Genomic DNA, 54,433 nt, shown 5'->3' on the forward strand with positions numbered 1-54,433 from the left:
CTGCTGATGGCAAGGAAAGAGCTGCAGGTATAGGGGCAGTGAGCCCAGATGACGCCCCACAGGGGGGGAAGATCCAAAATGGCCGGAAAAACACTCTGAATATTCGGCCATATATCGTCGAGAGTTTGAATTACCTCAGAACCTTGGGGTTATTCAGACTCTCCCTAAGTAAGAGAAGTAAGGAAAACTTAGAAAAGTAGAAACAGACAGAACAGGACACCCGCAAACTAGTTGACGTTCCTCGACTGGCAGGGAAAGTGGCCCAACTGGAGCGAGCAGTGACCAGATTAGGGCAGCAATGGTGTTGGGGAAGGCCCATGGCGAGGAAGTTGTTCTTAGTCTAGCCCCGCAAAATTTCGACGCCACTTCCTATCACTGAAGTACGTGAAGCCGTTCTACGTTTGCATTATGGCTTAACCGGCCAGTGCCTGATGTATTGCCTATAATTTCCTTATAGATGATGACGTAAGAGTACTTTTTAATTCGATGGCAGCCAGATAAGAGTAGGCTTTACGCGGAAGTTGCATGGCCGTGCTGCTGTTCGCGTTCCTACATTCAACACTTTTAACATACACTCTGGGTAACAAAGGAAGAGCTCCAGATTTATAGGATACTTTGGACAATGAGTGTAAGAAAGAAAATGCTTGTGAATAGAATACTTAATTCGATGGTGCTTTTTTTTCTGATCGCAAGTTATGCGAGAGGAGATGAAATGCTGGCAAGTGCTGTGAATCACTATAATCATGGCGAGTATGTACAGGCCTACGATATTTTAAGCTCTACGGAAAGTCCTCTATCGCCTGAGGCCAACTATTTATTAGGCCAGATGTATATTTGGGGTCGGGGAGTTGTTAGAAACTCGGGCAAAGCGATGGAACACTTAACGCTGGCATCAAACGAGGGGCTTATCGAGGCTACAAAGCTGCTTGCAGGGAGATATTTATTTGGTATTGATGGAGTAAATATTAATAAAGCCCTTGGAACAAAAATGTATGAAGAAGTGGCGGAAAAAGGAGATGTTGATTTCCAATTGGACCTTGTACACATGTTCAGTCATGGTATTGGAACAGAACAAAGTTGTGTAAAAGCTAGATACTGGCTTGGGCGGCTCACTGCTAAAGGGTATGAGGATATTAAGTCGAAGCAGAAAGTGCTACTGGAGTCAGGGTGTAAGCTGGAGTAAAAACAGTCTTCAGTCTGGCTCACTGGCGGCCAAGGCATCTGGTCTCAGTGTTGAATAAAGGTCTGCATCCACACCTGCAACATTTCATCTTGTTTATTCACCTATACCCAAGCCATTATAGCTCTGCACAAGCCACTGCGGGTCCGTCCGGGTCCCTGCAGTAAAGCCTTGTGCTCAGGAAGTATAATGAAAGAATAATAGGATGAAGTATGAAGAAATCTTTTTTGTCGTTAATACTGGGAGTACTACTGGTAATACTGCATTCGGGGAGTTATGCCGCAGCCGAAAACGGTTTTACCATTCGCGCCGGGGATCAGACGGTGCATTGGACCAAAGAACAGTTATTGAGTCACCCTGCGAAACAACAGCTCACCATTCCCCTTCTGAATTATCCCAATCAAACCTTTCCCGTTGATGTTGTACCGGTTGCAGAGCTATTTCAGGAAATAGATCTGCCGGATTCCTCTGTGTTGATATTCACCTGTCTTGATGGATATTCCGGGGTGCTGGAAAAGACGTATCTGCTCAATGAAGATAAGGACGGTGCTCGTGCCTATCTGGCGATAGAGCCTGAAGACCACAAGTGGCCGCCGTTGCCGAAGGAGGCGAATACCACAAAGCAGAGTGCGGGGCCCTACTATCTTGTATGGACCAATCCGGAGAAATCGGGTATTCCTCCGGAATTCTGGCCCTATCAGCTAAGTTCTCTGGACGTGAAGGATGACCTTGCTGTTCTGTTTCCGGGAATCATGCCTGCCGATCACATTGCCCCCAATGATCCTGTGCGTAAAGGGTTCCAGGTGTTCAAGACCCGCTGTATGCATTGTCACCAGATCAACGGTCAGGGGGCTGCGAATTTGGGGCCAGACCTTAATCAGCCGATGAATCCTACGGAATATTTTAATGAAGCAGCGTTTAAGCGATTTATTGAAGATCCGACATCTGTACGTCAGTGGCCGGGAATGAAAATGCGGTGGGTGAAAGACAATATTTGGGAGGAAGGGGAGATCGACCATCTGGTTGCCTATTTAAAACATATGGCTGACCGAAAGTCTGGTAATGATGCGAGATAGGCAGGTTTTCTCAAACGCATTATCGGTGATCTCCGTCTGACTTTCCTGAGACTCTCATGTCTGGTTCTTGTCACTCAATTAACACACGACAAGTTCTGAGAGTCTCATTTCATGTCATCCTGGCGACTTCTTTTGATCACACTTCGCCTTCTGGCGCTTGATGCTCGCGACAGATCAATTCTACTTCGTAATCCGACAGGGCTGTCTTGACCAGATTGCAGTAGTAATCTCCCGTGTTTGTCCGGGTGTTGTAGCGACAAGTCTTACAGACGCCGAACGTCTTCATATTGTTGGCTTTGAGCAAGCTGAGAATTAACCTCGCCAAAGCTGCTGTGATGTCTTTCCGCTCGCTCCCGGTCAAGTCTTTACAGGCATTCAGGAACACCTCACTGGGTATGATCTCTTCCAGTAACTTTTGTCCTTGCTCGGTCAACACCAGGTGTGTTGATCGCCGGTCCTTCTCGTCGTTTTTTTTAACCAGTAACTCTTTCTTCTCTAACACCTTGAGGGTCTGAGAGACCGTCCCTTTGGTTTGTCCCAGATACTCTGTGACTGCCATAGGGGTGTCTGAAAATCGATTGCTGACTGAGAGATATCGCAATACTTCCAGTTGCACGGGTTGCAGCCCGTACTCCAACCCGGCTGTTCGGGAGTCCAGTCTTAGCAGTTCGCTCAATCTCTCGACATGACCATAAATAATGTTCGTATTCATGCCGGATATAGTATCGAGTAAAAACTATCTTGACAAGTCAAGAATATCGATGCAATCTGAATAAGGTATCGAGTCGAGACTATAAGATTGTGAATGAGATATTAATCAGAGTTGAAAGAGGTTATGTCATGAAAGAAGCCGTTTTTTATCACGCAGGGTGTGCTATCTGTAAAGAAGCGGAGTTGCAGCTGTTGGACGTATTGGATAAGCAGCTTGTAGCGTTGAGGGTTATCAATTTGGCAGAGTCGCCTTCGGAAATTGAACCAGCGGAAGAGCTGGGAGTTAAGTCTGTACCTGCACTGGTGTTAGATGGTGGTGTCTTCCATATCAACTATGGGGCGTCTGTAGATGATGTGAAAGCAAAGGGAGTATCAAAATGAGAAAACTTTCTCTATTGGTCTCATTGCCAGCATTGATCGCGGCAGGGGCATCGTTATCTAGTCTGTCATTTGCGCATGAGCATCATTCCAGTGGCATTCAGACTAAAAAAAGTGAGGCAATACTTGCTCCTTTTGACATCGTGCATACTCGAATTACCACCAATAAGAATGTTGCTACTTTTCATATGGCGGTGTCAGGCAAGGCGGGAGATCTGAAACCATCAGCTTCAGGGAAACTGGCTGGTAGTGAAGTATTTTCTTATGTCTGGCCAACATCACTTGATAGCTATGAGGTAGGGTTTGAGCACAATGCCGGAATATTGGCGCTGGCAGTAACCTCTCACCCTGACTTTGATGACACTCCGCTGTTTGATGAAAATGGTGATGGTGACACCGGAAACGACGGTAATCTTTGGCATAGCCATTGGGTGGTATTGCAGCCGAATGAGCAGTGTGGAAAAGGTGCATTGGGAGTTGTGGATATTCCCAAAGATGCCAAACCTCGCCTGCCGAAAACTTGGCCAGGGTTGCCTATCTTACTGGATAGCCCAGGTTGGAACCCGACGTTTAATACTGAAACGGTGGAAGTCAGGATTCCGTTTGATGATATTGGAGTCATCAATGAGGCCAGCTTTGATGGCGTAACCGCTGGACTGCGAGTGAATCAGAGCGTTCATGCACCTTTGCTTTGCGTCGTTGATGTCATGAAGGTTGCCTCGGGAAATCTCAGTCTACCGGGTAAAAGCAATCAGTAAACTTCGTCAGTCCATGATGCTGGAGAGGGGAGGTTGATATTCTTCCCCTCATGGCCATCGAGCCAAACTTGTTAGCAGCCTCAATCCAGGTATAAGACTTGAAAGTAACTTTTAAGTAAAGCGATTTTCAACTCTTTATAAAAATCGATTATAAGACATGTAGTATTACTTTGCTGTTCCAGGGTTGTTTACTTATCTGTGAATAGATAGATTTTATATGACAATATTGTCGCAATGTTCGTTAAATTACACTTTGTTTCTTTTTTAAGTAAAAACTATATTGTGTCTCGAAATATAGTGGCATGTTCCTTATGTTATAGGCAACTATATATTTTTAAAAGGATTTATAAATAACGTTATGAATATATAAGATATAATGTCTTATATTTTATAGCGGGTAATACCTATAAAGTTTTTTTATATTTGTCGACTCAGAACGTTGACGGCTGAATGTTTTCTAACCTAATCTTTTCTTCACTTGTTAGTTAAGTTATCAGGAAGCACAAGGAAAACTAAGTAATACAAAGTCGCTTTTACTGGTATCTAACAAAACAAGCTGGCGCAGTGGCGTCAGGTTGTGTGATTCAAGGGAGGACCCCTTTCATAAAACATATGAACGAATGATCACAACCTCCGCTCTGTGAGACAGGGATGGGCAAAGTTGTACTTGGACGTTTGGTTAAAAAGATAAGTTTGAGCTGCTTAATACAGTAATAAATCAGCTCAACGCGACAGGGATATTTGATAGTCAGATAACAAACGGGTTTTATAAAAGCCTTATAAAGACTTTTACAGGGATTGTGGAGTTTAGTTCGCCGTCAGCTTCACCGAATTTAGGTTAGATACAATAACCTGCAACAATTCCGCTTATCTCAGGCATTAAAAATATCCATCTCCTGAGAAGCAAATCTGTTTATTACTGGCAATTCGAGATTCCAGGCGAATTGTCTGATTTGCAAAATGTCAGTCTGCTCTTGCCCGGGTTAACACACCTACACCGGAGTTATTCAGCATGTCTGATCGACAAATAAAAAATAAAGTACTGATGTTGGGTCTTACGCTTGCTGCCGCCCATACCATGGCTGCGGAGCGAATCGATCTGCGTACGCATCAAGATACTATGTTCTCAATCTCAGGTGCGACAGCCACCACAATGAGCAACGAAGCCATTTTGGGGCTGTTCGGAGAAGATGGTATTGAGACCCTTTCCAAACGCACGGAAGCCAGCGGCCGTACCTATGAACGTTTGCAGCAAACCTATCAGGGACTGAAGGTTTTTGGTGAACATATCATTATGGTTCGGGACCAGAACGGTGAAGTTGTCCACATGAATGGAGGCCTGATACAGGGTGTCCAGGCGGATATGGATAATGGATTCGTACCTGGTGTACGCGCGACTATCTCTGATAAAAAAGCAATGGAAATTGCCAAGCAGAACAGTGGACTGGCCTTCTTCAGGTCGCCACAGTTTCAAAACGAATCCTCGGAGCTCATGATCTATTTCGACGAAGAAACAGATCAGGCTCGCCTGGCATATGTCATCAACTACTTCGTAGAGGCCGCCCAGGGAGCGCCCGAGCCGAAGCGTCCCTTCTTCATCATTGATGCTCACAGCGGTGAGATCATTAAGACCTGGGATGGCTTGACCACCAGAGACGCCACTGGTCCTGGCGGAAACGAGAAGACTGGGCGTTATGAATATGGCACTGACTATCCCGCATTTGAGGTAGATGATGCCTGTCGGATGACGACGGCCAATGTGGAAACCATCAACCTGAATCACGGGACCTCCGGTGGAAGCATCCATCAGTTCACCTGCCCCAGAAATACTGTTAAAGAAATCAATGGTGCGTATTCTCCCCTGAATGACGCGCACTTCTTCGGTATTGAAGTGTTCAAGATGTACAATGAGTGGTTCAACACGGCACCATTGAATACCAAGTTAAAGTTACGGGTTCATTACAGCAACGGATATGAAAATGCCTTCTGGGATGGCAGTCAGATGACGTTCGGTGATGGCGCCAGCTACTTCTATCCTCTGGTGGATATCAACGTGGTGTCCCATGAGGTGTCTCACGGCTTTACGCAATTCAACTCGGATCTGGTTTATGAAAGACAGCCGGGCGGGATCAACGAAGCTTTCTCTGATATGGCTGGTGAAGCCGCGGAATTCTTTATGAGTGGTGAGAACGACTTCTACGTCGGCGCTGCGATCATGAAGAACGGCGACGGTCTGCGCTATATGGATGATCCTACCCGAGACGGTCGTTCCATTGGACATGCCGACGACTATTACGATGGTCTGGATGTGCACTACAGCAGCGGTGTCTACAACAAGGCGTTCTATCTCCTGGCGACTTCCAGTGGATGGGATACCAAGATGGCATTTGAAGTGTTTGTTCGTGCGAACCAGACTTACTGGACGCCAAACACTGATTTCAATGATGGTGCCTGTGGTGCAGAAAATTCTGCTGAAGACCTGGGTTATTCAAAAGATGACGTGACTGCGGCATTCACTGAAGTTGGTGTCAGCTGTGATGGAACACCTCCGGATGACCAGGTTATCCAGATGGAGAAAGGAACACCGATCGCTGACATCAGTGGTGGCCAAGGTTCCCAGAAATTCTACTCTCTGGAAGTGCCCGAAGGTGCGACTAACCTGAAATTCAATATCAGCGGTGGCTCTGGCGATGCTGATATGTATGTCAGGAAGGGAGCTAAGCCTAGCACCAGCACCTACGATTGCCGCCCATATGAAAACGGTAACGATGAAGAGTGTGGCTATGAAACTCCTGAAGCAGACACCTACTACGTCATGATTCGTGGTTATAGCAGCTACTCTGGTGTATCCCTGGTTGCTGACTATGAGGGTGATGATCCTGGCACAGGTGAGTTTGAGAATACCGACAACTACGATATCCCTGACTACAACTCCACTGGCGTCAGCAGCCCGATCGAAGTGAAAGGTGTGGGTTCTTCCTCCTCTGTTAAAGTCACGGTCGATATTGTTCATACCTATGTAGGTGATCTGATCGTCGAACTGATCGATGCCAGCGGTAACAGCTACATGCTGCATAACCGTGCTGGCGGCAGCTCTGACGACATCCACAAAACCTATACTGTTGATCTGGATGGTGGCTCAGTTGACGGCACCTGGCAGTTGAGAGTGAAAGATCGCGCATGGCGTGATGTGGGTTACATTGATGCATGGAAGTTGTCTTTCTAATCATCTGACCAACGCCGGGAGATTATCACCCGGCATCTGATACAGGCCCGGAGACATTCGTCTCCGGGTTCTTCCGGAACTCTCTCCTCTTTCAATGCTTTCTCATTCGCTCACTGCACTTTCGTTCACTTAAAGAAACATCACTTCCTGCCAAAAGGGATAATACCAAGTCACTACCTGTCATGGGTTTCTTGAGCCCTTACCGCCATTAATAACCAAAAAAATACCAAATTATCGGGCAATACGAAAAAGTGTTGTCTTAAAGGTATTCTATTGGTATGTTAAAAATGAATTGGTTGTTAGTTATAGGTATTGCCTGGGTTCATAGAGATGGCCCGTCACTGGATAACAAGAAAGAAAAAAACCGAGATGCAAACGTAACAACCAGCGTTCTCATACCAGCCTGTCGATGAGGCAGGGTCTGGCGGCAGGATAAGGACTGGCGAAAGGAGAGAGCGTTGGCTTTATGGCCAGCTAGTTGTGCAGTCATGTTGGCACCGAATTTATAACAAGAAAGGTGTAAGACGAACGCCTTCCAAGGCACAACAAAAAGGAGAACCTTCCGATGATTGACTGGAAAGAAACCACCCGTCCAAAACGTCTTTTGCTTTGCCTGGCAATAATGGGGCTGTCCCAGTCTCAATTTGCTGCAGCAAGTTCAACTCCCTCCCAGTTTTCAGATCAAACAGAAAGCCCCGCTGCTGTCGCTTCCAGGCAGCAGATTTCAGACCTGGGGGTGACCTGGCAGGTCGTTGATAACCTCCAGGACAGCTACAATAGTTTTCTGGCCGATCTCACGATTCATAATCGTAGTGATCAATTCCTGGCCGCAAAAGACTGGACGATTCATTTCAACTTTGTGCGCGATATTCTGGCGGTAACTCCGGCAGATCAGTTCAATATTGAGCATGTTAACGGTGACTTTTTCAAAATGACACCTGCTGCCGGGTTTGCCGGACTGAATCCAGGTGAATCAGTCACGGTTCGACTGAAGGCCAGCTTCTGGGCGATCAGCAAATCGGATGCACCGGCAGGTTTCTATATTGTTCATCAGGGACAGGAGCCAATGGCCATCACCGACGTGACTCTTGGTGCGCAAACTACTCTGGAACAAACCAGCCGCTTTGATGGTGATGTATTGCCTTTGGATACGGCACAGGTACGCTTTGAGCGCAATCGGCAGTATTTAGCGGGGGTCACAGCTTCCGATCATGGAACGATTCTTCCAACGCCAGCAAGTATGACGGTCAATGAGTCTGAGCCTCTGATCATTAGTGGTCCGGTTAATTTATATTTTGATCAGCGATTTGCTCAGGAAGGGGATTATTTAAAGCGCCAGCTTGAGTCTCTGGGAATACCAGTCAACCTGGTATCAGCTTGTGAGGAAGCGGCCAATGGGATTTGTCTGCAAGGAAGTTATGGCAGTAACCATATGCCGGAGAGCGAAGCATACCAACTGGCGAGTTCTGCATCAGAGGGAGTTCAGATTTCGGCCCATTCCCCTGCGGGAATGTTCTATGGTGTGCAGTCTCTGTTAGCGTTGGTTCCATTGGACGCCTATCAGGGTAGCGGCTTGCCGGTGAAGCTGCCTGCTGTTCAGATTGAAGATGCTCCGCGTTTTGCCTACCGGGGAATGCACCTTGATGTGGCACGGCATTTCAGTCAGATCGAGAGTGTAAAACGACTGATCGATGTCATGGCGTTATATAAGCTGAATAAACTGCATCTTCATTTGTCAGACGATGAAGGCTGGCGTTTGGAAATTCCCAGCTTGCCTGAGTTGACAGAAGTGGGTGCCAGTCGTGGTCATACAGACACTGAGCTGGATCATCTGGTGCCGTCATTTGGGTCAGGTCCATTTGCAGACAGCAATAATGGTTCCGGTTACTTTTCTCGTGAGGAGTTTATAGGGCTGCTGAAATATGCCGCTAATCGCCACATCGAGATTGTGCCGGAATTTGACCTGCCCGGACATGCCCGTGCCGCAATCAAGTCTATGGAGGCGCGAGCAAAACGACTGGCGGATGCCGGTCAGCCACATCAGGGCAAGTACTTCCTGCTCAGCGATCCTGATGACCAGTCTCAGTACAAATCAGTTCAGGGTTGGACTGACAATGTGATAAACCCCTGTTTGCCCTCTACCTACTTCTTTATTAATCAGGTCGTGGGAGAAGTATTCAACATGTATCAGCAGGCAGGACTGCGTATGCCGTCTTTCCATGTCGGGGCGGATGAAGTACCTGCCGGTGTATGGAAAAACTCCGCAGCCTGTTCCCGTATGTTTGGAAAAGATGAGCTGACGGCTGATGATGTTGAGATGCTGAATCGTTTCTTCAACTCCACGGCAACCGGAATCGTCGCGGCATACGGTACCAAGATTGCCGGCTGGGAGGAGCTTGCGTTTATTCATGAGGATGGGGGCAAAGAGGTCAATCCAAACTTTGTTGGTGGAATCATGGTGCCCTATGTCTGGAATAACGTCTGGGGTTGGGGGACAGAAGATAACGCCTATAAACTGGCTAATGCTGGTTACCCGGTGGTTTTGGCCAATGCAACCAATCTCTATTTTGATCTGGCCTACCAGAAAGACCCGGAAGAACCTGGCTATTATTGGGCTGGCTTTGTTGATACCAGGACGGTATTCGAATTCACGCCGATGGATGTATTCAAGTCTGCCTGGACGGATCGAATGGGCAACCCCCTGAATGACGCCATGTGGGCGGGGCATACCCGATTGTCTCCTGACCGTGCGGATTTGATCACGGGTATTCAGGGTGAGCTTTGGAGTGAAAACGTGAAAACCGAAGCTGATCTCTATTATCTGGCGTTGCCTAAAATGCTGGGGTTGGCCGAAAGGGCCTGGGCGCCTCAACCTGCCTGGGCGACAGTGGAAGATCAAGAGCAGCGGCTGCAAGGACTGGATTTGGCCTGGAGTGACTTCGCATCCCGCCTGGGGGCATACGATCTTAAACGCCTTGATTACTGGAATGAAGGTTATGGATACCGGATTCCGTTACCCGGAGCGAAACTTGAGGACGGTACTCTGGAAGCGAATGTTGCATTTCCTGGCCTTGAGATACGCTACACCTTGGATGGCTCTGAGCCTACCGTAGACTCCATGCTGTACACGGCACCAGTGGCTGCCAGCGGCTCCGTCAAACTGAAGGCTTTCACGTCATCTGGACGTGGTAGCAGAACGGTTCAGATTCACTAATCAAGCCCTGAAACTAAAACGCCGACCCATAGTGGTCGGCGTTTTTTCATCCGGGTATTTTGTTAGCCGCGGAACCTGATGCTCAGATTTCTTTCCAGACCCGGATTCCTCCGTTGTCTTCATTAACGATCAAAGAAAAGCTACCTGAGGTTACTTCATTAGGATTACCCAGGTTAGAGTTCAGAGCGAAAACCACTTTTTTATCTGTCCCTGTTGTTACGCCCGCTAAACCGGAAACACCGTCTTTAAAGCTGATATTGCTCCAGGCCAGTATGCCGGCGTCCTTGCGGATGCTGATCAGGTTTTTGATGAAATCCCGCATTCCCCAATCGTACATATGAGGCCAATAGACCGTAGGAGTGCCTGGAGACAGCAGGATGTAGGCGTAGGCCATCTTGCGTTTCCAGTCAGGCAGACTCCAGTGATGTTGTCCGCCCAACGGGCCAGGAGAATACCCGGTGTCATGGTTATCCACGAAGGTGACTGCCACTTCGCGCCATTGGGTCGAGGGGTTGGCGTTCAGGCCATAACGCCATTCGGAAATGCCAGCATTCTGCATTCTTTCCTTGAGGGCGAAATCGAAGACTGAACAATTTGAACTGTTGGTAAAGTCCTTCAGGATTTCCTGCCAGCTGGCGTTATGACGCCAGTCGTTGGAAGGATACTCCGCTGGACCTTTCCAGAGTTCGCCGACACAGTATCCTTGGTCAAATGTGTTCTGCATCCAGGAATCGATTCTGTCGGGATTGTAGCCTCTGACGAAATCAAATCTGTAGCCACCGGCACTATAGTGATTTTTGAGGTTGCTCAGTTCATCCTTAAAGCGCTGGTAGATCGTGGCGTCAGCCGTATTCAGGTCTGAACCGCCATCGATAAAGGGGTCGCCGTCATCGCAACCGAAACAATCATTGCGGTAATGCCCTTGTCCAGCTGGGTAATCGAACCCATCTCCGGAAATCCCGCGATTATGGTGATTGGGGACAATATCGTAAATGACCTTGACGCCTTTGCTGCTCAATGCGGATGCAGCCTGCTTCAGTTGATAGTCATTGCCGTAACGTCCGTTTTTATCGAAGTCTGTCCAGAAGTAGCCTTCGCCACCAAAGGTGACGCCGTTACCTGCATCGTAGGAAGACTGATCACGCCAGGGGACTGGCATCCAGATGGCCGTGAAGCCATCATCTTTGATTTGCTGGGCCTGATCCTTAAGGATGTTGTACCAGTTATATTCTGCAGTTCGTACCACATTCCAGTGGAATCCCTGGAGGATAATTTCGTCCCCGCCATGGAAGCGGACGCCGCCTCCACTTTTTCCGGAGACGTCTGCAGATGCGAAGGGGGCGGTGAATACTAAGCTGGCTGAGACAACCAGGGAGAATTTGGTTCTTTTTAATATGGGAAGCATTTTTATTATGTTCATGTTAGAGAATTTTTTATTTGTCGGTTTACCGATTTTTATGGCCTCTACAACTACCAGGACCCACTTTAAATAGAGCGGTTACGCTTGCACATCCTCCAGTGGAGGGGAGGCTGAGGGGGAGATAGGGTGATTAGGATGGCCGGACTATGGCAAATGGATGGAGGTGTCATCTTTTAGTAAGACACTACTTGGTAAGAATCTGTGCCGATATGGTGAAAAGTTTGTCTGTGGTTAACAAGGCCCGGCCAAATTCCCGAGCCTCTGTTGAAGGAAACAGATCTTTTTCGGGGGCACCTCAGGAATCTGCCAGTACCCCAGTGGTGGTTTTACGCAGTCTGAAAAGCCCAAGGGATGTCAGAAGCCCCAGTATAACAAAAGATACGCCTGCGTATTCAGCATAACTTGGGGGCTCATTCAAAATCCAGTCTCCGAATAATACCGCCAGTCCCGGTGCCAGTGAAACAAACACCGCGGCTTGTGCTGCTCCCAGTATGGAGATGGATTTAGTGTAACAAACCAGGGCTAGCGCAGCGGCCAATACCCCTTGGAACACTCCCTGTGTTATCAGCTCCTGCCAACTGGCTTCGAGTATTTGGGGATCGCCAAAGGCCAGATACCCCGGGACATAAAATACCATGGACAGCACAGAGACAATGGCTGCCCCCATGACTGGTGAAACATTGAATCTCTTGCTGTTGAGCGTGTAGGAAGCCCAAAGAAAACCGGATACGACAAAGAGTAGATCCCCCATCCAGGCGTCAGCCAAAGATTCAGAAGACGTGGTGATACTGCGATAACCGATACTCAATATACCCAGCAAAATCAGGGTAAAACCTGCCCATCGGTGGCGGGTCGGGCGGTCGCCGAGCAGAAGGATACTGCCTAAAGTCGAAAACAGGAATGTGCCCCCAGAGATAATGACGCCGCCATGGCTGGCAGGGGCGAGAGTCAAACCACCTACGCTGATGAGTACATAAGGAGCCCCGGCGCCTGTCGTCAGTATCAATGCCTGTTTCCAGCTCAGGCCACCGAGTCCGAGCTTTATCACCCACGGTAGAAATATCACTCCGGCAACGGCAAAGCGAATGGCCGCCACATCATAAGCCGTCAAAGTCTGTTGCACCCCAAGCCGGGAGACAACTGGCCAGATTCCCCATATTAAGGCGGCCAGAACTCCCATGGCAATACCTTGCCCAATGCGGGCTCTTTCGTCCGTCACAACTCACCTACCGTTATCTTAGACATCTACTCCAAAGGGGGATATTGTAAAAGTGGGAGTGTGACCTATATATGCAAACTGGTGCACCCAACTGCATAAATTCACTTCATTTTTCAAATAGACGCACTTATGAGGCGAATATGAGTGTATTGGATTCGTTTGACGTCGCGTTGCTAAGGGCATTGCAGGAAAACTGTCAGCAGACCTCACAACAGTTGGCTGAACAGATTGGTCTGTCTCCAACGGCAGTGCAAAGAAGGATAAAAAAGCTCAGAGAGCAGGGTGTCATCCAAAAAGAAGTGGCGATTCTCAATACCCAGATGCTGGGAAACAGGATGACAGTGATCATTCAGGTGATTCTCGAAAAAGGTGGGCCGCAAGTCGTCGATGCATTCAAGCGGCGCATGCGAAAATTTCGCGAAGTGCAGCAATGTTATTACGTCGCTGGAGAGTATGACTTTGTTTTGGTGGTAAATGTGGGCAACATTACCGAGTACGACATACTGACCCGAAAACTGTTTCCGGAGGATCTGAAGATCAGTAAGTTTTATACCATTATTGCCATTGAGGCAGTAAAGGCAGATTTGAGTCTGCCTATATAAAGATTGGGAAACGGAATTATTGTTTCTTGAGGCTTTTATCGTCGACTGCTTTCAGTAGGACACGCACGACCGCTGGCGAGGTGAAAATGTCATGCCCGCCATCCACCAATTTAAGTTCTGGGTGTTTGCCTGTTGTTTGTAATGCTTCAAAGTATTGCCGGGTAAGGGCGGGTGGTGCAACGACATCACTCTCTCCGGCAATCAGGGTGATTTTCGTATTTACGGGTACCTTATCCACATGATCTATCGGGGACTCTGTTTGCAGGTTTCCTTCAAAAATAGGCTTTTGGGTCAGTTTGTACATGCCACGGCGCCATTGATTGATGTCGCAGGGACACGACACTATCACGGCGTGATCCACAAGTTCTGGATAACGGGCAATCAGGTTTCCTGTAATGGCAGCCCCTCCGGAGTGTCCTGCAAGAATGGTGTGACTGGCCTGGTGAACAGACTTCAGTTTTTGGATCGCTTTTGCGATCTGGTCTACACGGGGCTGATCGTAGTTGTCACCAACGGCATTCCCTTTGACTCCATCGGAAGTACGCCCTTCAGGATCTGAGTAGCCGGGCCGGAGCATTCCGACGGCAATGAGATTTTTGCTGTTTGAGGCGATAGTCTGAGCCAGCCGATATTGATAATCGGGTGGATGTAAGGGAGCATCGCCATGCAGCACAATCATTAAAGTAGGATGAGCTGACTGGTCGGGGCTTGGAAAGGTTTTGACTTTGGTGCAGGCTGCTGCTGCCCATACTTCATTGTTAATGTCATCGCACTGGCCATAAGCGACCGGCGTTAACAGTAGCAAAATGAAAATACTGAAGATATGCCTGAGCAAAGTTGCACTCCCTTTCCTGGAAATAACTGAGCGTCTGATCGTACACCCTATCGGGTGTTCATGACGGTTGAACTGAGCGGCCGAAAACCTCCACAGCATCCCGGAAGGCCAATAAGTCTGAAAAGGTGGCCAGGGCATCCGGATGCTCCTGTCCGCCAACCAGAATACAATCAATGTTCGCTGCTCTGGCACCTCCCAGGTCACGCCTGACAGAGTCACCGATCATTAATGCATCTTTCGGGTGGACTGCCAGTTCCTCAAGCACAGCCATAAAGGGACGGGGCGAAGGTTTGACGCAACCGTGGTCAGAAGAAAAGGACAGTGCGCCAAATAGGTCTTCGATTCCCTGTTGTCGAAAAGTTTCTCTCCAGGCAATGCTGGGAGACCAGATATCTACCACAGCCGCCAGTCTGAAATGTTTGGCCAGCTGATGCAGGGCTTCAACAAATTCCGCTGGAATGATTCCCTGCTCATGATAAGAAAAGGTCGCAATCAGGCGATCAACTTCGCTTGAGTCCATTGGTATATCCAGCGTTTCCAGAAAAGCTGTTTCAACGCTGGGGAAGCAATGCCGGTAGGCTTCATCGGGATATCGCTTTGCCAGATAATCAAAGGCCTGTGTCATGACCTGATGAAGTTCGTGTTTATCCAGCTTGCCGCCAATAGAATGGTAGTAGACGGAATAGTCTTCATTTTCGCCAAAACGGTCTTCGCCGAACATAAACGTACTGTTCATATCCAGCAGTAGTGCATTCTTGCCGTCGAGAACTTTTTGCATAGGTCGCTGTTACTCTGTTTTCTCACTGGAGAGGTAAATAGATGTCAGTGATCATCTCATGTTCAGGAACCTCTGGAAAGAAGCTGACTCTGTGAAAAAACAAGGGAAAATCTCTGACCTGATAATCGCTCCGGGGTAGCCATTTTGAGTAGAGGTATTCAACTTTACGTCCGAGTTGATCGTCTGATCCAGTGTGGCGAACTCTGGCGCAAAGGCCAGGGGGAATTGTTTTGCTTAGGATTCCGAGATCGTTGGCGGGTAATGGCCCCTGAATAGAAACGCAAAGATCAAAGCGGAAATCCTCATCTGCGACTTGCTCAGGGTTATCATAAACAAGATTGTATGTGTCGCTGACTTTGGGCGATAGGTTGTGCTCCCGACGCCACTGGATAAAGTGTCTGATGGTGTCTCCCAAAAGATGGGGGCTACCCCGATGCTCCAGCACGGCAACAGATGTTTCGGGGAACTCAATGACGTCTATTTGTATATTCTGTTCGTTGTCTAACTCGAGCATATCGATACCTGTTGTCAGATTGGTGTGTTGTTTAAACTGAAGCCAGCTATTCCAGAGTGGCTTTTCCCGAAATTCAGACGGTGTCTGACCGAGTGTTTTCTTGAAGGCGCGGGTGAATGATTCTGCATTTTCGTAGCCACTTTCCAATGCAATATCAGTAATCGACAGATGCTCCCGGAAAGCCAGTTGGTAGGAAGCCCGCTTTAGTTTCTTCATCTGGATATACCTGAAGACACTGATTCCGAATATGGCTGAAAACTGGCGGTGAAAGTGAAACTTCGAGAAGGCCGCGACCTCGCATAAATCCACTAGCTGGATGTCCTGAAACAATTGCTGGTCGATGTAATCGAGTACTTTCCGAAACCGATTGATATATTGTTTATTGATCGTCATGAATAAGCCTCCCATGGGGTTATCACTCTAACGCCCGGAGTTATTTCCCGCCTGACAAGTATTGCTGAAATGCGATGGTTCTATTTAGAGATCATCATTTAAAGAGCATTCGGCTTGTTATCCGCTGGTGCACCTGTATCACATTTGCGACACTCAAGAATATGTCCCAGCATAGATCTGCGACCTTCCCCGGAAATCACCCAGGGACGATTGATCCAGGGCGGCTGATGACGGACATGCTGAAAATGGCCGCACGCAAGCTCCGCGACCCAATGTTGTTCATCATCCTGGTGAAAACCGGTAATCTTCTGCTGCATCTATCTACCTTGGTTTATCATTATTGCCCAGTATATAAGGCATTTTGTCAGCCAAGAAAGTCTGCAAAGGGTTGATGAAAATCAGAGACGGCACCTGTTCTCTTCGTTGAGAGAGGGAAGTGCTGTTTCAGGTGGAAACTGAGACATCGGTCCATGGCTTTCGCCTTCTATTATTCGTAAACTTTGGGAAGTTCCTGGAAACTGAAGGCAATGCTGACAGTCCATAAGAATAAAGGCTTCCCCGTGAGAGCCACCGACAATAGGTAACCAGATGCGAGTAAATAATAGATTTATCTCTCCTGAGGTGTTTCATGGCCTGAAGGTGCTATTTGATATTCAGAGTTTACTCGGACTAAAAAGGATACTGAAACAAAAGGAGCTACTGGGACAACGGTTATTACTCGGGCTTCTTGTGTTGTCAGCGGTTCTATTCACAGGTTGCCAAACGGTTTCACGAGAAGATCAATTGGCTGTCGGGCAGGTGGATGAACCGACACCTCTGATGAACGCCTTGCTGGATCAGGACGTGGGACGAGCCCAGTCCTTAATTGCGTCAGGCAGCCGTATCAATGTAGTGTCGCCTATTGGGTCTCCCCTGGATGTTGCTGCCCGGAGCAAGAGCGCGGATGGCGTGCTGGTGCTTCTCAAAGCCGGGGCTAATCCCAATATAGGCATTCGTAATGGGCAGCCTTCGCCGTTACATCATATGACGGAGATTGGTGCAACCAACGCGGTTCGTGCGCTGGCTGTTGCTGGAGCGGAGCTCGATTATGCGTTGAATTCAGGAGCGACCGCACTGGCATTGGCAATCGAGAACGGTCATTTATCTGCAGCGAAAGCCCTGATTAAAGCGGGAGCTGATGTTAATGCTGTGGTTAACGGTAAGTCGCTGTTGATGATGGTGGTAGAACAAAACTCCCTGCTGATGGCACAAATGCTGGTAGATTCCGGTGTTGATATCAATTTTCAGAACGCGGAAGGATTATCGGCACTGACCTTGGCTCAAAAAAGAGGTTTCGTCGATCTGCAGATGCTGTTGCTGCAATCTGGCGCCCGCACCTAAGCGGGTTACCAGCACTCCTCAATGTTCTAATCATTCCCTGATCATTCTGTTGTAATCATAAGGAAGGTTTCTATGCAGGTTCCGGTGTATTTTGTCCGGTCTTTTACCCATTCTGTATTTGGTGGCAATCCGGCGGCTGTGTGTCCTTTGGATGAATGGCTGCCAACTGAAATGATGCAGGCTATCGCGACAGAAAACGGTGTCGCGGAGACGGCCTTTGTTGTACAGGAGAGCGATGCATACCGTATTCGATGGTTTACGCCTGAAATCGAAATGGACTTGTGCGGTCACGCGACGCTGGCCGCAGCTCATGTCCTTTGCCAGCGTTCTCCAGAACCGATAGCACATTTGGTCTTTCACTCCTCAAGTGGAGTACTGCGTGTAATCGTCAGTGATGAAAATACGGCCCCGGACAGGCTTTACACTTTGGATTTACCTTCGAGAAAACCTGTCACTGAAGCCAATCTGCCAGAGGTGATTTCGCAGGCATTAGTGGTTCCGCCAGTCGCTATACTCAAGTCTCGGGATTATGTACTGGTGTATCCAAATGAAGACGCGATTAAGAGCCTTCAGCCGGATGAAAAGATAATGGCACAAATCAATCTTGATCCTGGTGGAGTGGTGGTGACGGCTCCAGGGGATCAGGTGGATTTTGTGTCTCGGTATTTCACTCCGGGGGCCAGCATTTTTGAAGATCCGGTAACCGGATCTGCGCACTGTTCTCTTGTGCCCTATTGGGCGGAACAATTGGGAAAAAATCGATTAAAAGCCATACAGCTGTCTGCGCGCATGGGACAGATTGATTGTGAGTTGCAGGACGACCGGGTATTGCTCACAGGTCAGGTCAAGGGCTATCTGGAGGGAGTGTTGACGATCTGAGGTTTCGCAAGAAACGAGACGATGTCGCCTGCCTGTTGGCGGGCGGCAGCAGCTTAGAATCTCAATGTTGCAGTATGGAAACTCTTAACTTGCTGAATTATAAGAAAAATATCTTTGTGTCGACTTTTTCTGTCGCAAATCAAATACAAATCTGATGGCTGAGATTTGGGCTGACTTGATTGGGTTTTGCTTAACTGATTGAAAATAAAGAATAAATAAGGATGTGGCCCCCTAATTGATACTCTGATCAGTGAAAGTTGATGGTAGCAGGTTGATTATTCCACCCTCGGTATCGTCAGCCACCATCGAATAGACCAATTAAGGACGAGGTACATATTATGAAAAAGCTTACCGCCATTTTAGTTTCTGGTTTACTGGCCACTTCTTTTGCTTACGCTGCAGAAGGTGAAGAAGCCAAAATGCAATCTGAGCAGACTTTCGCTGCCATCGACGCTAACCAGGACGGCGTGATCGACACTGAAGAAGCTCGTGCAGACAGCGCTCTGATGGAAAAATGGGCGAGCGTAGACCTGGACGGTGACGGCGCGATTTCTTCTCAGGAATACTCTGTATACGCTGGTGAAGCGACTGCGGCAGGCGAATAATCCGCTGCCCTGTTGTCACTAATCGGCGACAACAAAAAACCGACGCTTGCGTCGGTTTTTTTTATGCCTGGATAAAACTGGCTTTAGTGAATTAGTTTCAGTGAAAGCCGGGGCGTCGTATTGTTGGTGGCCTGTGAATTCAATTCACCAGCCGCGGATGCTACTTAACCAACAATATAAGTGGCTGTACCAACAGCGATATCCTGATTTCTGTCGTTCACCAGGTGCATGCGTGTCACCGCAATTTTCTGTCCGTGCCTGATCACCTCGGCTTTGGCAGTAAATACTTCTCCACGTCCACCTCTCAGGTAATCCACTCGCATATCAATGGTGCCTATCTTGCGGAGTTTGCGCTGAATTTCCCTTGGGTCGACCTCTGTAATTCGGTCAATGGTATGGATCAGTGCTACCAGGCCACCGGCAACATCCAGCATGGTCGCTGTCACGCCACCGTGTAGAATTTTCTGCAGAGTATTACCAATAAGCTCAGGTTTCATTTTGCACTGCAGAGTGACCTCGTCCTTGTTGACCTCAATCACCTGAATACCCACCAATTTATTGAATGGAATATGTTCGTTAAAGTACTGGGTGATGGTGGTGATAAGTTCGTCTTTTGTCATTGGTTGCAACTTTCCTCTATGCAAGCCTGACAAGGGTAACCCGTTGGGCCTGATTTGGATATGGGAAAAAGGTCATATGGCAGAAGGCCCACAGGAGGGCAGGCCCTAAGTGATAAGCAGATCGGCACAAACAAGTAAACGGTGGAGCTGGGTCAGAAGGGGTGGGTTAGAACGGCCACCACCAACTGGATTCTTCTTTCTCGGAAGAAGCCAATGATGCAACGTAAGCCTCTTCACGTTTATCCAGTTTTCTTAATTCTCTCTCGGCTTTCACCGCTTTGGTCGGACCTCCGCCAAACGGCCAGTACCATTTCGGATCACGCCAGTAACCGGCTTCCTTTAATTGGGACAGTTCGATTTCCTTGCGCTCCTCCAGATCCTCTCTTTCCCGGGCGAAATTGTCCAGTCGGTTGGTTTCCGCGATGGATACTGCCGCAGAGTTTTTAGCAAAGGGAGCCTGGCTTTCTAGAAAACGTGTTTCGACAATTTCCTCATAGGCAACTTCCGCTGTTACCAACTGCATATCTCCCTGCGCAAGAGGATGATCTTCGTCCAGATCTGGATTTGGTGCATTGGGTTTATCGACCTCAGAGTAACGGAAGTAATAGATCTTACCTGCCTCGACTTCAAAGTCTGCATCGACAATCTTGCTCAGGGCAAAACTCCCCATACCTTCAAAGCCCAGTAACAAACCGATTGGGCGCCGCATGGTGATGCGACGGGTGCCCGGCGCCATTTCCAGCCAAGTGTACCCATTGGCCCGGAAACTAAAATACCGGTGGTCGTCTACAAAAAGGGAAGGGGCATCAATTTCCTCTGAGGCCCAATCACTGTCCGGACGATAGAAATAGACCAAAGCATTGTTTCTGCTGTCCCACGCAGTATCGGGGATGTGTACAAAGCGCTCGCCGCTGACAGGTACCAGAAATGCGCCGCCATGTTTCTCAAAAGCCAGATACAATGTCGGGCAGCCTGCCAGAACGCTGATCATCGCTGCTAACAGTGCGATTTGCAATGCTTTTTTACACATAACAGTGCCTCAATGGAGTCGTTCACCCGTTTGATTGTTGATGTTTTTGACTGAGTGTTTTGCCTGGATCTTAGCAAAGTGATCCGGATAAAACTGCGATCCACCGCAAGAGATTGATACAAAACATTACATATCACTGAGCTTTCATTTGTACCGGAGACCTGTGCCTGTGGCCAGATAAGTCAAAGCTTCAATGTGAGGAAAGGTCATCCAGTGGATTTTTTTTCCAGGGAGGAGTGAAAAACTTCTGGATATAAGAGGGGGGGACACTGCTGACATTCTGATAACGCCACTTTGGCTTTCTGTCTTTATCGATCAGAAGAGCACGTACGCCTTCTTTGAACTCGCCATGAGTCGTGCACTGAAGCGCCATGACCAGTTCCTGGCGAAAGACCTCGGATAATGTCAGTCGGCCCCCCTCTTGCACCTGACGCCAGACCAGATGTAATGAGGTAGGGCAGGCATTGATCAGTGAATCCTGGGACTTTTTGAGCCAGCCATCTTTCGCCGGAAGGGAGAGGATGGAATCTACGACTTCGGCCAGGGTGTCACCCCTGGTCACCTGGCGTACCAGATCCCGGTGTTCGGCAATCTGCCCTATGGGGAGCTGGGCTTTGTGCTGTTCCTGCCAGGCCCGTAATAACTGTGTTACTCGGCTATGATTGCTCTCTCCACTGCTCCACTGCAATCTTTGTAGAGCTTCTATCAGGTGTGTGCGTTGGCTTGAGGGGAGAAAATTATCGGCCCAATCCAGTTCTATCGCGTCAGCGGCGTTACAACTGGCGCCCGTCAGGCCCAGGTAGAGGCCCGCACCACCACTCATTCTGCTGAGAAACCAGGTGCCCCCCACATCTGGGAACAAGCCAATCGAGACTTCTGGCATGGCAATGCGGGACTGCTCGGTCACAACTCGGTGGCTGGCGCCGGACATAAGACCAAGGCCGCCTCCCATAACGACACCGTGCCCCCAGCAGACGATCGGCTTTGAAAAACGATGTATCAGATAATCCAGCCGATACTCTTCACTGAAAAACTTTTCAGCATAGAGATTGGTGCCTGGCGACGATTTATCGTTCTTATTGGATACAACGTTTGTCGTGAATTTGTCGCTGGTCATGGATTCATAAAGCTTGACAATATCCCCACCGGCGCAGAAGGCACGATCTCCGGCACCCTCAAGCCAGACAAAACAAATCTGTGAGTCCTGTCGCCACTGATTGAGTGCTTTTGTTAACTGACGAATCATAGGAAGCGTTAAAGCGTTCAGGCTTTCCGGAGCGTTCAGGCAGGCGTACCCCATCCGCTGCCCGGATTGACAGGGGCGTTCCTCGATAATTAGTGACGGTTTCGAATCTGTCATCAGCGTAAGGTCTCCAGGCTGTGCTCGCGAAGGAGTCGTCGGGCGATGATCATGCGCATGATTTCGTTGGTCCCCTCCAATATCTGGTGAACCCGGCTGTCCCGAACGTAACGTTCCAGAGGGAATTCGCGTATGTAACCGTAGCCGCCATGAAGTTGTAATGCTTCATTGCAGATGTTGAAACCGGCATCGGTGGCAAAACGTTTGGCCATGGCGCTATAGGTACTGGACTCTGGATCCTGTTGATCCAATTTAAACGCGGCCAGCCTGACCATCTGTCTGGCAGCGACCAGCTCTGTTGCCATATCAGAGAGCTTGAATTGCAGGGCCTGAAACTCTGCCAGAGGTTTATTGAACTGATGGCGTTCCAGTACATAACTTCTGGCGGCTTCCAGTGCGGCTTGGGCAGTTCCTATGGAGCAGGTAGCTATGTTGATACGTCCCCCGTCCAGACCTTTCATGGCAAAGGTGAAGCCTTCGCCTTCCTCCCCCAAGCGGTAGTTTTTAGGGACTTTGACATCGTCAAAAGTGATGGCACGAGTGGGTTGGCAGTTCCAGCCCATTTTGTCCTCCTTGCGGCCGTAACTGATGCCCTGAGAATCCGCTGGAACCAGGAATGCCGAAATGCCTTTTGGGCCGAGCCCTCCGGTTCTGGCCATGACGATCAGTACTTCGGTGCTTCCTGCGCCGGATATGAACATCTTGGTGCCATTCAGCACGTAGTGTTTGCTTCTGGATTTGGCTGTGGTTCTGAGTGATGCAGCATCGGATCCTGATCCGGGTTCTGTCAGGCAGTAAGAGGCCAGTAGCTGCCCGGTTACCAGTTTGGGCAGCCAGACCTGTTGCAGCTCTTCGCTCCCGAACAGAGCGATCATCCAGGTCGCCATATTATGGATGGTGAGATAGGCTGTCGTTGCGGTACAGCCTCGCGCCAGTTCTTCAATAATGATGGAACTGTCCAGACGTGATAACCCCATGCCTCCAAACTCTTCAGGTGTATAAAGTGACAGAAACCCCATCTCTCCGGCCAGATGAATAGTCTCCAGTGGAAAGCGGGATTCGGCGTCCCATTCTGCGGCGTAGGGCATCAGTTCTTTTTCGGCAAATTGTCTGGCGCTGGTGGCGTAGGCTTGTTGTTCTTCTGTCAGATTGAAATCCATAAACCTTCCAACTATCTGAATAAGCGGCAGTAGCGGCATATCTGGCGAACCTGAAAACCTGGCCCGCCTTCGATATTGGCTTCATCAACGCATTTGAATCGTTAAATTGGGCCCCTGAACTTCCTCACCGTGGTGAAACCAGCGACTGATGACGGTCTTGGTTTCAGTATAGAAGCGAATGGCCTGTTTGCCGTAGGCATGCTGATCGCCGTAAAAAGAATGTCGCCAGCCGGTAAATGAAAAGAAGGGCAGGGGGACTGGAATTGGCACATTGATTCCAACCTGGCCTACCAGAACATTACGCTGGAAGTAGCGGGCGGCACCACCTGAATTGGTGAATAAGGATGTACCATTCCCATAAGGGTTGTTGTTGATCAACTCCAGAGCTTCTTCCAGGCTATTGACCTGAACTGCCAACAGAACCGGGCCGAATATCTCTTCTCGGTAAAGAGACATCTCTGGCTTAACGTTGGCAAACAGAGTGGGGCCTATCCAGTTACCTTCGGGATAATCCGGATGCTGAAAGTCGGAGCCGTCCAGCAGGCAATCGGCGCCTTCCTGTTTACCCTGATCTATCAAACCAAGAACACGTTCTCTGGCGGTACTGCTGATCAACGGACCGAATCCAGCATCTTCTTCATTCCACAAGCCGGGTTTAACTTGACTCATCGCGTTCTTCAGGTCGTCCAGCCATTGTGAGGATTCACCGACAAAGACCGCGACGGAAATCGCCATGCAGCGTTGCCCGGCGGCTCCGACTGAAGAACCAACCAAATGGGAGATAACCTGATTTTTATCGGCATCGGGCATGATGACCATATGGTTTTTCGCACCGGTCATGCATTGAACTCGTTTAAGATGATCTGTGCCGGTGCGATAGATGTGCTGACCAACTCTGGCGGAACCGACAAAGGATATTGCCTTGATATCCTTGTGGGTAATGAGATGTTCCACTTGCTCGCCATCACCATGAATGATCTGCAGCACCCCTTTGGGAAAGCCTGCCTCATGGAATATTTCTGCAATCTGGATCGGCGTCAGAGGATCCTGTTCAGAAGGCTTCAGTACAAAGGTGTTGCCGCAGGCCAGAGCCAGGGGAAACATCCATAGAGGAATCATTGCCGGAAAATTAAATGGCGTGATACCGGCACAAACACCCAGCGGCTGTAAGTACGAGCTGGTATCAATGTCTCTGGCGACATTTTCGACGGTTTCTCCCATGATCAGGCTGGGGATATTGCAGGCATGCTCCACAACTTCGATTCCTCGCCAGACATCACCCTTGGCGTCAGCAAAGATCTTGCCGGTCTCCTGACTCAGTGTTTCTGCAATATCATCCTGGTGACTTTTGAGTAACTGGCAGAACTTCATCAACAGTCTCGCTCGTTCCGGCACGGGAACATCACGCCAATCGTTATAGGCTTTCACGGCACTTTGGATAGCTGAATCGATTTCTGTGGGGGTGGTGCAGGGAACATTAGCCAGTGTCAGCTGAGTTGCCGGGTTAATATTGGGAATGGAGCGGGGGGCTTGGCTTTCTACAAACTCTCCGTCCAGATATAGGGGGACTGAATGTGACATAGCCATATCCGTTTTCTGGTTCCTTTGTTGGGTTCCTTACGGATCATATTTATGATGATACGCTCAAAGTCAGCTGATGTCGCAATTTGACGCTGTAAAATGCTCGTGGTTGAGACCTGATTTGGTGTGGCTATGCCTGAAGAGGGAACGGATCGAGAGGGTAACGGATTGAGATGAGAATGGATGTGTGTGGGTTTCCGTCGCCTGCTTGTGTTGATCTATCACTGTAAATCTGGCACAGAGGAGCTGGTAAAAAGAGGGTGGGCAAAAAGGAATTGGCGACCGGATCATCCTGATACCAGGTCGCCCTCGGAAAGTCAGGCGTCTGCCAGGTTTTCCTCGCGCTCGGCATTGGCGGCTTCACGTTTGGCGATAGCTCTGGCAATCAGATGATTGAACAGGCTTCTCGCGCTATAGGTGATGCCGAGCAAAACCAGAGCGGCGGCAAGCGTCGACTCAATTGGGGCTTCCAACAACATAGTGAACTCCTGATTTAATTTAAGAAAACTATGATTAGTTCACTGCTGCCATCGGACTAATCACAGGTTTCTAGGTTGTTCTGCCCCGATTGAGGGCTGACACAGGAGTGGTAATTTGTTTAAAAATTAATCAGTTGTGTAAAAAAAAGCGGTCGCAGAATAACCAACCTTGTCAGGTTTGGCAACCGGACCAATTGTTAACCTTTGCAAAGCTGCACGGAAAAGGAGCTTGCTTTTAGTGACTGACCTATTGTTTTTATTGAAGAAGTTTGTTGGTGCTTGGATCATGCCATTACCGCTGTCATTACTAATGATCCTTCTCGGTCTTTGGATGTTGAGGCGGCAGTGGAGGGTCATGGGACGAAGTTCTCTGATGATCGGATTGATGATTATCTTATTGTGCAGTAATGGGATCTTTGTCAGGCAACTGATTGCGCCACTGGAGAGCCAATATTCGACTTATTCTGATCAGCCGGTGGACTATATCCTGGTATTGGGGAATGCGCATCGTTCCTTTGCAGGTATCCCAGTGACCAGTGTGCTGGAGGGGGACAGCATGTATCGCCTGGCCGAAGGGCTCCGTATTGCCCGTATTAATCCTGAAGCGACGATTATCTTGTCCGGTTTCGCTTTCAGCGATCAAATCTCTAATGCGGAGGCCTATCGCCGGGTTGCTGTGGCGCTTGGAGTCGACGAGGCGCGCATCAGGTTGATGGAAGAGGCCAGAGATACCGGGGAGGAGTTAGCAACAGCGGCTGGAATGGTCGGAGGTAAGTCTGTCGCGCTGGTGACCTCGGCTTATCATATGCCTCGCAGCATGGGATTGGCTAATCACCACCACCTGACGGTAGTCGCCGCTCCTGCTGCACACAAATACAAAGCAGGACTGCGTCATTGGTTATTGGACTTTATACCCAGCGCATCTGCAGTTCAGCTCAGCCATATGGCTATTCATGAATATCTCGGAATTCTATGGTACAGAATTACCGGGCGATTATCGTGAGACGCCGGTTTCACTCGTTTCAGTCCAGAACACAGGTTGCTACGTAAAAATCCACATTCCTTCATTGGGGGCGGTTCGGGCTACCCACAGTCTCATCAGCTGTGATATAAAACTTGTGCCGTGATTACTGGTCTCCTACCAGGGAAAGCATTGCGGACCTTGGGAGGAGGTAAATAAAACTTATAACGGAAGTGATTATGAAACTGATGAAGAGTACTTTGCTGGTGGTTGCCGCCAGTGCTGCATTGAGTGTAACGACTGTTGCGTCTGCCGCAGATGCTGCAGCAGGAAAGGCGAAGTCGGCAGTGTGCGCCGCGTGCCACGGCGCGAACGGTAAGGCCACGATTCCGACCTATCCGAATCTTGCCGGGCAGAATGAAATGTACCTGGTGGAAGCACTGAAAGCCTACCGCTCCAAAAACCGTTCCGGAGGTCAGGCAGTGATCATGCAAGGCCAGGCAGCGGCTTTGTCTGACGACGATATTGCCAACCTGGCTGCGTACTATTCCGGCCTATAATCTGCTCTTGGCCGGCCGAACCCTGTAACTGGATAAGGCCGGTATCATGACCGTGCCAGGAGTATGCTTCCATATCTCCTGGCTTTTCCGGGTGTTCGGGAAAGGCTCAAATGTTCTGGGAAAATCAAATCACCCGATAACTGGGAACATACTCAGTCCCTGGTAGCTTCATTCTGCCCTGTTTCACAAAGGAGGTGAGCAATGCATTGAAAGGCTTGATCAAGTCCGGATTCCCACTGATCTCAAACGGCCCGTGACGGGCGATCTGACGCACACCCTCTTCTTTCACGTTTCCGGCAACGATGCCAGAAAATGCGCAACGCAGGTTTGACGCCAGTTCATGTATGGGCTGGTCGTGGTGTAGCTTGAGCCCTCTCATGGTTTCATGGGTTGGAATGAACGGGCGTTGAAACTCGGGGGCAATATCCAGGTTCCAGTTAAAGTAATAGGCGTCACTTGTGGTTTTACGGTAGTAGGTGACATCCTGCAGACCCTTTTTCATGTTGAGGGCCACCAATTCCGGGTCATCAATGATGATCTGATAACGTTTCTGCGCCGCTTTGCCCAAAGTCAGACCAATGAATTCATCAATCTGCCCGAAATACTCCTCGTTGGCTTTGGAACCGGTAAATATCAAAGGGAACGGCAGGCTGTCGTTGGCCGGGTTGGTCAAGACGCCCAGAATATAGAGAATCTCTTCTGCTGTGCCGACCCCGCCCGGGAATACGATTATACCGTGGCCCATCCTGACAAAGGCTTCCAGACGCTTTTCAATATCCGGAAGTATTACCAGTTCATTGACGATCGGGTTGGGAGATTCGGCGGCAATAATGCCTGGTTCGGATACACCGACGTAGCGCCCGCTGCGGATTCGCTGCTTGGCGTGAGCAATGGCTGCGCCTTTCATGGGCCCCTTCATGGCTCCGGGACCGCATCCGGTACAGATGTCCATTCCCCGCAATCCCAGCGAGTGCCCCACCACTTTGGTGTAGTCATACTCTTCGCGACTGATGGAATGGCCGCCCCAGCAGACAACCAGATTAGGATAGCGGCGCGGTACCAGCACTCCTGCATTACGCAACAGGTGAAAGATGAAATTGGATATGCCGTCGCTGTTTTCCTGATCGAAAATAGCATTGTGTGACATGACATTGCCGGTATAGAGAATATCTCTCAGTACCGCATAAAGATGGGACTGAATGCCTTTGATCATCTGACCGTCAACGAACGCGGAACCCGGCGCGTTGATGACTTCCAGTTTGATTCCCCGGGCCTGTCCGATCAACTCAATGTCAAAATTGGCATTTTCGCTGAGCATGGCCTCCGGATCGTCGGACTCGTTACCACAATTCAAAACCGCCAGAGCACACTGGCGAAACAGCTTATACAAACCTTTCTGCCCTTTATCCATCAGGAGTTTGACCTCATGCTGCGAGATCAGGTCAAGGCTGCCTTCCGGAGCAATACGTGCAGTAATTTTTTCACTCATAGGATAGAGAGTTCCTTTTTCACTAATTTGTTTAAAACGAACTTTCTAACATTTCTTTTTCCCTATGACCCAGTATTTTCATACATGTAACGATGGCGAAAAGTTAGAAAGTTCAGCCGCAGGCGCTTATGCTTGTTTTACAGCAGGAAAACGAATGGCTGCGATGGTCGCTCTGTCGATTTCCCGACAATATGTAGCGGTGCTGATACCTGGCTTCTGTCGCCAGAGCGCATTTGAAGGTACACTATGCACCCCTTTTTGCTCGGCTCTTCGGAAATGCGTTCCGTTTTAGAGCCTGTGTTAAAGGTTTCATGTGTTCGATTAGGCTCCTTATGAAATTTCTCGTCAAACTTTTTCCTGAAATTACCATTAAAAGTCGTCCGGTGCGTAAGCAATTGGTGAAACAATTGCGGGTCAATATCCGGAAAGTCCTGCGCCAGTTCGATGAAACAGTTGAAGTCGAAGGTTCCTGGGACAAAATAGAAGTCCTGTTGCCCAATATTGAAGAGCGTGCCGAAGCCGCCATACTGGCAATGCAGAAAGTCGCCGGTATTGCCCACTTTATGGTGGTGAGGGAATACCCGTTACAGGATATCCATGACATATATCTGAAAACCAAAGCACTGCATGAAGAGGCTCTGGAAGGGAAGAAGTTTGTTGTAAGAGTGAAGCGTGCCGGAATCCATGACTTTACCTCCATTGATGTGGAGCGTTATGTGGGAGGTGGGCTGAGACAACATACCGGAGCTCTGGGGGTGGATCTAAAAAACCCGGATATGGTGGTGCAAATTGAGGTCCGGGACCAAAAAGTCTTTATCGTCGAACGGCGCTATGAAGGTCTTGGAGGTTATCCTATCGGCATGCTTGATCCTGTTCTGTCGCTGGTGTCGGGCGGTTATGATTCCAGTGTGGCGAGTTATCTGACCATGCGGCGGGGCATGCGGACCCATTTCTGCTTTTTCAATCTAGGTGGCGCGGCCCATGAAGTGGGGGTTAAGCAGGCAGCCTTGTATCTCTGGGAACAGTACGGCAGCCGGCAGCGTGTGAAGTTTGTCACCATCCCCTTTGAAGATGTGGTAGGGGAGATCCTGACCAAAGTTCACCATTCCAATATGGGCGTTGTACTCAAACGCATGATGTTGCGGGCGGCAGAGTCAGTGGCCAGGAAATATAAGCTTACTGCTCTTGTCACCGGGGAATGTGTGGCACAGGTTTCCAGTCAGACCCTGACCAATCTCAATGTGATTGACAGTGTGGCGGAAATGCTGGTTCTGCGTCCGCTGATCACGACGGATAAGCCGGATATCATCAAGATCGCCAGCGAAATCGGGATGGAGGAATTTGCCCGTAATATGCCGGAATATTGTGGTGTGATTTCTGACCGCCCGACCACCAAAGCACGTCCACATCGAATAGAAAATGATGAAAACCGCTTTGATATGGCTGTGTTGGAAAAAGCTATCGACGACATGCGGGTCATGAACATCGATGAAATCCTGCAGACCGTCACTACGGTCAATGACGTTCAGGTCGTTTCAACCCCAGCGCGGGATGACGTAATTGTGGACATTCGCCATCCCAATGAACAGGAAAAAGCGCCTCTGCATTTGACCAATAACCGGATTATCTCGATACCTTTTTATGAGTTGTCGTCCCGAATGGACGAGCTGTCAGGTGGTTCCAGGTTTCTGTTGTACTGCGACAAAGGCGTCATGAGTCAGCTTCACGCAGGTCATATGTCGGAGTCGGGAGAAAGAGAAGTACTGGTTTACCGGCCGCAGGAATAAGGTGGGCCGGGAACCTGGTTACTCATATTCGTAAATTTCATAACTATCCGGTATCAAGCTATAGCCAGCCTGAGCCAGCTCGCTTGATACCGATCCCACTTTGATGGTGCCTTCCACCCAGAAGGCATCGTAGATGTAATCCACAGGCAATGGCGTCCCTGCCTTTACATAGACAATCTGATTGGATGGTGGAGGCGGTACATGGATGCAGGCTCCCATGTAGGGAACCAGCAGGAATTCCGTGATTCCATCATCATCGCCTTCCAGTGGGACGGCAAACCCTGCCAAACGGACTTTCCGGCTATCCAATTCTCCTACCACCGGAGCGTCGGCCTGGGCCTGCATGGCTGGAGCAGCTTGAGTATGTTCGACTGCAGCGGTTGCCGCTGCTGGGCCGGGAGCATCTTTGGGCACGAGGTCTTCCCACTCCAGAAGCTTATAATCTGCTGCCAGAACCGGAAATGTGAGAGTCAATGCCATGATGGCTGATAAAACTTTGCGCATGAGGTAGATAACCCATTTGTCCTTACATCAGTTGTCAGAGTCGATCTGTCGCTGCTTTCAGGCTGTGCACTGATGATGTCGTTACAAGTCAATATAGATGCCAACCAACACTGCCTGATCGCCGAATGGTTTTCTATAGGAAAAAAGGCCGGTTGAGTGATATTTCATTTGACGTACCTTGAATATGTTATGTTATAACATAAAAGATCGATTTTGAATCCCGCAAACAGACTTTCTCTATTAAAAAAACGTCAGCCCCGTGAATCATCAGACGACGGGGTGAGGGAGTTGTGATTGCTCAGACTTAAAGGATATATCATGAAGTATATTATCGGAGGAGGCTGCCTTATGGCAGTTTTGATGGCAACTGTTGTCCAGGCAGAGGAGTTTGAGCAGCATGGGGCTCACGAACATGGTGCTGCGAAGCTGAACCTGGCGGTTGATGGCAATGCTTTATATCTGGAGCTGGATTCTCCTGCGGTTAATTTGCTGGGATTTGAACATATGCCAGCCAGTGAGGAGGAAGAGAGTCGTGTTCATCAGGTTGAGGAATTGTTAGAGTCTCCACTGAAACTGTTCAGTTTGCCTGCTGGGGCAGGCTGTGGACTGCAAGAACAGTCGTTAGAGTCACGATTGTTCGAGCATGAAACACATGGAGAACATGACAAACAGGATGATGAGGAACATGCTGATCATCATGATCACGAAGAATCTCATGCTGATATTCATGCATCCTACGTTTTCGAATGTAAAAGCGCTCAGAATTTGCGCTATGTGGAACTGAGCTTATTTGACGTATTTCCACTGACTGAAGAGATATCCGCACAAGTGATATCCTCCACAGGACAATTCAATCTGGAACTGACACCTGAGAGTAAGAGAATCAAACTGCAATGAATGCGGGACACAATCCTGATATGCCGGAGCTTGATATTTCAGAGCCCGGCCTTCCCGGTGTAGACGGATCCGGGGCGCTGTTATTCCTGGAAAACCTTCGTTACCGATGGGCCGGGTCATCCAAAGATGTCCTGGACATCGGCCGGTTTTCTGTGAGCCGCGGCGAGAGGGTGTTTCTGCAGGGAGTCAGCGGGTCCGGCAAGACAACACTGCTGAATCTGTTGGGTGGAGTTATCACTCCGGACTCAGGTGTCGTCAGCATTCTGGATACGGACCTTACCAAGCTGGGGCATGCTGCCAGAGATACGTTTCGAGCAGATCACATCGGATTCGTATTTCAGCAGTTCAACCTGATTCCCTATCTGTCTTTGATCGACAATGTGACTTTGCCCTGCCGGTTCTCAAAGACTAGAAGAAACAGAATCACAGCCAAGGGAACAACTCCTGCTGACGAGGCAACTCGTTTGTTGTCGCAGTTGGGTTTGAATGAGGAAGCCCGGAGCTCCCGTTCCGTGACGGCACTTAGTGTTGGTCAGCAGCAGCGGGTTGCCGTGGCGCGGGCCATGATTGGCAGCCCGGAACTGATTATTGCGGATGAACCAACTTCTGCCCTGGACGTGCAGGCCCGGTTTGCTTTTCTGGATCTGCTCTTTCATGAAGTGGAGGCATCCAATGCCACGCTGTTGTTTGTCAGTCATGATCCGGCGCTGCAGAAGCGCTTCGAGCGAAGTGTCCGGATGGTGGATATCAATCGGGCCGGGATAACGGAGGAAGCCTGATTTCATGATCTACGGATTAACGTTGAAAAGTTTGTGGAATCGAAAGACCACGGTCTTACTGACATTAATGTCCATCGCCCTGTCTGTTGCTTTACTGCTTGGGGTGGACCATATTCGCCGGGAGGCGAAATCAAGCTTCACCAATACGATTTCAGGAACAGACCTGATTGTCGGAGCCCGCAGCGGCTCGGTTCAATTGTTGCTGTATTCGGTTTTCAGAATTGGCAACGCCACTAACAATATCGCCTGGACAAGCTATCAAGATATTGCCAAGTCACCTCAGGTCGCCTGGACAATTCCTATCTCACTTGGAGACTCTCATCGCGGATACCGTGTAATGGGAACCAATCAAAACTACTTCCAACACTTTCGTTATGGCAAGAAGCAACCTTTGAAGCTGAGTACGGGAGTACCATTCTCTGACGTTTATGAGGCAGTACTGGGGTCCGAGGTTGCCGCCAAACTGGGCTATCAGTTGGGTGAAGATATTGTGATCGCCCACGGTGGTGGACAAGTCAGTTTTGCCAGCCATGACGATAAGCCCTTTAAAGTTGTCGGAATACTTGAACCCACAGGAACACCAGTGGACCGCACAGTACACGTCAGCCTTGAAGGCATTGAGGCCATTCATATCGGGTGGCAGGCAGGGCGAAGTACGATATCGGCTGAAGATGCTTTGGGCTACGACCTGCAACCCGAAGTCATCACCGCCGCATTTGTTGGCCTTAAATCCAAAATTGGGGTTTTTGCGTTGCAGCGGGAAGTGAATCAGTATCGTAAGGAGCCTATGCTCGCGATATTGCCGGGAGTGGCTTTGCAGGAGTTATGGGCATTACTTGGTGTGGCTGAATCCGCATTGTTGGGTATCTCTGCCTTTGTGGTGGTCACAGGTCTATTGGGAATGCTGACGGTTATCTGGGCTGGTTTAAATGAGCGGCGCCGGGAAATGGCAATTTTACGTTCCGTTGGTGCCCGCCCGCGGCATATTCTGATGTTGCTGATGACGGAAGCTGGCTTAATGGTATTTTTCGGTGCCGGTTTGGGGCTTCTTCTGCTATTGAGTCTTCTGTTACTTGCCCAGCCGTTGATCCTCTCAATGACGGGGGTTCAGATTGGTATCAATTTTCTGAATCATGAGAATCTCTACATTCTCGGAGCTGTTATCGCGACAGGTTTTACCGTTGGATTGGTTCCCGCACTCAAAGCCTATCGTATGTCGGTGGCTGACGGGATGACTGTCCGGATATAGTTGTGCACGAGTATAGCTGCGTTTGCCGGTGACCGGCTGTAAGAGCCCTGTTTCTGGGCTCGGGCACTTGACTACCCGACGGCATTGTCTGATGCTTGCGGCTTCTTGAGTTTATATCCTTTTCATTGTGGAACTTTTCTACTATGTCAGCTGCTAATTTTCCGGCTCCAGAAGTCAAACCGGCAAATCCCAATTTCTCTTCAGGCCCTTGCAGTAAGCGTCCTGGATATTCCCTGGCGAATCTGCGTACAGAAACCCTTGGCCGTTCCCACCGGTCTGCATTGGGCGCAGAAGCGCTGCGGCGGGCCTGTGAAGATACCGCCCGAATTCTGAATCTGCCTGAAGGCTACCGTGTTGGTATTGTACCTGCCTCGGACACGGGGGCCATGGAAATGACTATGTGGTCTATGCTGGGCCCCCGTCCGGTGGATATCTTTGCCTGGGAATCTTTCGGCAAAGAATGGGTAAACGACGTTACGAAACAGCTGCGTCTGGAAAATGTCAGTCTTTATCAGGCAGATTATGGAAAGTTGCCTGACTTTGAGCAGGCTGATGCCAGTCACGACATTATTTTTACCTGGAACGGCACGACTTCCGGCGTCAAAGTGGTGGATGCGGACTGGATCAGTGACAACCGTCAGGGAATCACAATTTGTGATGCCACCTCTGCTGTGTTTGCCATGGAAATGCCCTGGGAGAAGCTGGATGTGGTTACCTTCAGCTGGCAAAAAGTGCTCGGTGGTGAAGGTGCCCATGGGGTTCTGATTCTGAGCCCACGGGCCGTTGAGCGCCTTGAGAGTTACACACCTCCCTGGCCAATGCCAAAAATTTTCCGTCTAACCAAGGGTGGAAATCTAAATGAAGGAATATTCCAGGGATCCACGATCAATACACCATCCATGCTTTGTGTAGAGGATTACCTGGACGCACTTGGATGGGTCGAGTCACTGGGAGGCCTGAAAGCCTGTATTGCGAAGTCGCAGGCTAATCTGGACGTGATTCAGCGGTTTGTAGAAAACCATGACTGGATTCAGTTTCTGGCAGAAACTGAGGATACGGTGTCCAACACCAGTGTTTGCCTGACATTGGATCTGGAAGCTGATCAGGTTAAGCAGATTGTCAAACTGCTGGAACAGGAGAAAGTGGCTTACGATATCGGCTCTTACCGGGATGCACCACCAGGGCTTCGCATCTGGTGTGGAAGCACTGTAGAAGAATCAGATGTTCAGGCGTTGATGCCCTGGATTGAATGGGCCTATCAAAAAGTGAAGGCTGGCTGATCCCAGAAAAGCAATGAAATTTCTGTCTCGGTGCCCGAAAATATCGGACACCAAGGTAGATCGATATTTGAAAAAGGCCGTACTCAATTGAGACGGCCTTTTTATTTGTTTGGCGTTTGCCCCTGAGGCAATGCCTGCAATAATGAAAGAAAAGAAGTATCTCAATCCTCAGGGCATAATTTTTTGGCGATCCGACTATTTGCCAATCCGAGCTATATCATAGTGAGGTGTAACCACAGGATTCATCGACAGCCTGTCAGATAGCTTACTAACAGGGAGAGATGTTTTGCGTAAAAAAATATCCAAAGGCCTGCGTTACTCCATCAAAGTGCATCTGTCGACCGCCTTTGTGTTGACACTGCTAGTCTTTGGGGTCGTTCTGGGATGGTTCCACTACCAAAAACTGACAGACCTTTTGGTAGCTTCGAGTGAGCAGTTGTCGGACAGAATTGCCGATGAAGTTATCAGTGATTTCAATACCAGCCATAACGCCACAGCCAACATGGTGGAATTGCTGGCGCTGTCTCCATTAATGGAAACCTCCTCTCTGAACGAAAGATTCAACCATCTGCCGTCGCTGGCCCTGGCTCTGGATACACATAGAGATGTGATTGCCTTACAAGTCGGTTTCGAGAGTGGCGAGTACTTTATTGTCCGTAAGCTTCATTCCGAGTCTATGTGGCCAAGGTTTGAAGCGCCTCCTGAAGCGGTTTATGTGGTAGATAGTATCGAGACACTGGGAGAAGAACGGTTTTTGGAGAGGTTTTTCTTTGATGCCCAATTGTTGCAGTTGGACTACCTGAGCCTTGGTTCCACGGAATATGATCCACGACTTCGTCCCTGGTTTAAGCTGGCGCTGGAAGACAAAGTCGTCAGTACCAGTGCCCCCTATTACTTCTATTTTATCGACCAGGTTGGTGTGACCCTGGTCCGAGCGAGCGAGTTCAATCAGCACGTTCTTGGGGCTGATATTACCCTGAGTGCCCTGAATGATTCGTTAAAGGCGAATCCGGTCTCACCCTCATCAGAAATGTTCATTGTTACTGAAGACGGGAATGTCGTCGCAAGCCGCGCAGAATACGGCGCCACTTCCTCGAAAGATCCGGACAAACTTCTGCCAATGTCTGAGATTGAAGAACAGGTAGTGCAGGATTATCTGGATTGGAAACAGAATCAGGTAAATTCCGATGCCGTTGAACGGCTGGGCAGCATGCAGTCGGGAATGAGTCAGGTGTTCGAGTCCAACGGTGAAAGCTGGCTGGCTGTTCTCCGGCCGGTTTCGTTGCCCGGTATGAATGCCGATCTGCTGATATTAACTCCGGAAAATGAGTTGCTACAGGAAGCTTTCGCCATTCGGAACCAGTCGGTGATGATTACCTCCCTGATCGTATTGCTTTCCATTCCCTTGGCACTGGTCATTGCTCACTTTATCGCTGAGCCATTACGTTTGCTTGCTGCAGAAACCCAACGGATCAATCGGTTTGATTATAGGTCCGGCATTAAGTTGAAGACCATGATCAGGGAGATTGATGATCTGGCCATCGGTATGGACATGATGAAGCAGACGATTGCCCGATTTACCGATTTGATTCGCTCAGTGTCTGCAGAGAAAGATTTTAATCCCCTGCTTGCCCGAGTTACCTCTGAAACTATGCACGCGAGTCAGGCTGATGGCGCACTGATCTACCTCATGAGTGATGATGACACGGCTCTTGAGCCACGGAGTCTGCAAAATAAAGGCGGGGAGCAGGATATCAGCCCATTGCCCCACTTGATGCTGAGTCAGGCAAAACACCCGTTTATTACCGGCTTGAACTCTGACCGGATCCGGGTTATCAAGACCAGTGATGATATGCACTGGGATGACACCACCTGCCAGTATCTGCGCCAGCTCATGGAGGTAAAAGAAGCGGATATTGTACTGGTACCTCTTCGTAACAGGCAGGAAGAGAAAATCGGTCTGCTGTGTCTCTTGTTTGACTCCCGGTTTGAAGAAGGCCGGATTATCACGGAAGACGCACGTATCGCCTTCGTTAATGCGCTTTCAGGTTTCAGTGCAATTACCATTGAAAGCCGCTATCTGTTGAAAGCCCAGAAGGAACTGTTGGAATCCTTCATGAAGTTGATGGCTGGCGCAATTGATGAGAAATCTCCCTACACGGGAGGTCATTGTCAGCGGGTTCCGGAACTGACCAAAATGCTGGCCCGGGCGGCTTGTTCAGCGACAGCTGGTCCGTTTTCCCGTTTTAACCTGACTCCTGAACAATGGGAAGAACTGCACATCGCTGCCTGGATGCATGACTGTGGCAAAGTGACCACACCAGAATATGTTGTGGACAAGGCGACCAAGCTGGAAACGATTTATGATCGGATTCATGAAATCAGAATGCGCTTCGAGGTGATCAAACAGATGGAAGCCGTTCAGGCATGGAAAGAGATCGCCTCGGGGCAGGATAGAGATGCCACCTTGCTTCGACTAAAAGAAGAGTGGCGGGTTATTGATGAGGACTGGCAGTTCGTCGCCCGTTGCAATAAAGGCACTGAGGGCCTATCTGAAGGGGACTCACAAAGACTGCGTCGGGTTGCCGAAAGAACCTGGATCAGGACCCTTGATGACCCTTGGGGTTGTCTTGGGAAGAGGCTCGAAGAAGGAGTGAGGGCAGTGAAAATAGAGAAGAAGTGGCCGATCTGCCTGTCACCGAGAAGCTACTGCAGGATAAGTCGCACCATGTTATTCCCTGGCGGGCAGGTGAAAAAATGGCGGAGGGCAATCCCTGGGCCTTTAAAATGGATGTGCCTGATCTGAAGTATAACCGGGGCGAGCTCCACAATTTATTGGTAAAAAGGGGAACTTTAACAGAGGAAGAACGCTTCATTATTAATAACCATATTATCCAGACCATCATCATGTTGGAGGCTCTGCCATTTCCACGACACTTGAAACGGGTACCTGAAATAGCAGGCGGTCATCATGAAAAAATGGATGGTACCGGTTATCCGAAGCGGCTTGAGGGAAGGGAGATGCCGGTTACCGCAAGGATGATGGCAATCGCGGATATTTTTGAAGCGCTGACGGCCTCAGATCGTCCTTATAAAGAAGCGAAAAAGCTCAGTGAATCATTGGAAATCATGAAACGAATGAGACTTGGTCAGCATATTGATCCGGAAATATTCGAATTATTCTTACGTTCAGGCGTATATTTGGAGTATGCCGAGCAGTATCTCTCACCTGAGCAGATCGATAACGTGGATATTGAGTACTATTTAGAGAGTAGCTGAAATCACATGGAGAAACAGGGAAATAACACCTACCTTGAGACTGAGCCTCTGCCGGAGATGGACGAAGGAATAATGAAGTCAGACAAACAGCCTCCCGATCATTTCAGTGATTTCGCTGAGTTTTATCCCTATTATCTGAGTCAACATGAAGATACGACCTGTCGTCGGCTACACTTTGTCGGCACCAGTCTGGTGATATTGCTGTTCATATATGGTGTGATTACCCTGGAGCCTGTCTGGTTCTTACTTATGCCGTTGGCAGGTTATGGTTTTGCCTGGACCGGGCATTTCTTTTACGAAAAAAACAAACCCGCTACCTTTCAATATCCGTGGTGGAGCCTGATGGGCGACTTCAAAATGTTCCAGGAAATTCTTATTGGGAAAGTCCGCTGGTAGGTCTGTGTGCTGCAGTAGTGCTTAATTGATTAATCATTGCTTTCTGTGATGCATTGAGCGCTTTTCCAACCTCCTGATTGACGTGCCAGGGCCTGCTGGTTATAAGCTGTAAGCTCCCCGGATATTGCTATCCCGGTATATAACAAAAGCAAAATCAGCACTGAAACAAGCAAGGCAATCTCAATGGAAAGCAAAGGCGTCAGCACCTTTTTGGCCGTATTGATGGCAGGCACCATCGTGGCAGGATGCGATAGCGGCGGTGTTCCAAAGGTCTCAATCGATAAGACAACTGTTGTCATAGATTCAGTCTCTGCTAACAGTGATGTCATGGAGAGAGACGTTAGTTTTTTCAATATCACCTATACCGCAAAGAAGAGTCTGTCTGGTAGTGATTATGAGGTCGCCTGGCGGGTCGTTGATGTGAGCGGACTGCCGGTTACCTCCTGGACTTCTTCGAATGCTTTCGGCGGGCAGACTTCAGAACAACCATCCTGTTTCGGGGTGGAATTCGTTGCGACGCCTGATCCGGCCGCAACTCCCGACGAGAACTCGGATGAACCGACAACGCTTGAGGTAGCCTTTCTTGCACCTCCTGTCACCGAAGACGTTACCTTGACGGTGGAAGTCTCTGTGTTTGGGGATGAAGGCGTAGAAGACGAAAATATCGTCACGGCGACTGATCGTTTCGACATTCTTGTTAAGGCATTTCCTGATGCTGCTTCGCTGGCTATCGCGGATGCCAATCTCAATACCTGTGTCACAGAAGCTATCAACGCCTGTCCGGACGGCGAGGCGTTTGATGATCTGGGCATTTATCAGCTTACCTGTGACAGCACAGTCAATGATATTAGTGGTATTCAGGACCTGAGCAGACTTCAGTCTCTCTCCCTGGGAGAGTTGGATGTCGCGGACCTGACCCCCGTCAACTCACTGACCAATCTGAAGATACTGGCGCTCTCCGGAGCAACTGACCAGACGAGCTATACCGGCTTGAGTGACATGGCCAACCTGACAGATCTTACTCTGGATCTGGATATTACTCCGGCGGGAGAGTTTAAGTTATCTGACCTGCAGCCGATACTTGCCAATCTGGAAAGCTTTGAGCTGTGTGTTGCCGATCTGGCGGATATCAGTTTGTTGCCGGAAGCGGTTGACCTTGCGTCTCTGAGTATTTGTGACACTGGGGATGAAGGTATTGAAGATGCTTCCTACATTGGTCAACTGACACAACTTACCAGTCTCACCTACATCAAGAATCGTACTGATGACGATGATGAGGAGCTGTTAATCGACTTTGCTGTCTTTCAACCCTTGACGTTGTTGAGGAGCCTGACGGCAACGAGTCAACTACCTTCTGTTACTGAAAGGGGGGCGGATCTGGAGCCTCTGGCATCGCTGGAAGTATTGGAAAGTCTTGAAATTCGCTCTGCTCAGCTCGGCGATCTCTCACCTTTGAGTGGGCTGGAGTCTCTGACGACGTTGGATCTTTCCGACAACTATATTGTAGATGTAAGTCCGTTGGGAGAGATAAGTCAGCTGGAAAATCTTTACCTCTCCAATAACCGTATTCCTGATGATATTGCTGCATTGGAAACCCTGAGCCGGTTGAAATTACTGGATCTGAGCGATAACGAAGTCATTGATATTTCTGCCATTGGCGAGCTCAGGCAATTGCGAAACCTGAATCTCGAAAACAACGAGCTGACCAGTGTTGCCGCATTGAATGGACTCAGTCGTTTGACCGATATTAATGTCAGCGGAAACGCTGGATTGGGTAGCCTCAGTATATTGAGGACCACTGGTGTCACTACCCTGGAAGTTAGGAGTCTGGAGCTGACCAGTGATTCCTTTGTTGCCTTGCTTAACGATCTCCTGACACTGGATATCAGCAGCAATCCGGATCTGGCTGGCGTATCAAATATTGCAGATCACGAGACACTGACTACGCTGACCATTGATGAGTGTGTGTTTGAGGACGCGACAGTGGCGGAACAGGATGCACTGAATGCGCTGAATCTAACCAAGATTCCACCTGATCCTGGTCCTTGTCTCTAGTTTTGGGGCAACCGTAGCAACAATTGCTGTGGGTGTTCAGCGTATGGATTCCCTGGCCTAATTAGAGGAATTCAGGCTAGGGAAAAAAATAGTCGACGCCACATGACGGGTTTTATCGCATGAGTGGCGCTTGTATAGGGTAGTTCAATCGAAATTTGATTCCTGTTCCGGATTATCAGTGCCGGTGAGGAGAAATAGGTGCCCTTATCAAGTCGTTTTCATTGGGTGATGCACACCCTGTTGGGGTTTAAAGTACCTACGGTACAGCAGTCAGCTGTGGCCGCAGGTGGTTTTTGTACGTGGCCGTTTTCCCAGGTCCGTGACCCTGTCAAATCGCTCATCTGCAGCCATACGGATACCAGTGGTGGTATCTGTGAAATGCTGGCCGCCAAGTGGCTGGAGTCGCATGCCAATAATGGTTCTATCGTTAATTGGATTATGGACAGTTCCGGCACACAGGTGGACCCGAATAAAATTCGCCAGTTGATGCAATGGTTCGCTGTTGGTGTTTCCATGCGTGCAGTTGCTATGAATGAGCGCAGCAATGAAGGCGGTATGGATCAGAGTCTGGCCACTGAAAGATGGCTGCGCACCCACGGAGTAGTTAGACGTCGACGTATTACCGGTGGCGTTCCGCTCATGGGAGGCGGTCATTTCCACCATCCCCGTGTTTTAAATGGACAACGTGGCCGTCAGTCCAGGTCAGATTTTTCGGCGGACATAGCTCACGGCATTACCAGCAGTAGTGGCTCCTATAAAATGATTGGAATTGAAGGCTCTAACTTTGCTCATGCCATGGCTGCATGGAGCGACCAGGACGTCAGCTTTTTTGACCCGAACTTCGGTGAATTCTGGTTTGCCCGGCCTGAAGATTTTCACGCCTGGTTCCCACGTTTCTGGCAATTGGCGGGGTATGCTGCGCCAATGGTCGGCCTAAGCGAATCCTATACCATTGATGAGTATGCACCGACTGCCTGACATTGTCGTGATGGCTGGTGAGTTCAGCTTTTTGAGATATAGAGGTTTCTCACAGCCATATTAAAGGCTTCAACGCAAGCGGGATCGAACAGAGTTCCATTACAGGAATTGATGTGTCGAACGGCCTCAAACAGGGACTTTTTATAAGACCGGTCTTCCCGCTCGCTGGTGGTATCAAAAAAAGCATCACACAATGCCAGGATTCGGGAGCCCACAGGAATATCCTCGCCACTTAACCCGTAAGGGAAACCGGTCCCGTCAAAAGCCTCATGGTTGTGTAGGATGATACTTGCAGCTTCGTGCCAGCCAGCCATTCGATTCAGTATCTGAGCGCCGGTAGCCACGTGAGCGGACATGATTTTCTGCTCTTCTTTGGACAGAGAGTTTTTACCTTTGCTCATCAGTGTCTGAGGAATAAAGGCCATTCCTAGATCGTGCAGTAATACCGCAGCTTCCAACTGTTCCTGATCAACGATCATTCCCAGTTCCCGATTGACCTCGTTGCATAGCTCAAGTTCTTTCTGGGTCCGGTCCTTTCGGTAAATGCTTAGTTGGTCAATCTGGCGGGAAAGAAAGCGGAAAAACTGCATATCGTCGTCCCGCCCGAGCACAAAGTGGCTGGGTAATCCGCTCGGGGTGCTGGCTTCTTCAACCTCTCCGGCTGGGCCAGCCATTAGAGTATCCAGCGCTTCATCAATGACTTTGTTGACATTCCCTGGCGAGGCTTCGCGGACTTTTTGGATCACTTTCAACAAGGATTGCTGTAGTTCTCCGTCTGCTTCCTGCTCACTTGAGAGTTGCCCGATCAATGTCTCCACATAACCAATAATGCTCATGAAAAAAACGCCGAACATGGGCTGATAGGGTAAATCTCCGTTCCGCATCTCCGATACGATTTCTTCCAACTGATGAATCACGTCGACCATCGGGTCGAGGAAGACCATCCGACAATTTCCTTTCAGAGAGTGCATGCTTCTGAATAGTTCATTAATCTGTTCGGAGCTGACATCATGCTCAAGGCTTTGAACCGTTTGCTCGATTTCTTCGACGTTTTCCTGAAAGCAAGCAACAAATTCATTGATCAGGTCTTTTTCCAGGTCGACAAACTGTGGGCAGGTTATTTTGGTCATCGTGGCTCCCGGCTCTTGTCCAGTTCGGGTATCACCATCCCTGTTCACTAATGGAGGCTGGTGGATTGAAGGCAGCAATAGGCGTCAGTATAGATCCTAGTATAAGTATAGACGGACTGCTGGAATCTTCCGGGAATGTGAGAAATGCTCAATAAAGAGTGTTTGGCACGAGTGATACTGCTGCCGCAGGCAGAGGCCTGTGGCCTGAGAAGAGGTGGTGCCCACAACCCAATCTGAGTCATGGGCGGTGGAATGTTAAAAACTAATCCAGGTAATAATCACCAATAGATTCACGTAAGCGCTTGCTTTCCATGTAATCTTCAATGGCTCTTCGGGTTTTCAGGCGCCGTTTGGCAGTATCCTTTTCTTTGGTTTTTTTGTCTTCAGTATGTATGTCGAATAATGCGTCGGTAAGATTCTCAGTAGCGGAGTTCAAGTGAGATGTATTTTGCATGGACTTCCCCTGACCAGTTCCACAGTATGGGACTAATTTAATTGTTGTTTTTGAAATTTCCGTGACAGTCATTGTCACGAATATCCTTATGCTAAATGCAGATGGGAACTAACCCGGATCTGCGCTGCCAGGTTTACCGCGTGTCAGAAATTTGCGAGACGAATTCATTTGCGAAACTGCCATGCCTGCGCAATTGCATTGTCTGACAAGAATATTTTTTTATCATGATTATCCGGCTGCCTCAAGCAGGAATTTTGATAGGGTGGAGATCGGGTGGAAAATACAATTGAATCAGCTGGAAAACGGTATCGCGCCTGACTTCTGTGCCTGCCGCTGGAGCTGCACTGTCATATCTGCGGCTTCCAAGGGTCTTGCTACCAGGAAGCCCTGTATCGTGTTGCAATTGTGTGCCGTCAGGAAATCCAGATGCTCCTGCAGCTCGACACCTTCTGCAATGACCTCCAGGTTAAGACTGTTCGCCAGGAGAATGATGGCTTTGGTTATGGAAGCATCATCCGCATTCTGATGCACATCGCTGATAAACATGCGGTCGATTTTCAGAGCACTGATAGGGAATCGTTTAAGGTAAGCCAGAGAAGAATAACCAGTGCCAAAGTCATCAATGGTAATGCTAATTCCCATATTCCTGAGACGGTTGAGCATTGCCTGGGTATGACTGGCATTCTCCATCAATGCACTTTCCGTTAATTCAAGATCCAATTGATCCGGGCTCAGCTCTGTGGACTTGAGTACATCGCGGACGACCAGTGGAAGGTTGGCTTGTCTGAGTTGATAAGCTGAGACATTCACAGAGACCTTGAGGTTACCCAGACCCATATCGTTCCAGATCCGGGCTTGCGTGCACGCGGTGTGCAATACTGTTTCGCCAATGCTCATGATCAGGCCGCTTTCTTCCGCCACCGGCACAAAGTCAGTGGGAGAGATCATGCCCAGTTCTGGGTGGCGCCACCTGACCAAGGCCTCTGCGCCGGTAATACGGCCGGCTTTTAGGGACACTTTGGGTTGGTAATACACTTCGAGTTGATTTCTCTGCACGGCCTTGCGCAGTTCGGATTCCATACTCAGTCGGCGGCTGGAAAGGTTTTGCAGCATACGACTGTAGAATTCGTAAGTGTTGCCCCCGAGATACTTGGCCTGGCGGACAGCGGTATTAGCCTGCTGCATGAGTGACTGGATTTCCCGGCCGTTATCCGGTGCCTGGGTGATGCCGATGGAGGTGGAGATAAAGTACTCCTGGGAATCAACAATATAAGGCGTTTTCAGGGCGTCGAGCAGTATTTCGCAAAACTTGGCCACCTGAACCCGATTATTGGCGGTCATGATAATGGCGAACTCATCACTACCCAGCCGTGCAACCGTATCAGCATCCTGGGAGTTGTCCGAAATCCTCAGGGCAACCTGTTTCAGTAGCTCATCGCCAATGTCGTGCCCCAGACTTTCGTTAATCTGCCGGAAACGATCGACATCAATCATCAGCAACGCCACTTTGTCGCCGTTCTCGCGCATTTTTCTCAGGCGCTTGTGCAGCCGGTCCTTGAACAGTACCCGGTTGGCCAGGCCAGTTAAGTCATCGTAATTGAGTAAGTAGTGGAGTTTTTCGTTGGTTTCTTTGCGTTCAGTCAGGTCGGAAAAGAGGCCGGCATAGTGGGAAATCTTACCGTCATTATCAATGATCGCCTTAAGGTGGAGCCACTGGCTGTAGTAATCACCGTTTTTGCGCTTTTCATATAGCTCGCCTTGCCAGCTACCCTTAAGAACAAGCTCCTCCCGTATCAGAGAGAACACTTTTTCCTTATTGGGGGACTTGCTGAAGTCCTCCAGGCTTTTGCCAATGATCTCGTCGGCGGAAAAACCGGTAATGTGTTGGAAAGCATTATTGATGGTCAGAAAGCGCAATTCGCTGTCGAGCGCGAAAATCCCTTCAGAGGTGTGGTCAAATACCGATTTGGCCAGCCGTAGCTGCTCTTCCCGCTTCTGATCCAGGGTGATGTCTCGACGGGTCCCCAGGATTCTGGTAACCCGGCCTTGGCTGTCGGTGTTGACCACTTTGCCGCAGTCTTCTACCCACATCCAGTTGTTTTCATCTATTTTGATCCGGTACTGCAGTCGGCAACGCTCGATTAACCCTTTGACGCAATTGGTGATTTGTCGACTGGCTTTTTCCAGGTCGTCCGGATGGACCAGGTTCTGTATTCGGCGGAAAAATTCGGTCGCGGAAATTTCCCGTGGGCCAAAGATCGGGTGGAAGTAGGACTGATAAACAGAATCGGTAGGAATGTCCCAGTCCCAGAGTGCGAGCCCTGTGGCTTCGATTGCCTGGGATAGCCGGGATTGGCTTTTCACCAGCGCATCACTGATGTTCTTGCGTAATTTGATCTGCTGGTTAAGGGCCCGGTTGGTTTCCGTCAGCGCTTCTGTTCGGTCCAGAATGATATTTTCCAGGTCTTTTTGGGTATCTCTAAGCTCATACTCAACCAATTCCCGTTGGGCGATCTCATGGGCAAGCTTGGTATTCAGTTCGTCTGCGGCGCTGCGTGCGTTTTCCTGGTAGTCGATTAATTTCTGGAACTGCAGTTTTTGGATCAGATAGCGACCGGATGAAATAAACCACAACCCAGCCAGAGGATAGACAAATCCGCTGATAATCGCCGTTTGGGTCATCAGGGAACTGTCCAGTTGGCCTCCTGCAAAGCTGGAAGTAGCTACCCAGAGTAAAGGTATGACAAGCAGCAGAACAAAGGGGGTTAACCATATTCCCAGAAAGTAGGCCAGCAGACAGGCGCCGCCAAAACTCATGAGTGTAAGATTATGCTCCCAGTATTCCGGTGTGGTGTGGGCTGCATAAGCCGCGACAGGACCATAAGTGATGGCAATGGCGACAATGATGCTGCTGAAAAGCACTGTGAGGGTCGCGATATTCTTTGGCAGATTAGGGGAATCATCACCAAGACGGTGTGGGATCAGCCGGCCAAGAAACATCACCAGTATGGCTTCTGCCAGCGCAAGGAACACAAATCCGAAAGATTGGCCTGGTTGTCCATAGACACTGAAGATGACCGTCAGGCTCAACGCAATCCCCACCAGAGATAAGGCTGCGTATGGAGCCATCTGGCTAACCCGCATCAACTGCTCACGACGGATCTCCAACGACTTTGGACGTGCCATGGCCGACATGAGGTGCAGGCTGTGTGCCGACTTATCGATGTTGTGTTGGTGCATGTTTTAGTATAGTAGTTCACTCCCTTGGGAGTACCGCTGCGCAAATAGTCTGGCCAATGGCCTTATATATGGTTACAGCCTTGTCTCAAGTGCGAACCCGTGCACCATCCGTGGCAGACCTGAGAGCCGCCCGGCTGTTGGGCATTCTGGACTAGGCCCAATCATATACCGTGGCGGCGCGATATAGCCACCAGAACAAGTAATAAATAATGAGGTTTTGGTGGAAGTAAGGTGCGTAACCCTTTGTTATGTTTCGAGCCCTGCCTCTTTATAACTTTATATGGTCATGGGTACAAGTTTCATATTCGGCTGGAAAAGCCGAACCGTTCAAAAAACGCCAACGAATTAGAGGTAAATGGAAAATATGGATGTCACCGCTGTGATAGATCCCCTGAATGACGCACAACGCCAAGCGGTGACTTCCAGTGCGCGAAATTTACTGGTTTTGGCTGGTGCCGGAAGTGGTAAGACTCGTGCACTGGTTCATCGCATGGCCTGGCTGATTCAGGTGGATAACCTAAACCCTAATGCCATCCTGGCTGTGACCTTTACCAATAAAGCGGCCAAGGAAATGAGACATCGGGTGGAAGAATTGATGCATTTGCCAACTCGGGGAATGTGGATTGGTACTTTCCATAGTCTGGCTCACCGGCTACTCAGGGCTCACTGGCGAGAAGCAGGATTACCGGAAAGCTTTCAGGTGATCGATTCAGATGACCAACAAAGGATGATCAAACGCGTTATCAAGCAGTTGGGGCTGGATGAAGCCAAGTGGCCCGCACGTCAGGCGCAGTACTTCATCAACCAGCAGAAAGATGAAGGTGTGCGACCTGCCAATCTGGACCCAGGTTCGGACCTCTGGCAGCAGACCATGGCCAAAGTCTATCAATTGTACGATGAACAATGTCGTCAGTCCGGGCTGGTGGATTTTGGAGAACTTTTGCTGCGTTCCCATGAACTTTGGCTGCAGAAGCCGGATCTCCTTCAGCACTATCAACATCGTTTTCGTCATATTCTGGTAGACGAGTTTCAGGATACCAATACGATTCAGTATGCGTGGCTCAGAGTACTTGCCGGGCAGCATGTGCCCTTGACCGTGGTAGGAGATGATGACCAGTCTATTTATGGTTGGCGCGGTGCAAAAATTGAAAATATTCAGAAGTTTCAGCAGGATCTTGCGCCTGTTGAAATGGTGCGGCTGGAGCAGAACTATCGATCAACCGGAGCGATCCTTAAGGCGGCCAACCGGGTGATTTCCAACAATCCAAGTCGACTGGGGAAAGAACTCTGGACAGATCAGGGTGAGGGTGAGCCGATAGATTGCTATGCCGCTTTCAACGAGCAGGACGAAGCCAACTACATTGTGGAATCTTTGCAGCAGTGGGTTGAGCAGGGGCGATATCGGGCTGAAGTGGCGATTCTCTACCGTTCCAACGTCCAGTCCCGGGTGATGGAAGAAGCATTGATTCGTCATGGTGTTCCATATCGAATCTATGGCGGTTTGCGGTTTTATGATCGGCTGGAAGTCAGGAATGCGCTGGCCTATCTGCGTTTGATTCGTTACCCCCATGATGATGCGGCATTTGAAAGAATCGTCAATGTTCCAGCCCGTGGTATAGGGGCAAAATCACTGGAGATGCTGCGCGAAACAGCTCAGCAAATGGGCTCCTCGTTATGGCAATCGGCGCTTCGTCTGGTAGAGCAAGGGGCAATGAAAGGGAAAGCCCGCTCCGGATTGGAAACGTTGATATTGACAGTCAAGGATCTGCAGGAATTTTCTTTGGATCATGGGCTACAGGAGCTGACCAAGCAGATGCTGGAGAATACCGGTCTGCTGGATTTCCATGCCAGTGAGAAGGGTGAAAAAGGAGAGGCCCGCAAGGAAAACCTGTTGGAGATGGTCAACGCGGTTGCTGAGTATGAGCAATCGGAAGACGAACCTCTGGCTGAATTTCTGGCACAGGCTGCTCTGGATGCCGGCGAACAGCAGGCCGATGTGGATCAGGATGCCGTACAGCTGATGACATTACATTCCGCCAAAGGTCTGGAATTTCCACTGGTATTTTTAACCGGTATGGAAGAAGAACTCTTTCCCCATGCAATGGCTTTGGAAGAGGCCGGTCGTCTGGAAGAGGAGCGGCGACTCTGTTATGTGGGAATTACCCGGGCGATGGAAAAGTTGGTCATGACATTTGCTGAAAGCCGCCGATTATATGGACAGGACAAATATCACAGTATTTCCCGTTTCGTGCGTGAGATTCCCCCCGAGCTTTTAAGAGAGGTCAGGCTTCGGTCGGTGATCAGTAAGCCGTTGTTCTGGGATCGCCAACCGGGGGGGGCGTATGGTAGCGGCAGCAGTGGATCTGATAGCGAGCAAGCCCAGTTCGCCCTAGGCCAGCGGGTTCGACATGAGCGTTACGGTGATGGTGTGGTCTTGAACTATGAAGGTCAGGGACCGCATGCCAGAATTCAGGTTAACTTCGATGATGAAGGCAGTAAGTGGCTGATACTGTCCTATGCGAAACTGCAAACCTTATAGTCGGCGTTAGGTATCCGGAGCAGGTTTTTCCCTGTTTGTTCCGGATACGACTTATGTCGTTGTGACATGAAAGGGGCAAGGTGTTCATTTGCAGGAAATTGCGGTTATACTTGCGTCGCAAGGGTTTAGGTACAAGTAATCAACCAGGTCTTGCTCTGCCCGCCGGTATCGTGAGAGGTCATCGAGTGAGGGCGAGATACTGACAAGAATAATTAGAAGGAGATATCACATGAAATTTCGTTACCTGATGTCTATTGTCGGCGCGGGCCTGTTGGGTTCCATGCTCGTCGGCTGTTCTCAGGACAAGCAGGAAACTGCCCCCGCCAAAGCGGTCGAAGCACCCGCACCCAAGACAATCAACTGGAAACTGGTGACAACCTGGCCGAAGAACTTCCCTGGTCTGGGTGAAGCTCCGGAGCATTTTGCGAAAGAAGTTGACCGGATGAGTAACGGTCGTCTGAAAATCAAGGTTTATGGAGCCGGTGAACTGGTGCCTGCATTGGAGGTTTTTGATGCGGTATCACAAGGTACAGCAGAAGCAGGCCATGGTGCAGCATATTATTGGAAAGGCAAAGTGCCGGCCGCACAGTTTTTTGCCACAGTGCCTTTTGGTCTCAATGCGCAGGAGCTGAACTCCTGGGTATCATACGGTGGAGGGCTTGAGCTTTGGGAAGAAGTGTATGAGCCCTTTGGTGTGATTCCGATGCTCGGTGGCAATACCGGCGTCCAGATGGGGGGATGGTTTAACAAGGAAATCAACTCCCTTGAGGATCTGCAAGGCTTGAAAATGCGGATACCTGGACTGGGTGGAGAAGTTCTGCAGCGCGCAGGGGGAACGCCTGTACAGCTACCTGGCGGCGAGATATTCACAGCCCTTCAGACTGGCACGATAGACGCTACCGAGTGGGTTGGTCCGTATAATGATCTGGCATTTGGTCTGCATAAAGCTGCCAAATACTATTACTATCCTGGCTGGCATGAGCCTGGTACCGCATTGGAGTTCACTTTCAACAAGAAAGCGTTTGAAGCGTTGCCAGAAGACCTGCAGGCGATCGTGGAGATCGCTGCCAAAGCGATCAACCAGGATATGCTGGATGAGTATACTGCACGCAATAACTCGGCGTTGGAAGAGTTAGTGAACAATCACGGGATTGAAGTAAGACGCTACCCGGATGAAGTGCTGGCCCAGTTGAAAGTGATTTCCAAGCAGACAGTGAAAGAAATCGCAGATAACGATCCTGCCGTGAAGAAAGTGTACGACTCGTTTGAGAGTTTCCGTGCGAAGGTTGAGAAGTACCATGAGATTTCTGAGAAGGCTTACATCAACGCTCGTTAAACAAACAACCTTTGTTGATAGGTAAGATCCGCTAAATAAGCCCGCGTAAGCGGGCTTATTTATGCGTGAGTCATCGGGCCTTATTCGGTACCGGGCGTATTCTGCCAGTGGCGTCAATGGCCACAAGGACAAACTTGCCTTCGGTAACTTTCCGGGGCTGCTGGCTGGTTAAGTCCCGAGTCCACACTTCCACTTCGATATGAATGGAGCTGGTACCTATTTCTTCAACCCGGGTATAGCAGCTGACTTCTGCGCCGACTCGCACAGGGGAAATGAAGTCCAGCTGTTTGATGGATACGGTTGCTGTGCGACCTTCTGCCAGGCGGCCGGCAGTATTGGAGGCGGCCAGATCCATTTGTGAGACCAACCATCCTGCATGGATATCGCCATTGGGGTTGGTATCTCTCTCTAGAGCGATTACCCGCAAAGACAATTCGCCTCCGGGAGCTGCGCGGTCTGATGTTGTCATGTCAATTACTCACCCATTAGTCAGGTATTACCCGTCGTGATACTTGTTTTGTAGCCCTGCGCGATGTGTCCGCGGTGCTGATATTTTGGGGCTGACGATGCAAATCTCAATGAATGACGGGGAGTTTCGGCATGATAAGAACCAAAACCCCCGTCAGTCACTCAGTATAGAAGTTCCGTAGAGATGGCGTTATTAACCTTTGGATATCTGTTACGGACCATATACAACCTCCGGGAGCCAGGTTGCCAGGTCAGGCCAAGCAGCTAGCAGGGCCAGCATGATGACCTGTATCCCGATAAAGGGAACCACGCCTTTATAAATATCGATGGTTTTCACTGAACTCGGCGCCACGCCCCGCAGATAAAAGAGTGAAAAGCCAAACGGCGGAGTCAGGAAAGATGTCTGCAGATTCAAACCGATCATGATGCCGAGCCAGATCGGGTCCACCCCCATCGCCAGCAAGACTGGCCCTACAATAGGGACGACGACAAAAGTAATCTCGATAAAATCCAGGATAAAACCAAGTAGAAAGATCACTACCATGACGACCAAAACCGCCATAAAAACCCCACCGGGCATGGTATCGAAGAGGTGTTCGATCAATTCATCGCCGCCGTAGGCCCTGAATACCAACGAAAAGATTGTGGCGCCGATCAGTATCATAAAGACCATGCAGGTTACCCGGGTAGTTTGCTGGCACACATCCCTGACTACCGAATAAGTGAACTGACCTCTGATCGCTGCCAGAATCATCGCGCCGAAGGCTCCGACACCTGCGGCCTCGGTGGGTGTGGCAATACCCCCGAGTATCGAACCCAGCACGGCAATAATCAGGGTTAATGGAGGCGTCAGATCCTTGAACAGGGATAGTTCTCTTTCATGCAATTCTTTCCGACTAACGGATTCCCCTGAAGGCACCAGATTGGGTTTCATGACTGCCAGGACAAGAATATAAAGAATGTACAGACCGACGAGAACCAGGCCGGGGATCAGCGCACCGACAAACAGGTCCCCCACCGAAACGGTTTTGGGACTGAATATGCCCATATCTCGCTGCGCTTGCTGGTAGGCACTGGAAAGCACGTCCCCAAGCAGTACAAGGGCAATGGAAGGGGGAATGATCTGTCCCAGAGTGCCGGTGGCGCAAATGGTACCGGTCGCTACGGAAGGGGCGTATCCCTTTCTCAGCATGGTTGGCAGAGAGATCAGCCCCATCGTCACCACAGTTGCCCCGACGATACCGGTACTGGCAGCCAGCAGCATACCTACAACTGCCACGGATATACCCAGGCCGCCCCGGATTCCACTAAACACAACGGCCATACTTTCCAGGAGGTTTTCCGCCACTTTGGACTTCTGCAACATACAGCCCATGAAGACGAAAAGAGGAACGGCAATCAGCGTTTGATTGTTGATTAAGCCATATAACCGGCTGGGTGTCGCCTGTAGAAATGAAGGATCGAAAATATTAAAAACAGACCCGATGGCGGCAAAGGCGAGAGCTGTACCTGCCAGTGAAAACGCCACAGGGTAGCCGCAAATCAGTACCAGGCAAACTACACCAAACATGATCAGAGACATGTATTCAACCATTGCTTGCCTCCAGGTCCGGACGGATCAGCGTTGTGATGGAGCGCAAGACCTCTGCAATTCCCTGTAGTCCAAGTACCACCACCAAACCGAGGATCAGGGTTTTGAGTACATAGACATACGGGAGACCGGCGGCTTCCTGGGAAACTTCTTTGAACTGCCAGCTTTGTTGGACATAGGGCCAACTCTCAACCCATATGTAGCCCAGAGTAGGAAGTAGCAAGAGCAGGGTGCCCAACAGATTGACGAGGGCTTTGCCTCTGGGTGAAAAGCGTTGATACAGAATATCGACGCGAACGTGTTCGTTATATTTCAATGTATAGGCCGAACCCAACAGGAATATTGCACCGTGGAGATAAATGACGCCTTCCTGAAGGGCGATGGAGCTGTTATTGAAAACATAGCGGAGTACAACGACCAGGACTGTGCCTAAGACCATACCGATGTTCAGCCAGGAAACAAGCCTCCCGGTATGCTCGGTGAAGGTGTCAATCAACCTGGTCAGGCCGATCAAGGACTGCAACATACTTTACTTCCCTTTTATTGTTTTAAACGCTGCTGAGATACCATCAGAGTCAGTGCAGAACGCTGAAATTCAACAGTTTACCGAGTGTCTTGAGGAAAATCGATCTTCACGAAAGAAATATAGGTGTCACATTAATTTCGGGTGTAACAATAGTGTCATATATCATTTGTATAGTTTTCGCCAATCCGACGAACCCATCGGATGCGTCGAAATAAAACCAGGAGTTAATCCCTATGCAACTGAAAAAAGTTTTCGCAGCAGCCACTGTTGTCGCAGCTTCATTCTGGGCTACTACCGCTTCTGCGGATCTGGACCCAAATCTGCCTTCTTATAATAAAGCAAGCGGTGTATCCGGTAACCTTTCTTCCGTAGGTTCTGACACTCTGGCTAACCTGATGACGCTGTGGGCTGAAGAGTTCAAGCGTAACTATCCTAACGTTAACATACAGATTCAGGCGGCGGGTTCTTCTACTGCTCCCCCTGCTCTGACAGAAGGTACTTCCAATCTGGGGCCAATGAGCCGCCAGATGAAGGACAAAGAGCTGGAAGCTTTTGAAAAGAAATTCGGTTACAAGCCGACGGCTATTCCAGTTGCCATTGACGCTTTGGCAGTATTTGTCCACAAGGACAACCCAATCAAAGGCCTGACGATTTCTCAGGTTGACGCGATTTTCTCCTCTACCCGTAAATGTGGGTTCGATAAAGACCTGACTTCCTGGGGGCAACTGGGTGTTTCAGGTACTCTGGCTAACCAGAGCTTCCAGCTGTTCGGACGTAATTCAGTTTCTGGAACATACGGCTACTTCAAAAAGAATGCCCTGTGTAAAGGAGATTACAAGAACAATGTAAATGAGCAGCCAGGTTCTGCATCTGTTGTTCAGGGTGTTTCTGAGTCTGTGAATGGTATCGGTTACTCAGGTATCGGCTACAAGACTTCCAGCGTTCGCACTGTGCCGTTGGCCAAGAAAGAAGGTGACAAGTTTGTTGACGCGACACCTGCAATGGCTGTTACTGGTGAATACCCACTTTCACGTTTCCTGTACGTATACGTGAACAAGGCGCCTAACAAAGATCTCGATCCTATCGTTGGTGAGTTTGTTAAGTTGGTAATGTCCAAGCAAGGCCAGGAAGTTGTCATTAAAGACGGTTATGTTCCTCTGCCTGCCAAAGTTGCTGCCAAGTACATGAAAGAGCTTTCTCTGTAATCCAGAAAAACTCGCAAAGAAAAAGCCGCCTTCGGGTGCAATGCTGTTCACTTAAGAGGAGCAGCATTGCGATCTACTGGATATCGGGTCTTTGATATCTTAACCGTCCGAGGTGTCGTAGGCCTCGGACGCCTCTCCAAAAACAGACTACTAATTCCCGATCTTAACTCTGACAAGCGCCGACCTGTTCCAGATATCGGATTGGAAGCCGCCATCACAATTAACTGAACAGCAATATAATCACACACTGGTTTGAAGCGAATGTCAGACGGGGCTCGATCAAAGCTTACCGCCGCAATCGATGCTTCTCGCCTTATGATGTTGTAGCACAG

General features: G+C 49.4%; 47 protein-coding genes and 1 pseudogene. 26 read left to right on the forward strand and 22 right to left on the reverse strand.

Translation table 11 applies throughout. From position 1 onward, the window contains the following. From F566_RS37295 to F566_RS0109170, 3 genes are all read left to right on the forward strand, one after another. A partial coding sequence (locus F566_RS37295) for a hypothetical protein (RefSeq protein WP_033416032.1) occupies positions 1 to 200 on the forward strand: 200 nt, incomplete at its 5' end. Between the two features lie 422 nt (positions 201 to 622). After that, positions 623 to 1,183: a tetratricopeptide repeat protein gene (locus F566_RS0109165; RefSeq protein WP_020406689.1), complete on the forward strand. Its 561-nt coding sequence runs from the start codon at positions 623 to 625 to the stop codon at positions 1,181 to 1,183. Positions 1,184 to 1,392: 209 nt separating this feature from the next. After that, positions 1,393 to 2,256, forward strand: a complete 864-nt coding sequence (locus F566_RS0109170) for a c-type cytochrome (RefSeq protein ID WP_020406690.1) — start codon at positions 1,393 to 1,395, stop codon at positions 2,254 to 2,256. Positions 2,257 to 2,392: 136 nt separating this feature from the next. On the opposite strand, the gene F566_RS0109175 is transcribed toward F566_RS0109170, so the two are convergent. Then, entirely contained in the window at positions 2,393 to 2,968 is a 576-nt protein-coding gene (locus tag F566_RS0109175) for a MarR family winged helix-turn-helix transcriptional regulator (protein WP_020406691.1), read from the reverse strand. 128 nt (positions 2,969 to 3,096) lie between these two features. Here F566_RS0109175 and F566_RS0109180 point away from each other — a divergent pair, with 128 nt between their 5' ends. From F566_RS0109180 to F566_RS0109195, 4 genes are all read left to right on the forward strand, one after another. After that, on the forward strand, positions 3,097 to 3,348 hold the full coding sequence (locus F566_RS0109180; protein ID WP_020406692.1) for a thioredoxin family protein: 252 nt from the start codon (positions 3,097 to 3,099) through the stop codon (positions 3,346 to 3,348). Beyond that, positions 3,345 to 4,103, forward strand: a complete 759-nt coding sequence (locus F566_RS0109185; protein WP_020406693.1) for a hypothetical protein — start codon at positions 3,345 to 3,347, stop codon at positions 4,101 to 4,103. Before F566_RS0109180 ends, F566_RS0109185 begins: the two co-directional genes overlap by 4 nt. 1,012 nt (positions 4,104 to 5,115) lie before the next feature. Next, positions 5,116 to 7,329, forward strand: a complete 2,214-nt coding sequence (locus tag F566_RS0109190) for a M4 family metallopeptidase (RefSeq protein WP_020406694.1) — start codon at positions 5,116 to 5,118, stop codon at positions 7,327 to 7,329. A 565-nt stretch (positions 7,330 to 7,894) separates the two neighbouring features. Further along, positions 7,895 to 10,543: a family 20 glycosylhydrolase gene (locus F566_RS0109195; protein WP_020406695.1), complete on the forward strand. Its 2,649-nt coding sequence runs from the start codon at positions 7,895 to 7,897 to the stop codon at positions 10,541 to 10,543. 82 nt (positions 10,544 to 10,625) lie between these two features. On the opposite strand, the gene F566_RS0109200 is transcribed toward F566_RS0109195, so the two are convergent. After that, positions 10,626 to 11,963 (reverse strand): glucan 1,4-alpha-maltotetraohydrolase domain-containing protein, encoded by a 1,338-nt coding sequence (locus F566_RS0109200; RefSeq protein WP_245555208.1) that lies wholly within the window; start codon positions 11,961 to 11,963, stop codon positions 10,626 to 10,628. 295 nt (positions 11,964 to 12,258) lie between these two features. Then, positions 12,259 to 13,182, reverse strand: a complete 924-nt coding sequence (locus F566_RS0109205; RefSeq protein ID WP_026179876.1) for a DMT family transporter — start codon at positions 13,180 to 13,182, stop codon at positions 12,259 to 12,261. A 140-nt stretch (positions 13,183 to 13,322) separates the two neighbouring features. On the opposite strand from F566_RS0109205, the gene F566_RS0109210 reads away from it, so the two are divergent. Beyond that, on the forward strand, positions 13,323 to 13,784 hold the full coding sequence (locus tag F566_RS0109210) for an Lrp/AsnC family transcriptional regulator (RefSeq protein WP_020406698.1): 462 nt from the start codon (positions 13,323 to 13,325) through the stop codon (positions 13,782 to 13,784). Between the two features lie 16 nt (positions 13,785 to 13,800). On the opposite strand, the gene F566_RS0109215 is transcribed toward F566_RS0109210, so the two are convergent. The 4 genes from F566_RS0109215 to F566_RS0109230 form a co-directional block, all read right to left on the reverse strand. After that, a complete protein-coding gene (locus F566_RS0109215) occupies positions 13,801 to 14,757 on the reverse strand; it encodes an alpha/beta hydrolase family protein (protein WP_083921041.1) in 957 nt (318 codons plus the stop codon). Beyond that, a complete protein-coding gene (locus F566_RS35340) occupies positions 14,678 to 15,397 on the reverse strand; it encodes an HAD family hydrolase (RefSeq protein ID WP_020406700.1) in 720 nt (239 codons plus the stop codon). The genes F566_RS0109215 and F566_RS35340 overlap by 80 nt, the downstream gene beginning before the upstream one ends. 22 nt (positions 15,398 to 15,419) lie before the next feature. Next, positions 15,420 to 16,304, reverse strand: coding sequence for an AraC family transcriptional regulator (locus tag F566_RS0109225; RefSeq protein ID WP_026179877.1), 885 nt, complete (start codon positions 16,302 to 16,304; stop codon positions 15,420 to 15,422). A 98-nt stretch (positions 16,305 to 16,402) separates the two neighbouring features. After that, entirely contained in the window at positions 16,403 to 16,621 is a 219-nt protein-coding gene (locus tag F566_RS0109230) for a DUF3565 domain-containing protein (protein ID WP_020406702.1), read from the reverse strand. A gap of 271 nt (positions 16,622 to 16,892) precedes the next feature. On the opposite strand from F566_RS0109230, the gene F566_RS35345 reads away from it, so the two are divergent. The 3 genes from F566_RS35345 to F566_RS0109245 all read left to right on the forward strand — a co-directional run bounded on the left by F566_RS35345 (position 16,893) and on the right by F566_RS0109245 (position 19,168). Continuing rightward, positions 16,893 to 17,684, forward strand: coding sequence for an ankyrin repeat domain-containing protein (locus F566_RS35345; protein WP_020406703.1), 792 nt, complete (start codon positions 16,893 to 16,895; stop codon positions 17,682 to 17,684). Between the two features lie 72 nt (positions 17,685 to 17,756). Beyond that, on the forward strand, positions 17,757 to 18,563 hold the full coding sequence (locus tag F566_RS0109240) for a PhzF family phenazine biosynthesis protein (protein WP_020406704.1): 807 nt from the start codon (positions 17,757 to 17,759) through the stop codon (positions 18,561 to 18,563). Positions 18,564 to 18,901: 338 nt separating this feature from the next. Then, complete coding sequence (locus tag F566_RS0109245; protein ID WP_020406705.1) at positions 18,902 to 19,168, forward strand: EH domain-containing protein; 267 nt, start codon at positions 18,902 to 18,904, stop codon at positions 19,166 to 19,168. 164 nt (positions 19,169 to 19,332) lie between these two features. Here the strand turns inward: F566_RS0109245 and F566_RS0109250 are convergent, their stop codons facing one another. The 6 genes from F566_RS0109250 to F566_RS37155 form a co-directional block, all read right to left on the reverse strand. Continuing rightward, positions 19,333 to 19,788, reverse strand: coding sequence for a thioesterase family protein (locus F566_RS0109250; RefSeq protein WP_020406706.1), 456 nt, complete (start codon positions 19,786 to 19,788; stop codon positions 19,333 to 19,335). Between the two features lie 166 nt (positions 19,789 to 19,954). Further along, the gene (locus tag F566_RS0109255; RefSeq protein ID WP_020406707.1) at positions 19,955 to 20,818 is read right to left on the reverse strand and encodes a DUF2846 domain-containing protein; all 864 of its coding nucleotides are present in this window, start codon (positions 20,816 to 20,818) and stop codon (positions 19,955 to 19,957) included. Positions 20,819 to 21,008: 190 nt separating this feature from the next. Continuing rightward, positions 21,009 to 22,178: an enoyl-CoA hydratase/isomerase family protein gene (locus tag F566_RS0109260; protein WP_020406708.1), complete on the reverse strand. Its 1,170-nt coding sequence runs from the start codon at positions 22,176 to 22,178 to the stop codon at positions 21,009 to 21,011. Then, positions 22,178 to 23,338, reverse strand: coding sequence for an acyl-CoA dehydrogenase family protein (locus F566_RS0109265; protein ID WP_026179878.1), 1,161 nt, complete (start codon positions 23,336 to 23,338; stop codon positions 22,178 to 22,180). The genes F566_RS0109260 and F566_RS0109265 overlap by 1 nt, the downstream gene beginning before the upstream one ends. 84 nt (positions 23,339 to 23,422) lie before the next feature. Further along, positions 23,423 to 24,919, reverse strand: coding sequence for a CoA-acylating methylmalonate-semialdehyde dehydrogenase (locus tag F566_RS0109270; RefSeq protein ID WP_026179879.1), 1,497 nt, complete (start codon positions 24,917 to 24,919; stop codon positions 23,423 to 23,425). 317 nt (positions 24,920 to 25,236) lie between these two features. Continuing rightward, on the reverse strand, positions 25,237 to 25,398 hold the full coding sequence (locus F566_RS37155; protein ID WP_020406711.1) for a hypothetical protein: 162 nt from the start codon (positions 25,396 to 25,398) through the stop codon (positions 25,237 to 25,239). 355 nt (positions 25,399 to 25,753) lie between these two features. Here F566_RS37155 and F566_RS0109280 point away from each other — a divergent pair, with 355 nt between their 5' ends. Then, complete coding sequence (locus tag F566_RS0109280) at positions 25,754 to 26,401, forward strand: YdcF family protein (protein WP_020406713.1); 648 nt, start codon at positions 25,754 to 25,756, stop codon at positions 26,399 to 26,401. A gap of 197 nt (positions 26,402 to 26,598) precedes the next feature. Continuing rightward, positions 26,599 to 26,919, forward strand: coding sequence for a c-type cytochrome (locus F566_RS0109285; protein ID WP_020406714.1), 321 nt, complete (start codon positions 26,599 to 26,601; stop codon positions 26,917 to 26,919). 124 nt (positions 26,920 to 27,043) lie between these two features. Here F566_RS0109285 and ppnN read toward each other — a convergent pair whose 3' ends face one another. Continuing rightward, positions 27,044 to 28,408, reverse strand: coding sequence for a nucleotide 5'-monophosphate nucleosidase PpnN (gene ppnN / locus F566_RS0109290; protein WP_020406715.1), 1,365 nt, complete (start codon positions 28,406 to 28,408; stop codon positions 27,044 to 27,046). A 332-nt stretch (positions 28,409 to 28,740) separates the two neighbouring features. Between ppnN and thiI the strand changes: the two genes are divergently transcribed. Next, entirely contained in the window at positions 28,741 to 30,195 is a 1,455-nt protein-coding gene (thiI, locus tag F566_RS0109295; RefSeq protein ID WP_020406716.1) for a tRNA uracil 4-sulfurtransferase ThiI, read from the forward strand. A gap of 18 nt (positions 30,196 to 30,213) precedes the next feature. Here thiI and F566_RS0109300 read toward each other — a convergent pair whose 3' ends face one another. Beyond that, entirely contained in the window at positions 30,214 to 30,699 is a 486-nt protein-coding gene (locus F566_RS0109300) for a DUF3299 domain-containing protein (RefSeq protein WP_020406717.1), read from the reverse strand. A gap of 348 nt (positions 30,700 to 31,047) precedes the next feature. On the opposite strand from F566_RS0109300, the gene F566_RS0109305 reads away from it, so the two are divergent. The 9 genes from F566_RS0109305 (at position 31,048) to F566_RS0109345 (ending at position 41,612) form a co-directional block, all read left to right on the forward strand. Then, positions 31,048 to 31,596, forward strand: coding sequence for a DUF2796 domain-containing protein (locus F566_RS0109305; protein ID WP_026179882.1), 549 nt, complete (start codon positions 31,048 to 31,050; stop codon positions 31,594 to 31,596). Further along, entirely contained in the window at positions 31,593 to 32,375 is a 783-nt protein-coding gene (locus F566_RS0109310) for an ABC transporter ATP-binding protein (protein ID WP_020406719.1), read from the forward strand. The genes F566_RS0109305 and F566_RS0109310 overlap by 4 nt, the downstream gene beginning before the upstream one ends. A 4-nt stretch (positions 32,376 to 32,379) precedes the next feature. Then, the gene (locus tag F566_RS0109315; protein ID WP_020406720.1) at positions 32,380 to 33,624 is read left to right on the forward strand and encodes an ABC transporter permease; all 1,245 of its coding nucleotides are present in this window, start codon (positions 32,380 to 32,382) and stop codon (positions 33,622 to 33,624) included. A gap of 143 nt (positions 33,625 to 33,767) precedes the next feature. Further along, complete coding sequence (locus tag F566_RS0109320; protein WP_020406721.1) at positions 33,768 to 34,904, forward strand: phosphoserine transaminase; 1,137 nt, start codon at positions 33,768 to 33,770, stop codon at positions 34,902 to 34,904. A 286-nt stretch (positions 34,905 to 35,190) separates the two neighbouring features. Next, the gene (locus tag F566_RS34830; protein ID WP_051085296.1) at positions 35,191 to 37,710 is read left to right on the forward strand and encodes a hypothetical protein; all 2,520 of its coding nucleotides are present in this window, start codon (positions 35,191 to 35,193) and stop codon (positions 37,708 to 37,710) included. Then, positions 37,662 to 38,183, forward strand: a complete 522-nt coding sequence (locus tag F566_RS35355) for an HD-GYP domain-containing protein (RefSeq protein ID WP_020406722.1) — start codon at positions 37,662 to 37,664, stop codon at positions 38,181 to 38,183. The genes F566_RS34830 and F566_RS35355 overlap by 49 nt, the downstream gene beginning before the upstream one ends. 6 nt (positions 38,184 to 38,189) lie before the next feature. Continuing rightward, positions 38,190 to 38,579: an Mpo1-like protein gene (locus F566_RS0109330; protein WP_020406723.1), complete on the forward strand. Its 390-nt coding sequence runs from the start codon at positions 38,190 to 38,192 to the stop codon at positions 38,577 to 38,579. A 183-nt stretch (positions 38,580 to 38,762) separates the two neighbouring features. Next, positions 38,763 to 40,634, forward strand: a complete 1,872-nt coding sequence (locus F566_RS0109340; RefSeq protein ID WP_157496718.1) for a leucine-rich repeat domain-containing protein — start codon at positions 38,763 to 38,765, stop codon at positions 40,632 to 40,634. A gap of 198 nt (positions 40,635 to 40,832) precedes the next feature. Further along, positions 40,833 to 41,612 (forward strand): YopT-type cysteine protease domain-containing protein, encoded by a 780-nt coding sequence (locus tag F566_RS0109345; protein ID WP_245555210.1) that lies wholly within the window; start codon positions 40,833 to 40,835, stop codon positions 41,610 to 41,612. A 23-nt stretch (positions 41,613 to 41,635) separates the two neighbouring features. Here F566_RS0109345 and F566_RS0109350 read toward each other — a convergent pair whose 3' ends face one another. From F566_RS0109350 to F566_RS0109360, 3 genes are all read right to left on the reverse strand, one after another. After that, positions 41,636 to 42,742 (reverse strand): HD domain-containing phosphohydrolase, encoded by a 1,107-nt coding sequence (locus tag F566_RS0109350; RefSeq protein WP_020406727.1) that lies wholly within the window; start codon positions 42,740 to 42,742, stop codon positions 41,636 to 41,638. A gap of 262 nt (positions 42,743 to 43,004) precedes the next feature. Further along, positions 43,005 to 43,196, reverse strand: a complete 192-nt coding sequence (locus F566_RS0109355) for a PA3496 family putative envelope integrity protein (RefSeq protein ID WP_020406728.1) — start codon at positions 43,194 to 43,196, stop codon at positions 43,005 to 43,007. Positions 43,197 to 43,487: 291 nt separating this feature from the next. Further along, positions 43,488 to 46,436, reverse strand: a complete 2,949-nt coding sequence (locus tag F566_RS0109360) for an EAL domain-containing protein (RefSeq protein ID WP_020406729.1) — start codon at positions 46,434 to 46,436, stop codon at positions 43,488 to 43,490. 364 nt (positions 46,437 to 46,800) lie between these two features. Between F566_RS0109360 and uvrD the strand changes: the two genes are divergently transcribed. Both uvrD and F566_RS0109370 read left to right on the forward strand, forming a co-directional pair. Next, positions 46,801 to 48,975, forward strand: a complete 2,175-nt coding sequence (gene uvrD, locus F566_RS0109365) for a DNA helicase II (protein WP_026179887.1) — start codon at positions 46,801 to 46,803, stop codon at positions 48,973 to 48,975. Positions 48,976 to 49,204: 229 nt separating this feature from the next. Then, on the forward strand, positions 49,205 to 50,311 hold the full coding sequence (locus F566_RS0109370; protein ID WP_020406731.1) for a TRAP transporter substrate-binding protein: 1,107 nt from the start codon (positions 49,205 to 49,207) through the stop codon (positions 50,309 to 50,311). A gap of 70 nt (positions 50,312 to 50,381) precedes the next feature. On the opposite strand, the gene F566_RS0109375 is transcribed toward F566_RS0109370, so the two are convergent. The 3 genes from F566_RS0109375 to F566_RS0109385 form a co-directional block, all read right to left on the reverse strand. Further along, positions 50,382 to 50,780: an acyl-CoA thioesterase gene (locus F566_RS0109375; RefSeq protein WP_020406732.1), complete on the reverse strand. Its 399-nt coding sequence runs from the start codon at positions 50,778 to 50,780 to the stop codon at positions 50,382 to 50,384. A 210-nt stretch (positions 50,781 to 50,990) separates the two neighbouring features. Further along, positions 50,991 to 52,373, reverse strand: a complete 1,383-nt coding sequence (locus F566_RS0109380) for a TRAP transporter large permease (protein ID WP_020406733.1) — start codon at positions 52,371 to 52,373, stop codon at positions 50,991 to 50,993. Then, positions 52,366 to 52,896, reverse strand: coding sequence for a TRAP transporter small permease subunit (locus F566_RS0109385; protein ID WP_020406734.1), 531 nt, complete (start codon positions 52,894 to 52,896; stop codon positions 52,366 to 52,368). The genes F566_RS0109380 and F566_RS0109385 overlap by 8 nt, the downstream gene beginning before the upstream one ends. Before the next feature lie 233 nt (positions 52,897 to 53,129). Here F566_RS0109385 and F566_RS0109390 point away from each other — a divergent pair, with 233 nt between their 5' ends. After that, positions 53,130 to 54,101: a PstS family phosphate ABC transporter substrate-binding protein gene (locus tag F566_RS0109390; RefSeq protein WP_020406735.1), complete on the forward strand. Its 972-nt coding sequence runs from the start codon at positions 53,130 to 53,132 to the stop codon at positions 54,099 to 54,101. A 47-nt stretch (positions 54,102 to 54,148) separates the two neighbouring features. Here F566_RS0109390 and F566_RS36270 read toward each other — a convergent pair. Beyond that, positions 54,149 to 54,433 (reverse strand): annotated as a pseudogene (locus F566_RS36270) (IS4 family transposase); the annotation flags it as partial.

The sequence above is a fragment of the Hahella ganghwensis DSM 17046 genome, from assembly GCF_000376785.1.
GTDB classification, from domain to species: Bacteria; Pseudomonadota; Gammaproteobacteria; order Pseudomonadales; family Oleiphilaceae; genus Hahella; species Hahella ganghwensis.

What these genes read in the sequence shown, in the direction of transcription:
- F566_RS0109165 (WP_020406689.1), top strand. Translation starts at nt 623, where the DNA reads ATGAGTGTAAGAAAGAAAATGCTTGTGAATAGAATACTTAATTCGATG.
- F566_RS0109170 (WP_020406690.1), top strand. Translation starts at nt 1,393, where the DNA reads ATGAAGAAATCTTTTTTGTCGTTAATACTGGGAGTACTACTGGTAATA.
- F566_RS0109175 (WP_020406691.1), bottom strand. Translation starts at nt 2,968, where the DNA reads ATGAATACGAACATTATTTATGGTCATGTCGAGAGATTGAGCGAACTG.
- F566_RS0109180 (WP_020406692.1), top strand. Translation starts at nt 3,097, where the DNA reads ATGAAAGAAGCCGTTTTTTATCACGCAGGGTGTGCTATCTGTAAAGAA.
- F566_RS0109185 (WP_020406693.1), top strand. Translation starts at nt 3,345, where the DNA reads ATGAGAAAACTTTCTCTATTGGTCTCATTGCCAGCATTGATCGCGGCA.
- F566_RS0109190 (WP_020406694.1), top strand. Translation starts at nt 5,116, where the DNA reads ATGTCTGATCGACAAATAAAAAATAAAGTACTGATGTTGGGTCTTACG.
- F566_RS0109195 (WP_020406695.1), top strand. Translation starts at nt 7,895, where the DNA reads ATGATTGACTGGAAAGAAACCACCCGTCCAAAACGTCTTTTGCTTTGC.
- F566_RS0109200 (WP_245555208.1), bottom strand. Translation starts at nt 11,963, where the DNA reads ATGAACATAATAAAAATGCTTCCCATATTAAAAAGAACCAAATTCTCC.
- F566_RS0109210 (WP_020406698.1), top strand. Translation starts at nt 13,323, where the DNA reads ATGAGTGTATTGGATTCGTTTGACGTCGCGTTGCTAAGGGCATTGCAG.
- F566_RS0109215 (WP_083921041.1), bottom strand. Translation starts at nt 14,757, where the DNA reads ATGCCCTGGCCACCTTTTCAGACTTATTGGCCTTCCGGGATGCTGTGG.
- F566_RS35340 (WP_020406700.1), bottom strand. Translation starts at nt 15,397, where the DNA reads ATGCAAAAAGTTCTCGACGGCAAGAATGCACTACTGCTGGATATGAAC.
- F566_RS0109225 (WP_026179877.1), bottom strand. Translation starts at nt 16,304, where the DNA reads ATGACGATCAATAAACAATATATCAATCGGTTTCGGAAAGTACTCGAT.
- F566_RS0109230 (WP_020406702.1), bottom strand. Translation starts at nt 16,621, where the DNA reads ATGCAGCAGAAGATTACCGGTTTTCACCAGGATGATGAACAACATTGG.
- F566_RS35345 (WP_020406703.1), top strand. Translation starts at nt 16,893, where the DNA reads ATGCGAGTAAATAATAGATTTATCTCTCCTGAGGTGTTTCATGGCCTG.
- F566_RS0109240 (WP_020406704.1), top strand. Translation starts at nt 17,757, where the DNA reads ATGCAGGTTCCGGTGTATTTTGTCCGGTCTTTTACCCATTCTGTATTT.
- F566_RS0109245 (WP_020406705.1), top strand. Translation starts at nt 18,902, where the DNA reads ATGAAAAAGCTTACCGCCATTTTAGTTTCTGGTTTACTGGCCACTTCT.
- F566_RS0109250 (WP_020406706.1), bottom strand. Translation starts at nt 19,788, where the DNA reads ATGACAAAAGACGAACTTATCACCACCATCACCCAGTACTTTAACGAA.
- F566_RS0109255 (WP_020406707.1), bottom strand. Translation starts at nt 20,818, where the DNA reads ATGTGTAAAAAAGCATTGCAAATCGCACTGTTAGCAGCGATGATCAGC.
- F566_RS0109260 (WP_020406708.1), bottom strand. Translation starts at nt 22,178, where the DNA reads ATGACAGATTCGAAACCGTCACTAATTATCGAGGAACGCCCCTGTCAA.
- F566_RS0109265 (WP_026179878.1), bottom strand. Translation starts at nt 23,338, where the DNA reads ATGGATTTCAATCTGACAGAAGAACAACAAGCCTACGCCACCAGCGCC.
- F566_RS0109270 (WP_026179879.1), bottom strand. Translation starts at nt 24,919, where the DNA reads ATGTCACATTCAGTCCCCCTATATCTGGACGGAGAGTTTGTAGAAAGC.
- F566_RS37155 (WP_020406711.1), bottom strand. Translation starts at nt 25,398, where the DNA reads ATGTTGTTGGAAGCCCCAATTGAGTCGACGCTTGCCGCCGCTCTGGTT.
- F566_RS0109280 (WP_020406713.1), top strand. Translation starts at nt 25,754, where the DNA reads ATGGGACGAAGTTCTCTGATGATCGGATTGATGATTATCTTATTGTGC.
- F566_RS0109285 (WP_020406714.1), top strand. Translation starts at nt 26,599, where the DNA reads ATGAAACTGATGAAGAGTACTTTGCTGGTGGTTGCCGCCAGTGCTGCA.
- ppnN (WP_020406715.1), bottom strand. Translation starts at nt 28,408, where the DNA reads ATGAGTGAAAAAATTACTGCACGTATTGCTCCGGAAGGCAGCCTTGAC.
- thiI (WP_020406716.1), top strand. Translation starts at nt 28,741, where the DNA reads ATGAAATTTCTCGTCAAACTTTTTCCTGAAATTACCATTAAAAGTCGT.
- F566_RS0109300 (WP_020406717.1), bottom strand. Translation starts at nt 30,699, where the DNA reads ATGCGCAAAGTTTTATCAGCCATCATGGCATTGACTCTCACATTTCCG.
- F566_RS0109305 (WP_026179882.1), top strand. Translation starts at nt 31,048, where the DNA reads ATGGCAGTTTTGATGGCAACTGTTGTCCAGGCAGAGGAGTTTGAGCAG.
- F566_RS0109310 (WP_020406719.1), top strand. Translation starts at nt 31,593, where the DNA reads ATGAATGCGGGACACAATCCTGATATGCCGGAGCTTGATATTTCAGAG.
- F566_RS0109315 (WP_020406720.1), top strand. Translation starts at nt 32,380, where the DNA reads ATGATCTACGGATTAACGTTGAAAAGTTTGTGGAATCGAAAGACCACG.
- F566_RS0109320 (WP_020406721.1), top strand. Translation starts at nt 33,768, where the DNA reads ATGTCAGCTGCTAATTTTCCGGCTCCAGAAGTCAAACCGGCAAATCCC.
- F566_RS35355 (WP_020406722.1), top strand. Translation starts at nt 37,662, where the DNA reads ATGGCGGAGGGCAATCCCTGGGCCTTTAAAATGGATGTGCCTGATCTG.
- F566_RS0109330 (WP_020406723.1), top strand. Translation starts at nt 38,190, where the DNA reads ATGGAGAAACAGGGAAATAACACCTACCTTGAGACTGAGCCTCTGCCG.
- F566_RS0109340 (WP_157496718.1), top strand. Translation starts at nt 38,763, where the DNA reads ATGGAAAGCAAAGGCGTCAGCACCTTTTTGGCCGTATTGATGGCAGGC.
- F566_RS0109350 (WP_020406727.1), bottom strand. Translation starts at nt 42,742, where the DNA reads ATGACCAAAATAACCTGCCCACAGTTTGTCGACCTGGAAAAAGACCTG.
- F566_RS0109355 (WP_020406728.1), bottom strand. Translation starts at nt 43,196, where the DNA reads ATGCAAAATACATCTCACTTGAACTCCGCTACTGAGAATCTTACCGAC.
- F566_RS0109360 (WP_020406729.1), bottom strand. Translation starts at nt 46,436, where the DNA reads ATGCACCAACACAACATCGATAAGTCGGCACACAGCCTGCACCTCATG.
- uvrD (WP_026179887.1), top strand. Translation starts at nt 46,801, where the DNA reads ATGGATGTCACCGCTGTGATAGATCCCCTGAATGACGCACAACGCCAA.
- F566_RS0109370 (WP_020406731.1), top strand. Translation starts at nt 49,205, where the DNA reads ATGAAATTTCGTTACCTGATGTCTATTGTCGGCGCGGGCCTGTTGGGT.
- F566_RS0109375 (WP_020406732.1), bottom strand. Translation starts at nt 50,780, where the DNA reads ATGACAACATCAGACCGCGCAGCTCCCGGAGGCGAATTGTCTTTGCGG.
- F566_RS0109380 (WP_020406733.1), bottom strand. Translation starts at nt 52,373, where the DNA reads ATGGTTGAATACATGTCTCTGATCATGTTTGGTGTAGTTTGCCTGGTA.
- F566_RS0109385 (WP_020406734.1), bottom strand. Translation starts at nt 52,896, where the DNA reads ATGTTGCAGTCCTTGATCGGCCTGACCAGGTTGATTGACACCTTCACC.
- F566_RS0109390 (WP_020406735.1), top strand. Translation starts at nt 53,130, where the DNA reads ATGCAACTGAAAAAAGTTTTCGCAGCAGCCACTGTTGTCGCAGCTTCA.